Here is a 56,895-nt window from a genome sequence, read left to right as displayed (position 1 = left end):
CGCGGCGAAGCGGGCGGCCAGGTCGTCGGCGACGGGGAGCGAGCTCAGCAGTTCCACCACGGCATTGTCCTGCCCAGGAGAAGTGGTGGTGGAGGCGATGGGTCCGGACACGAGGAGCCAGCCTACTGGTCGGCGGGGTCCGGCTCGACCGGGTTGCACGGCTGTCGATCACCACCCGCCACCGGGCGGTCACGTCCGGTACCCGCTGGTCGCCACTACCATCAGGGCATGCCCCAGTCGTCCGGTCGCTCCGGCGGTCCCAAGCCGAGGCGCCGGAACCGGCGTCGGGGTCGGCGGCTGAAGACCGTCGACGAGACCTCGGCGGGAGGGCTGGTGCTGGACTTCGAGCAGCACGTCGCCGCGATCATCGGGCGGCTCGACCGGCGGGGCCGGCTGCTGTGGTCGTTGCCGAAGGGTCACATCGAGGCCGGTGAGACCGCGGAACAGACCGCGGTGCGCGAGGTCGCCGAGGAGACCGGTATTCATAGCAAGGTCCTGCGCCCGCTCGGCTCGATCGACTACTGGTTCGTCGCCGAGGACCGGCGGGTGCACAAGACCGTCCACCACTTCCTCCTGGAAGCGCTGGGCGGCGAGCTTTCCGACGAAGACGTGGAGGTCACCGAGGTGGCGTGGGTGCCCCTTGGCGAGCTGGACGACCGGCTCGCCTACGCGGACGAGCGTCGACTCGTGCGCCGAGCCGCCGAACTGCTCTCCGAGTACCAGACGGACGGAGCGGAGTCCGCGTGAAACGGCTGCTGCCCGCACTAGCGGCGGCGGGGGTCCTCCTCGTGACGACGGCGTCCGCGGCGCCCGCCGCGCCCGCCGACAGCGGGCGGCTGCCCGTCCGGCCGGCGCCCGCGACGCAGGTGTGGGCGACCATGGCGCTGTCCAGCCAACCGGGCCAGCAGTCGCAGGTGTGGCTGCGCCTGGACGTCGAGGAGATGACCCCCCGCGTGATCACCGCGGACGGGCCGGACTCGATCACGATCTCCGGCAAGGTGGTCAACGTCGGCGACCGGCCGATCGAGGACATCGAGCTGCGCCTGGAACGCGGCCGGCCGCTGACCGGCGAGGACGAGGTCCGCGAGGCGCTGCGCCAGCCGACCGACGCCGAGTTCGTCCAGCCGAACTTCACCCCCGTCACCGACCGCCTCGAGCAGAACGAGTCGAAGCCGTTCCGGCTCACCGTGCCCCTGCGCGGCACGGACCCGACCTCGCTGCGCATCACCGAACCCGGCATCTACCCGGTCCTGGCGAACATCAACGGCGTCCCGGCCTACGGCGGCCGGGCCCGGCTGGCCGCGCTGAGCACCCTGCTGCCGGTGCTCGCGATGCCCGGCGGGCAGGCGCCGTCCCCGCCGGCGAACCCCGCCAAGCTCACCCTGCTGTGGCCGCTGGCCGACCGGCCGCGCGTCGTCACCGCCACCCCGACCGTGCTCACCGACGACGAGCTGGCGGGTTCGCTGGCCATGGGCGGCAGGCTCTACGGCCTGCTCATGGCCTACGAGTCGGCGCTGACCGGCCCGCTGGGCACCGGCGTGTGCCTGGCCGTCGACCCCGACCTGCTGCGCACGGTCGAGGCGATGACCCAGGGCTACGAGGTGCGCGGCCAGGGCGCGGGCAAGGGCAAGAGCGCGGCCGAGCTGTGGCGCGACCGGTTGCGCCTGCTGGTCGCCGGCCGGTGCGTGATCGCGCTGCCCGACGCCGACGCCGACCTCGTCGCGCTGTCCCGCGCCCAGCTCACCGGCCTCACCGACCTCGCGCTCAACGGCGCCGAGGTGGTCCGCGACGTCCTCGGCGTACAGCCCACGCAGGGCCTGACCTGGCCCGAGGACGGCGTGCTCGACCAGCCGACGCTGTCGGACCTGACCGCTCGGGGCGTCACGTCCCTGGTGCTCGACCAGTCGGCCGTCGCCGGCACCCCCGGCACCGGACCGGTCCGGTTCGACGTGGCCGAGGGCAAGCCGGTCACGGCGGTGCGCGTCGACGGCATGGTGTCCGACGCGCTGAACGGCGCGGCGACGGCCAAGCCGGTCGCGGGCGTGACCACGCCCAGCGAGACCCGGCCGGTGTCGGTGCAGAACGCGCTGGCCGCGCTCACGTTCCGGGCCGGGTTCCAGAGCACCGGCCAGAACGTGGTCATCGCGCCGCCACGCCGGTGGAACGCGCCGACCGGCGAGGTCGACACGCTGCTGCGCACGGCGAAGTCCCTGGTCGCGGACGGGTTCGCGACCCCCGTCGGCCTGGAGACCCTGCTGGCGGCGCCGCCCGAGCAGACGGCCGCGCTGAGCTACCCGGTCGAGGCCGGGGCCCGCGAGGTGCCGCCGTCCGTGACCGCCTCGGTGGCCGAGTCGTGGGCCCGGTTGCACCAGCTGTCGGAGTCGATGAGCCAACCGGACGCGGCGTCCGCCGAGCCGGGCGACCTGATCGACCCGCTGCGGTTGGCGCTGCTGCGCGCGGTGTCGGGCGCGTGGCGCGGCAACGAGGACGGCGCGCGGGCCGCGCTGGCGACCGGCGTTCAGCAGATCGACGGGTTGCGCGGCCAGGTCACGGTGACCGAGCCGAACAGCCCGATCCTGCTCGGCTCGGGCGACAGCCCCATCCCGCTGTCCATCAAGAACCGGCTCGACGTGCGGGTCACCGTGCGGATCGTGATCGAGGACACGCCGGGCATCGTGGCCAGGGACCTGACCGACATCGAGCTGCCCGCGCGCGGCGACCGGCTGGTGCGGGTGCCGGTGGAGGTGCAGCGGTCCGGGCGGTTCCCGGTGCACATCCGCCTGGTCACCACCAGTGGCGTCGAGCTGGGCGAACGGGCTCGGCTCGAGGTGTCGTCCTCGGCGTACGGGACGATCACGGTCGTCATCACGGGCCTGGCGGGCGCCGCGCTGGTGCTGCTGTCCGCCAGGCGCATCTACCGTCGGGTGCGCGCCGCCCGGGCCGCCTCCGCGCAGGTGCCGAACGACGCGAGTGGGGTCACGCCGCCGGAGAGGTCGAGCACGAGTTGAGCGGAACAACCACGGTGACGCAGGAGCAGCCGCAGGGCCCGTCGCTGGCGCGCGCCGGCGGCTCGATGGCCATCGCCACGATCGTCAGCCGCGCCTCCGGACTGCTGTCCAAGCTGCTGCTGATCACGATCCTCGGCGTCGACGCGCTCAACGACTCCTACCAGGTCGCCACCACGCTGCCCACGATGATCAACGAGCTGCTGCTCGGCGGCGTGCTGACCAGCGTGGCGATCCCGCTGCTGGTGCGCGCCGAGAAGGAGGACGGCGACCGCGGCGAGTCCTACGCGCAGTGGATGATCACCATGTCTGCGGTGATCCTCGGCGTCGGCACGATCATCGCGGTCGCCTGCGCGCCGCTGCTGACCGCGCTGTTCATCGACTCGCCCACGGCCAAGCCGGAGCTGGTCACCGCGTTCGCGTACCTGGTGCTGCCGGGCATCGTGTTCTACGGGCTGTCCGCGCTGATCGGCGCGGTGCTCAACACCCGGCACGTGTTCGGCCTGCCCACGTGGGCGCCGGTGCTGAACAACCTCGTGGTGATCCTGACGCTGGTCGTCTACTGGCTGATGCCGGGCGAGATCTCGCTGGACCCGGTGCGGATGGGCGAGCCGAAGCTGCTGGTCCTGGGCCTGGGCACGATGCTCGGCGTGGCGCTGCAGGCGTCGGTGCTGGTGCCCGCGCTGCGCCGGACCGGGTTCCGGTTCCGGTGGCGGTGGGGCTGGGACCGGCGGCTGTCGGAGTTCGGCGGGCTGGCGTTCTGGGTGCTGCTGTACGTGGCGCTCGGCTTCGCCAGCATGGTGGTGCTGACGAAGGTCGCCACGCACCACGACGGCGCCATCACGGTCTACAACATGCAGTGGTTGATCGCCCAGGTGCCCTACGGGGTGCTCGGCGTGTCGCTGCTGACCGCGTTGATGCCGAAGATGAGCCGCGCGGCGGCGGCGCACGACACCGGCGCGCTGGTCGGCGACCTGGCCTTCGGCAACCGGATGTCGTCGATCCTGCTGATGCCGTTCAGCGCGTTGATGACGGTGTCCGGCGTGTCGATCGGCCTGGCCCTGTTCGCGCACGGCCGGTCCGGCGTCGGTGGTGGCGAGGCGATCGGCACGGCGCTCGCGCTGTCCGCGTTCGGGCTGGTGCCGTACGCGATCACGTTGCTGCAGCTGCGGGTCTTCTACGCGTTGAAGGACGCCCGGACGCCGACGATCATCCAGGGGATCATCGTCGTGGTGCGGATCGGGCTGCTGTACGGGTTCCTGGCGATCTCGCCGCCGGACAAGCTGGCGGTCGGCGTGTCGATCGCGATGTCGCTGAGCTTCGTCGTGGGTGCCCTGGTCGGGCAGTTGTGGCTGCGGCTGAGGCTCGGTCGGCTGCGCACCGGTTACACAGCGTGGACGATCTGCCTCACGGTCGTGGCGTCCGCCATCGCGTTCGGAGCAGCGACCGGGCTCGCCTGGCTCGCCGTCCGGGTGGTGGGAATCGAGTCCCCCGTGGCGGGTGCCTGGGTCGAAGTGGTGATCCAGACGGTCGTCGGGCTGCCGTTGAGCTTCCTGCTGCTGGCGCTGTTCCGGGTACCCGAAGTGAAACCCGCGATCGCCAAGATCAGTCGTTTGGTGGGTCGGCGATGACACCTGTGACGCCGCGCGGTCACGTACCCTCGGCCCCGTGAGCAGCGGTCCGATCCAGAACGCCTCGCTGGTGCCCGGCGGGGTGATCGGCGACGGCCGGTACCGGCTGCTGGCCCGGTCCGGTGTGGACCGGCGGTGCGACGCGCACCTGTGGCGGGCCAGGGACGGGCAGCTCAACCGGGACGTGGCGCTGACCGTCCTGGTCGGCGACCCGGCCGACCACGCCGCCGCGGCGCGGGCCAAGCGGACCGCCGAACGCGCGATGCACGCGGCCAGCTTCACCCACCCGGGCGTGTCCCGGGTCATCGACGTGTTGACGCCCGGCGCCGGCATCAGGCCCGACGAGGGCATCCTCGGCGTGATCGTGGCCGAGTGGACCCAGGGCACCGACCTGCTGGACCTGATCGCCGAGGGCCCGCTGCCCGCCGGCGCCGCGACGCGGCTGCTGGAGCCGCTGGGCGCGGCGATCGAGGGCGCGCACCACGCCGGTCTCGTGCTCGGCGCGGACCACCCGCAGCGCATCCGGGTGACGGCGGACGGCAGGCTGCGGCTCGCGTTCCCCGGACCCCGGCCGGACGCGATCGCCCGTGACGACGTCAAGGGCCTCGGCGCGATCCTGTACCTGCTGCTCACCGGCAAGTGGGCGCTGCCGAACGGCCCGGACGGCGTGCCCGTCGCGCCGACGGGTCCGGACGGCTCCGTGCTCGCGCCGAGCGCGCTGCACCCGTACGTGCCGCACGAGCTGTCGTCGGTCGCCGTGCGCAGCCTGGAGGACACCAGCGTCGGCGGCATCCGGACCAGCGCCGCGATCCTCCAGGTGCTCGACCAGATCACCCAGTCCGAGGCGCAGACCGCGCTGATCCAGCCGGTGCAGGAGGACGCGGCGGACGACGGCGCGGTGTGGACCACGCAACGGCCGGTCCGCGACAAGGACCACAAGCGGAAGCTGATGATCAGCGTGGCCGTGCTCGCGGTCGCGACGCTGGCCGTGGTCGTCTGGCTGGGCGTGCAGATCGTGAGCTTCTTCAGCGACGAGCCGACCGGCGGCGGCGGGCCGACCGTGGTGATCGGCCAGTCCACCGCGCCGGGGCAGAGCGGCCAGCCCGCGCCGCCCGCACCGCAGCCGGCCGGTCCCGTGCAGCCCGCGTCCGTCGGCGTGTACGACGCGACCAACCAGCCCGACAACGCCAACCGGGCCAACCGCGCGGTCGACAACAACCCGACCACGGTGTGGCAGACGGAGAACTACTTCCAGCCGTTCCCCGCGCTCAAGCCGGGCATCGGGCTGATGGCGGGCTTCGCCGAGCCGGTGAAGCTGTCGTCGGTGACGATCACGTCGCCGAGCGAGGGCACGGTGGTGGAGATCCGCGTCGCGGGCGCACCCGGCGCGCCGCTGCCGGAGACGAAGGTCATCGCGACCGCGACCCTGTCGGCCGGGCAGACCCAGATCCAGCTGACCGACCACGACCCGACCCAGCACCTGCTGGTGTGGATCACGAAGCTCTCGGGCAGCGGCAAGAACAACCGCTCCGAGATCGCGGAACTCGTCTACACCCGCGCGCAGTAGCCCTCAGGCGCGGGTCGCGTAGTCGCCCAGCGCCGGTTCCAGCAGGTCGAAGACGCGCCGTGCGGACCGCGCCACGGTGGCCGCGATGTGGTCGTTGTCGTGCCCCTCGACGGTCAGCCGGAGCACTTCACCGAACAGCAGCCGGTTCGCGCCGCCCAGTTGGGTGGCGGCGGCCCTCGGCGTGATGTCGTCGAGCTCGGCGCCGGTGGCCTCGGCGAGAGCGGTGGCCAGCGCCTCCTCGCGGGCCTCGTGCAGTTCGCGCAGGCGCGCGGTGAGGGTGGGGCTGTCGACGATCATCCGGGCGAACGGCAAGCCGGAGAACCCGATCACCGGGTCGTGCCGGGCCGCGGCCTCCAGGAACGCGGTGCGCAGCGCCGCCAGCGCCGACTCGCCGACCGCGCGTTCGACGACCGTGCGGGCGAGGCCGGCGGTGAACTCCTCGTGCTGGTCGAGGGCCAGGTCCTCCTTGCGCGCGAAGTAGTTGGTGACGGTCTTCTTGGCCACCCGCGCGGCGTCGGCGATGTCGGCGATGGTCGTCTCCTCGAACCCCCGCTCGATGAACAGCCGGGTGGCGTGGTCGGAGATCGCCTGCCGGGTCTCCTGCTTCTTCTGCTCGCGCAGGCCCGTATTGGTGCTGGTCATGGGCCTAGCCTGGCAGACTTTTACGTCGGGCGCAAACTTCTGCTTGACGTTTTGTACTACGGGACTATAATTACACTCGTAGCAAGCACAACGGAGGAGCCACCTTGCGACGAGAGCACCACGGCCGCCGCCCGGTCCGGATCAACCACCAGCCGTTCGGCGGCAAGCAGCAACCGACCAGGCCGACGCGGGCACAGGGTGTGCCGCGTCGCCGCTCGTACTGACCCACGCACGAACACCGAGGAGACCCGCTTGATCACCAAGTCCACGCTGTCGCTGAACGTCGACGACGTCACCGCGTCCAGCGACTTCTTCACCACCCACTTCGGCTACACCCGGCAGATGGCCGCCGACGGGTTCGCGTCGCTGGCCCACGACGACGCGGTCGACCTCGTCCTGCTGCGCCGCGGCACCGAGGTGCTGCCCGAGGGCTTCCGCGACCAGCACGCCGCCGGGCTGATCGTCGCCTTCACGGTCACCGACCTGGCCGCGGAGCACGACCGGCTCCGCGCGGCGGGCGTCGGGATCACCATGCCGCCGCGCGAGGAACCGTGGGGTGAGCGCCTGTTCCAGGTGACCGATCCGAACGGCGTCGTCGTCCAGCTCGTCGAATGGGTGAAGTTGTGACGCGCGGTCGCGGCGGGCGAGTGCCGGTGCCCCGGGCACTCGCCCGTACAGGTGATCGGAGCGGGGTTGCCCAGGCCCGATAGGCTCCCGGCGTGACCGCCGCAGCCAGCTCGGACGCAGACCTCATCACGGCGCACGCCGCGGGTGACCCGCACGCCTTCTCCGAACTCGTGCGCAGGCACCGGGATCGCATGTGGGCCGTCGCGCTGCGCACGCTGCGCGACCCCGAAGAGGCCGCGGACGCGTTGCAGGAGGCGTTCATCTCGGCCTTCCGCGCCGCCGCGAGCTTCCGGGCCGAGTCCCAGGTCACGACCTGGCTGCACCGAATAGTCGTCAACGCCTGCCTGGACCGGATGCGCAGGCGACAAACCAGGCCGACCGTCCCCCTGCCCGAGGCCGGCCCCGGCGAGCCGGTGGCGCCCCGGGACGCGATGGCCGAGCGCGAGACCCGCCTGGTCGTCCAGGCCGCCCTCAACGAGCTGCCGGAGGAGCAGCGGGCCCCGATCGTGCTGGTCGACGTGGAGGGCTACTCGGTGGCCGAAACGGCGCAGCTGCTGGGGATCGCGGAGGGCACTGTGAAGTCGAGGTGCGCCCGCGGGCGGGCCAAGCTCGCCAAAGTTCTGGGACACCTCCGGAACCAGAGTGCAGATGCGAACGTCCCACTGAACGATGTGCAGGTGCAACAGGGACGTCAGTTGGAGGAACGATGACCGGCAATGCGCGGCGTTCAGGGCCGCCGTGGTCCGTCGACCTGCTGGCTGATCTGCACGCGGGGGCTCTGGACCCGCGGACCGAGGCCGAGTTGCGGCCACTGGTCGAGAACGACCCCGAGGCCCGCGAGATCCTCGCCGCCCTCGACGCGACGCTCGACGACCTGCGGGACCTGCCGCCCATCCCGATGCCGCGCCACGTGGCCGAGCGGATCGACGCGGCCCTCGCCGAGGAGGCGCGCCCGGTCGCGCCGGTGGTCGACTTCGCGCAGGCCAAGGCCCGTCGCGCCAAGCGCCTCGGCTGGGGCGCGGGGCTGCTCGCGGCGGCCGCGGTCGCCGTCGGCGTCGCCGTGGTGGCGATCCCCCGGGACAACACCGCCGGCGACAACGTGGCGCAGGAGGACAAGACCACGAACGCGCCGGTCACGGGCAGCGCCGTGCCGCCCGGCAGCACCGACCGGATGCCCGCCGTGCGCGGCGAGAACTTCGGCCCGGTGTTCGGCGACGTGCTCAAGGCGCAGAACTACGGACCGCTGGAGAACCAGGAGCAGCTGGCCGACTGCCTGCGCGGGGCGAACATCACCGCGGGCAAGCCGCTCGGGGTCAGCCCCATCACGTTGGACGACAAGCCGGCCGTGATGGCGATCCTGCCCGCGGGCACGCCGGGCGCGTACCGGATCGTGGTGGTCGACCCCCAGACCTGCGGCCCGGACAACCCCGACGGCGTCCTGGCGAACAGCACGATCGAGCCGTAGCGGGGCCGCGTAGCCCAACTCACCTCGACGGTGCGGAATTACCGCACCCTACGATCCGTTGTGCGAAGTGCCGGGCCGGGTGATCCGGGCCCGGGAGCGACTAACGGAGGTCGAGGGTGTCGGACGTTCGGAACCTGATCGTCGTGGGATCGGGGCCCGCCGGGTACACCGCGGCGGTCTACGCGGCGCGTGCCCAGCTCGAACCGCTGGTGTTCGAGGGCTCGCAGTACGGCGGCGCGCTGATGACCACGACCGAAGTCGAGAACTACCCCGGTTTCCGCGACGGCATCATGGGCCCCGACCTCATGGAGCAGATGCGCGAGCAGGCCAAGCGCTTCGGCGCCGAGCTGCGCGCGGAGGACGTCGAGCAGGTCGAGCTCGACGGCCCGGTGAAGTACGTCACCGCGAACGGCAAGCGGTACGCCGCCCGCTCGGTGATCCTCGCCATGGGCGCCGCGGCGCGCTACCTGCACGTTCCCGGTGAGCAGGAGCTGCTCGGCCGCGGCGTGTCGGCCTGCGCCACGTGCGACGGCTTCTTCTTCCGCGACCAGGACATCGCCGTGATCGGCGGCGGCGACTCGGCGATGGAGGAGGCGACGTTCCTCACCAAGTTCGCCCGGACCGTCACGATCATCCACCGCCGCGAGGAGTTCCGCGCCTCCAAGATCATGCTGGAGCGCGCGCGGAGCAACGAGAAGATCAAGTGGCTGCTGAACGCCGAGGTCGTCGAGGTGCTGGGCCAGGACGCCGGCACGGTGTCCGGTGTGAAGACCCGCGACACCCGCACCGGTGAGGTGACCGAGCACCCGTTCACGGGCTTCTTCGTCGCCATCGGCCACGACCCCCGCAGCGAACTGGTCAAGGGCCAGGTCGAGCTGGACGGCGAGGGCTACGTCCAGGTCGTCGGCCGCACGACTCACACGAACGTGGACGGGGTGTTCGCCGCGGGCGACCTCGTCGACCACACCTACCGCCAGGCGATCACCGCCGCCGGGTCGGGCTGCGCCGCCGCGATCGACGCGGAGCGCTGGCTCGCCGAACACGGGACCACGGAGGCCGCCGTCACCGCCGAGCACGTGGGCGGTGGCTACAGCGAGCCCGTCTCGACCAGCTGAACCCACCTTTCCGAGGGAGAAACACGACATGGCAGGCACCCCCGTGGTCACCTCCGCCAAGACGTTCGTCGATGACGTCCTGACCAGCGAAAAGCCGGTTTTGGTCGACTTCTGGGCGACCTGGTGCGGCCCGTGCAAGATGGTCGCGCCGGTGCTCGAGGAGATCGCCGCCGAGAACCCCGAGAAGATCACCATCGCGAAGCTCGACATCGACGCCAACCCGTCGATCGCGCGGGACTACCAGATCATGTCGGTGCCGACGATGATCCTGTTCCAGAACGGCAAGCCGGTGAAGCAGATCGTCGGCGCCAAGCCGAAGGCCGCGCTGCTCAAGGACCTGTCCGACGTCCTCTGAGTGCAACCGAACCAGTGACCCGTCCGTCTTCAGAGGAGGCGGACGGGTCACTCGTTTGTGGACCCGCAACCACTCGCAGTAGCCCCGTCCGTGGCATCGGCGCGAGCAAGGCACAATAGGTCGTCAAGTTCGCGTCGACGGATGTCGACGCCTTAGTGAGCGAGGGGTGCATGCTGCTACTCCGCCGCGGGGATTTCGGTCCGGACGTCGCCGAGGTCAGGGCAACGCTGACGAAGCTCGGTCTGCTGTCCGATCCGCAGCCGTCCCAGGTGTTCGACCTGCCGGTCGAGCACGCGGTGCGCGCGTTCCAGCAGCAGCGGGGTCTCATCACCGACGGCATCGTCGGCCCCGCCACCTACCGCGCCCTGCGCGACGCGACGTACCGGCTCGGTGACCGCCCGCTCGCGTTCCTCATGGCGCAGCCGGTGACCGGTGACGACGTGTTCGCGTTGCAGGAGCGCCTGCTGGAGCTGGGTTACGACGCCGGCCGGGCCAACGGCGAGTTCGGTCAGCAGACGGAGCTCGCGTTGCGGAGCTTCCAACGCGACTACGGCTTGATCGTCGACGGCATGTGCGGCCCCGACACGGTCCGCGCGCTGCGCCAGCTGCAGCCCAAGGTGCGCGGCGGCCGGCCGGTGTTCCTGCGCGAGCAGGAGCGGGTCCGCCGGGCCGGGCCGAGGCTGTCCGGCAAGCGCATCATCATCGACCCCGGTCACGGCGGCGAGGACCGCGGTGTCGTGGTCGACGGCGTGTCCGAGGCCGACGTCATGCTCGACCTGGCCAGGCTGCTCGAGGGCAAGATGGCCGCCACCGGCATGGAGGCCCTGCTCACGCGTGGGCCGAACCACAACCCGGACGAGGGTGAACGGGCCCGGTTCGCGAACGAGGCGGGCGCCGACCTGATCCTGTCGCTGCACACCGACCGCAACTCCTCGCCCCTGGCGTCCGGCGTGGCGACGTTCCACTTCGGGACGGGCAACGGCACGTCGTCCACGGTCGGCGAGGCGCTGGCGGGGTTCATCCAGCGGGAGATCGTCGCGCGCACCGGCATGCTCGACTGCCGCACGCACCCGAAGACCTGGGACATGCTCCGGATGACCCGCTGCACGGCGGTCCGCGTCGAGGTCGGCTACCTGACCAACCCGGGCGACCGGCAGCGGCTGGCCAACCCGTCGTTCCGCGACGTGGTCGCCGAGGGCATCCTGGTCGCGGTGAAGCGCCTGTACCTGCTGGGCAAGGACGACCAGCCGACCGGCACGTTCACCATGGACGACCTGCTGCGGCACGAGGTGGCCACCGGCAAGCTCCGCTGACGGCGCTCACCTCACCGGACCGGCGACCCGGCCCCGAGGCCGAGGGCGCCTACCAGCCCGTGAGCACGTCCAGCACCTCGGCGACGGCGTCCTCGTCGTCCGCGCGGTTCTGGGCGCGCAGGTCCAGCATCAGGTCGGTCAGCTCGTCGACCAGCTGCTCGGCCGGGATGCCCTCGGCCTGCCACCCGTCGAGCAGTGTGCGAATCTTCACGAAGTCCCGCGAGCCCTCGATGATCGCGAGTACTTTGCCCTGGATCTCGACACCCACGTCCACGAGTCGATCTTATTGGCCGGCCCGCCGGTGAGGAGCACGATGGAGTTCTACCGCCTCGAACCCGAGGTCGCAGGCTTGTTGGGCGAAGGAACCGTGATCGACGCCGCGGCCCACCCGCCGCGCATCGAAGCGGTGCACTACGAGATCACCGACTGGGCCGGCGACGACCTGATCGAGGCGTTCCCCGTCTACCTGGTCACCGACGACCTGGCCGACACGCTGGTCGACAGCGGCCTGGACGCGTTCCGCATCCGCCGCGCCACGGTGACCCTCTCGGACGAGGCGCAGGAGATGCTGGAGGGCAAGGAGCTGCCCACCTTCCACTGGCTGGAAGTCACCGGTCAGGCGGGCGTGGACGACCTCGGCGTCACCGACCAGGGGCAGTTCGTCGTCAGCGAGCAGGCGCTCGACCTCCTGCAGTCCGGCACGCTGGAGAACTGCGACGTCGACCGCTTCTAGCGGGCGGGCATCTCCCACGGGATGCCCGGCAGCACGTGCCCGGTCTCCAGCAGCGACTTCAGGTTCGACAGCACGGCCGCCCAGCCGGACGCCGCCTGCGCGCGCTCCGCTTCGTCCGCCAGACCGCTGTGCGTCACGGTCAGCCGCACGATCTCGCCGTACGCGTCGATGCGGAACGCCACCGTCGACGTCACGGCCGGCTCCGCCGGGTCGGCCCACGTCGTCACCAGCAGGCGCGGCGGGTCGGCCTCGACGACCTGGCCCACCACGTCGTCCACCTCGGAGCCGTCCACGCGCCGGTGCGCCCACGCCGAGCCCACCTGCCAGTCCGAGACGTTGCGGTGGCCCCAGTACTGCGCCGTCACGTCCGCGTCCGTCAGGGCCTCCCACACCCGCTCAGGCGTGCTCTCGATGTACGTCACGTACACGAACTCCGGCTTCACCGGTTCCTCCGCTCGTCGTTTCACGTCGCTGAGCAGCCGCAACCGCGGCCGTTCGAACTTGTCGATCCACCGTTCCTGCACCTCGTGCAGCGGCACCGGGTTGAGGTAGTGCAACTTCTCCCGGCCACGGCGGGTGGTGCTGACCAGGTTCGCGGCCTCCAGCACGGCCAGGTGCTGGGTGACGGACTGCCTCGTCATGCCCAGCCGGGCGCACAGCTCGCCGAGGGTCTGGCCGTTCTCCTCGTGCAGCCGGTCCAGCAGGTAGCGGCGGGTCTCGTCGGCCAGGGCCTTGAACACCTTGTCCACACCGCACGTTATGCAGGCAAATACCTGCATGTCAATCCGTGACGAAGAACCCGCAGGTCACTACGGGTTTCACACAGGCTTGAAACTGGGTTCCGCGGGCGCGGCGGACACCGTCACCGAGCTGAGCAGGCGCTCCAACGCCGCCTCCACGTCTTCCTTCCACGACGACGCGCTGCGCAGCTCCAGCCGCAACCGCGGCCACCGGGGGTGGGGGCGCACCGTCTTGAAGCCGACCTGCAGCAGGAAGTCGGTCGGTGTGACGCAACCCGGCCCGTCGACCTCCGGCCGGTTGTCGCCGAACGCCTCGATCGCCTTCACGCCGCGACGCGTGAGGTCCTTGGCCACCGTCTGCACGAGCACCCGACCGAGACCGCCACCGCGGAACTCCGGCAGCACCTCGAGCCCCGTCATCAGCACCGCGTCGGGGCTGGCGGGGGAGGTGGGGAAGGCCAACGACCTCGGCACGGCCGCCGGAGGCGCGTAGAACACGGACCCGGCGGGAATCCCGTCGAGGTAGATGATCCGACCGCAGGAACCCCACTCCAACAGCACGCTGGAGACCCAGGCCTCCTTCTCGAACTCGGTGTCCCCGAATTCCTCGGCCTGCTCCTTCAGGTGGGGCGCGAGCTCCCAGAAGACGCAGGTCCGACTGTGCTTGGAGAGGTGCTCCAGGTTGTCCAAGGTGACGCCAACGACACGACGCGACACCCCGACCTCCAAGCCCCCGAACACATCCCCCCACGAGGATAGGCGGATGTGACCCCCGCCCGGAAGACAGATGCCCCGAACGGGACGGCCGTTACACTCGGGCGGGAACAAACCCGCCGGTAACGCCCCACCTACGGAGTTTCCCGTGAACCTACCCGGATTGCCCCCGATGCAGGGAGCCAGAAGCCTCGACCCCCACCTGCGCCGGTACGCGGCGCGCACGGCGGGCATGACGGCATCGGAGATCCGGGCGCTCTTCGCGGTGGCGAGCAGGCCTGAGGTGGTGTCCCTGGCGGGAGGGATGCCGCACCTGGCAGCACTGCCGCTGGAGTCCCTCAGCGCGGAAGTGGCCGACGTCGTGGCCACGGAGGGGCTCGTCGCGCTCCAGTACGGCAGCGCGCACGGCGTGCCCGAGCTGCGTGAGCAGATCTGCGACGTGATGGCTCTGGAGGGCATCAACGCCCACCCGGACGACGTCGTGGTGACCGTCGGCTCCCAGATGGGCCTCGACATGGTCACCCGCATCTTCTGCGACCCCGGTGACGTCGTGCTGGCCGAGGGCCCGTCCTACGTGGGGGCCCTGGGCTCCTTCGCCGCATACCAGGCCCAGGTCGTCCACGTGGGCATGGACGCCGACGGCCTCATGCCCGAGGCGCTGCGCGAGGCCATCGCCTCCGTGGAGCGCTCCGGCCGCCGGATCAAGTTCCTCTACACGATCCCCAACTTCCACAACCCGGCCGGCGTCACGCTCGCCGTCCAGCGCCGTGCCGAGGTGCTCGACATCTGCCGCACGCACGGCATCCTCGTGGTCGAGGACAACCCGTACGGCCTGCTCGGCTTCGACGGCGTCACGTACCCGGCCCTGCGCGCGACCGACCCGGACAACGTCGTCTACCTGGGCTCGTTCTCCAAGACCTTCGCCGCCGGCCTCCGGGTCGGCTGGGTCCTGGCGCCGCACGCCGTCCGCGAGAAGCTCGTCCTGGCCGCCGAGTCGGCCACCCTCTGCCCGCCGACCCTGAACCAGCTGATCGTGTCGCGCTACCTGAAGACGCACGACTGGCAGGGTCAGATCAAGACCTACCGCGAGGCCTACCGGGAACGGCGTGACGCGGCGATCTCGTCACTCGAACAGCACATGCCGCTTGGTTCCACGTGGAACAAGCCGAACGGCGGCTTCTACGTCTGGGTGACCGTCCCCGAAGGCATCGACACCAAGGCCATGCTGCCCCGCGCCATCACGCAACGCGTGGCGTACGCGTCGGGCACCGGCTTCTACGCCGACGGCCTCGGCAGCCGCCAGTTGCGCATCTCGTACTGCTACCCGACGCCCGAACGCATCCGCGAGGGCGTGCGACGGCTCGCGAACGTCATCAAGGACGAGATCGAGCTGCACGAGACGTTCGGCCCGACCGTGGGCCGCGCCGTCTCCGGCCCGCACAGCCCCTCGCCCGACACCGCTTGATCAGGAGCACACGTTGTCCAACCGCTGGGTCGCAGTCCTGTCCGGGGGCCTTTCGCACGAGCGGGAGGTGTCCTTGCGATCCGGTCGCAGGCTGTCCGCCGCGCTGCGCTCGGCCGGCCTGGTCGTGGAGGAGTGGGACGCCGACGGCAACCTGCTCACCCGGCTGAAGGAGCACCGTCCCGACGCCGTCGTGGTGGCGCTGCACGGCGGCGAGGGCGAGAACGGCTCCGTGCAGACCATCCTGGAGCTGATGAACGTCCCGTTCGTCGGCACGGACTCCCGCGCCTGCCGCCGTGCCTGGGACAAGCCGACCGCGAAGGGCGAACTGGCCCGCGCCGGCCTGGCCACCCCGGAGTGGGCCGTGCTGCCGCACGCCACGTTCCGCGAACTCGGCGCCCAACCGGTCCTGGACGCCATGGTCGACCGCCTCGGCCTGCCGCTGATGCTCAAGCCGGACCAAGGCGGCTCGGCCCTGGGCGCCCAAGTCGTACGCGACGCCGCCGAACTCCCGGCCGCCATGGTCGGCTGCCTGGCCTACGGCAACACCGTCCTGGCCGAACGCTTCGTGGAAGGCACCGAAGTCGCGGTCGCCGTCGTCGACGGCCCGGACGGCCCCTACGCCCTCCCCCCGGTGGAGATCGTCCCGGAGAACGGCGTCTACGACTACACCGCCCGCTACACCGCCGGCCTGACCGACTTCCACGCCCCGGCCCGCCTCGACGAGAAGGCCGCCCGAGCAGTCGGCGAACTCGCCGTCTCCGCCCACCGCCTCCTGGGCCTGCGCGACGTCTCCCGAACCGACGCCATCGTCGCGCCGGACGGAACCGTCAACTTCCTGGAAGTCAACGTCTCACCGGGCCTCACGGAAACCTCGCTCCTCCCGATGGCCGTCGAAGCCGCCGGCCAGTCCCTGGGCGACATCTACGCCGGCCTCATCGAACGCGCAGTTTCCCGTTAGACCCTCTCACCTAACGATGACGGCCCGTGTCCAACAGGACACGGGCCGTCATCGTCACCGTGACAAAAGCCCCCTGGGTGATCCCTTGCACCAAAAACGAATCCCATTTGTCCGTTTTCCACCCAGGATCCAACCAACCCCAGAACCACCCGAAGCCCCAACCCCACACACCCACAACGGCCCCGCAACCACCCCACCGAGGCCCGATTTGACATGGGTTCGGGTGCCATAGGGGCCCCATGTCAAATCGAGCCGGGCTTGACCACCGAGCCGGAAGTGACCACCAACCGGCCTCACCCAGCACCCGTCACACCGGACCAGGCCCCGACCGCTCCCTCTGCCCAGCCTCCGGCGACATGAGCTGAATGATCCGCTCCAGATCATCGACGGACCCGAACTCCACCACGATCCGCCCCTTCCGCTGCCCCAACTCGACCTTCACCCGAGTGTCGAAGTTGTCCGACAACCGCTCCGCCAACTCCTGCAACCCGGGCGCCTGCATCGGCTTCCGCCGCACGGCCTTCGCCTTGGCCGGCTCCGCGCCCTTGGCCAGCGTCACCGCTTCCTCGGTCGCCCGGACCGACATGCCCTCGGCGACGATCCGAGCGGCCAGCTCCTCCTGCACCCCGGGATCCTCGACCCCCAGCAACGCCCGGGCGTGCCCTGCGGACAACACCCCGGCCGCCACCCGCCGCTGCACCGGCAGCGGCAGCTTCAGCAGGCGGATCGTGTTCGTCACCACGGGCCGGCTGCGGCCGATCCGGTCGGCCAGCTCCTCGTGCGTCACCCCGAACTCCTCCAGCAGCTGCTGGTAGGCGGACGCCTCTTCCAACGGGTTCAGCTGCACGCGGTGGATGTTCTCCAGCAGCGCGTCACGCAGCATCACGTCGTCGGCCGTGTGCCGGACGATCGCCGGGATCGTCTTCAACCCCGCCAGCTGGGTCGCCCGCCACCGCCGCTCGCCCATGACGAGCTCGTAGTGGTCCGGCCCGATCGCCCGCACCACGATGGGCTGCATCAGCCCGAACTCGCGGATCGAGTGCTCCAGCTCCCGCAGCGCCTCTTCGTCGAACACCTGCCGCGGCTGCTTCGGGTTCGTTCGAATAGCCGTGACCGGCAGCTCCTGGTACACCGCGCCGGCCACCTCCCCGGTCGGGCCGGGGGAGGGCGCAGGGGTGGACTCCCCGTTGGACAACCCGTTCGACGACCCGTTGGAGCCCGTCCGCGCCGGCGACGGCGACGGTGTGCCGGGCGGTGGGCCGCTCGGGATCAGGGCCGCGAGCCCGCGGCCGAGGCCACCCTTGCGCTGTTCCGTCATGCCGACCCCATCTCCGCGCCGAACTCGGCGATCTCCCGTGCCGCGTCGAGGTAGCTCATCGCGCCCCGTGAGCCGGGATCGTAGGTGAGCACCGTCTGACCGAATCCTGGTGCCTCGGAGACCTTCACGCTGCGCGGGATCACCGTTTTGAGGACCGTGTCGCCGAAGTGGCCGCGCACCTCGCTGGTCACCTGGTCGGCCAGTTTCGTGCGGCCGTCGTACATCGTCAGCAGGATCGTGGACACGTTGAGCGTCGGGTTCAGGTGTGCCTGCACCAGCTCGATGTTGCGCAGCAACTGCCCCAACCCCTCCAACGCGTAGTACTCGCACTGGATCGGGATCAGCACCTCCTGCGCGGCGACCATCGCGTTGACGGTCAGCAGGCCGAGCGACGGCGGGCAGTCGATGAACACGTAGTCCGGCTTGATGGAGTCCAGCGCCTCGGGGCTCAGCGCCTCCTTCAGCCGCGACTCCCGGGCGACCATCGAGACCAACTCGATCTCCGCGCCCGCCAGGTCGATCGTGGCCGGCACGCAGTACAGGTTGGGGGACTGGTTGCTGACCTGAGCCGCTTCGGCCACGGACAGCTCACCGATCAGCACCTCGTACACCGACGGCGTGCCGGAGCGGTGCTCGACGGCCAGCGCCGTGCTCGCGTTGCCCTGCGGGTCGAGGTCGATGACGAGCACCTTGAGGCCGTGGATGGCGAGCGCGGCGGCCAGGTTCACCGTGCTCGTGGTCTTGCCGACGCCACCTTTCTGGTTGGCGACCACCATGACCCGGCGACGGTCCGGACGGGGGAGTTGGAGGGAGTCGGGGTGCAGGACGCGGGTGGCGCGTGCCGCTTCTTCCGCGATGGGGGTCCACACGGTGCTGTCTCCTGCCGGTTCCACGTTGTTTGCCAAGTTCGACTCGGATGCGGGACGGAGCACTTCACCCGCGCCCACCACACCTTCGGGTTCGGTTTCACGTGAAACACCGGCCGCTTGGAACACCGGTTGCAGGGGGTCGGGGTACACGTTCACCGAACCTTCCTTCTGCGACGCGCGCCTTCACGGCGGCTCGCCTGCTCATCGCGCTCCACGAGCACGACCGTCGTCGGCAGTTCGAGTACTTCGCCACCGCAGGTGGTGACGCGCGGTCGGATCCCTCCGGCCCGGCGCACCGCCTCGGCGTCGCGTTCCAGTTCTTCCGCGGCGCTCTCGCCCTTGAGGGCCACCAGACGTCCACCCGGCCGGAGCAGCGGCAGGCACCACCGCGTCAGCCGTTCCAGCGGGGCCACCGCGCGCGCCGTCACGACGTCGCTGTCACCCAGCTGCTCCCGCACCTGCGGCTCCTCCGCCCGGCCGCGCACCACGGCGACCGTCAGCCCGAGCGCGTCGACGCACTCGGTCAGCCACGCCACCCGCCGCGCCATCGGCTCCAGGAGCGTCAACTCCAGGTCCGGCCGCGCGATCGCCAGGGGGATCCCCGGCAGGCCCGCGCCCGAGCCCACGTCCACTACCCGTGCACCTTGGGGGAGCAGCTCCGCCACGACGGCCGAGTTGAGGATGTGGCGCTCCCAGAGCCGGTCGACCTCCCGCGGGCCGATGAGCCCGCGTTCGACGCCGTGCTCGGTGAGCAGTGCCGTGAAGGCGACCGCCTTGTCGTAGTGGTCACCGAAGACCTTCTTCGCGCGGTCTTCCACCTCTGCGGCCATGTCTCCGTCCGGGACGTTTCACGTGAAACCACACCAGACGCCGGCGGCGGCCGGGTGTGGGCGATGGGGTTGGGCGTCTCGCCAAGGAGGCGATGAGCCCCACGAGATGTGCCGGTCCCCACTATGACGGATCACCCCGGCGACACGCCAAATCCGAGTCGCGTTTCACGTGAAACTTTCAATCCGACCGTCCTTGGGGAGCACCCGGAGGAGCTCCAACGCGTAGTCGACCGACGCGACGTGATCCAACTCGGGGACCTCCTCGAGCGGGAACCACGCCGCCTGGTCCGTGCTCCCGCCGACCTCGAACGTCAACTCCCCGCCGACGACGTGCGCCTCGTACATGATCCGGATGCGGTGGTAGTCCAAGTCGACCCCGTCCCGCGTCAACGGACCGTGGACGTTCTGGATGCCGAGCAGCCGGTCCACCTCCGCCCGGTAGCCCGTCTCCTCGAACACCTCGCGGACCACCGCGTCGTACGGGTCCTCACCGTGGTCGAGCCCCCCGCCGGGCAGGATCCACATCGGCCGGTCCGGTCCGAGCCAGCGGGAGAGCAGCAACCGGCCGTCCTCGATGATCACGGCATAGGCGGCGACACGGAGCTTGCGGATGATCCCAGTCATGCCGCGACCGTTTCACGTGAAACACGACGAGGGGAAGGGCAAGGGCATGTACGAGATCAGACCGGGGGTGCTGAGCACGATGGGGCACCCCTACAGCCTCGACCACATCGCCTACCTGGCGACGGCCGGCGTCGAGGTGATCGTGTGCGCGCTCACCGAGACGGAGCTGGCGGAGCTCGACCTGGCCGACGAACCCGAGGCCGCCCGCGACGCCGGCATCACCTTCCACTGGCTGCCGATCCCGGATTTCGGCATCCCCGCCACCACTCCGAACCTCGACCCCGTCCTCCGCGACATGCGCGCGGGCCGGCACGTCGTGGTCCACTGCTGGGCCGGGATCGGCCGCTCGTCGTTGCTCGCCGGCGCCCTCCTCGTCCTGGACGGCGCGTCACCCGAAGCGGCGTGGCAGGCGATCTCCGAGGCACGCGGCCGGGACGTCCCCGAGAGCGACGAGCAGCGCGCGTGGCTGACCACCTTCGCGCAAGCCCGGTTCTGGGACGCCCAGGCCGCGACGTTCGACGAGGACGCCGACCACGGACTGCGCGACCCGGCCGTCCGCCGGGCGTGGGCCGATGTGCTCCTCCCACGACTGCCACCCGCCCCCGCCTCGGTGGTCGACCTCGGCTGCGGCACGGGCAGCCTCGCCGCGTTGCTCGCCGAGGCCGGCCACCACGTCGCCGGCCTCGACCTCTCCGAGCGGATGCTCGCGCCGGCCCGCGCCAAAGCTCCCGGCATCGACTTCCGCCAAGGCGACGCGGCCCACCCGCCGTACCCGCCGGGCAGCTTCGACGTCGTGCTCGCCCGGCACGTCCTCTGGGCGCTGCCCGACCCGGCCGCCGCGCTCGACCGGTGGCGCGCCCTCCTCAAGCCGAACGGCCGCCTGATCCTGGTCGAGGGTCGCTGGTCCACCGGCGCCGGCCTGACCGCCGCCGAGTGCGTGGCGCTGCTGGGGGAGGGGGACGTCCACCCGCTCACCGACCCGACCCTCTGGGGCCGGGAGATCACCGACGAGCGCTACCTGGTCGTGGCGTAACCAGCCATCCCACCGACCAACCAGAACGGCCCCGATCCCACCAGGGGACCGGGGCCGTTCAGCCACACCGCTCGTGCAACCCGCTCAGGGCTTCGGCAGCACCACCACGCGGCGCTGGGGCTCCTCGCCCTCGCTCTCGCTGTGCACGCCCGCCACCGCGGCGACGGCGTCGTGCACGACCTTCCGCTCGAACGGCGTCATCGGGTGCAGCCGCACCTTCTCGCCCGTCGCCACCACCTTCTCCGCCGTGGTCCGGCCGAGGTCGGCGAGTTCGGCACGTCGTCCGGCGCGCCACCCGGCGATGTCCAGCATGAGGCGGCTGCGCACTCCCGTCTCCTGCTGCACCGCGAGCCGGGTCAGCTCCTGCAACGATTCCAGGACCGTGCCGCGGGGACCGACCAGCTTCTCCAGGTCGTCACCGCCGTCGATGCTCACGATCGCCCGACCCGCCTCGACGTCGAGGTCGATGTCGCCGTCGTAGTCGAGCAGGTCCAACAGCCGCTCGAGGTAGTCCCCGGCGATGTCGCCCTCCTGGACGAGCAGGTCCTCCGAACTCCCCGAGCGCGCCGGCGGAACCTTGTCGGCCTCCGGTGCGTCCACGTCGGCCGCCTGCAACGTCTCCGACACGATGTCTCCTCTCCAGGGTCAACGACGCTTCTTGTTGCCCTGCTTCTTGCCTGGGGATCGGTCTGGGCTCAGACCGGGGATCTCGGTGGACGGCTTCGCGGTCGGCGTGGACTCGCTCGCGTCGTCCGGTGCGGCCTTGGCGGCGCCCGAGGCGGGCTGGGCGCCCGCGGGCTTGCGCTGCGGCTGCGGCTTCTGGCCCGGCTTGGGCTTGGTCGCGGGCTTCACGCCCGGCTTCGGCGCGAGCGCCGACCGCTGCGCGGTGGCCTCGACCTTCTTCGCCTCTTCCTCGCGGTCGATGCGGTGGTACACGACGTACTGCTGACCCAGCGTCCACGCGTTGTTGCTCAGCCAGTAGAGCAGGATCGCGACGGGGAAGAAGAGGCCACCGACGAGCACGCCGATCGGGAAGATGTAGAGCGTCAGCTTGTTCATGATCGCGGTCTGCGGGTTGTCCGCCGCCGCCTGCGTCTGCCGGGCCACCGAGTGGCGCGCGGTGAAGTGCGTCGCGATCGAGGCGATGATCATCAACGGGATCGAGACCAGCAGCACCGCGTTGCGGCTGGTGGCGAACTGCTCCAGCTCCTGGGCGGGCATCGTGATGAAGGTCGACAGGTTCGCGCCGAACAGCTTCGCGTTGACGAACGACTCCACGCCCTGGGCGTCGAAGAAGTAGACCTCGCCCCAGCCGGGCCGGAACGAGCGCAGCACGTGGAACAGGCCGATGAACACCGGGATCTGCACGAGCATCGGCAGGCAGCCGCCCAGCGGGTTGACGCCGTGCTCCGACTGGAGCTTCTGCATCTCCTGCGCCTGGCGCTGCTTGTCGTTCGCGTACTTCTTCTTGATCTTCTGCAGCTCGGGCGCGAACTCCTGCATCTTGCGCATCGAGCGGACCTGGCCGACGAACGGCTTGAACAGGATCGCGCGCAGCGTGAAGACGAGGAACACCACGGCCAGGGCCCACGCGAACCCGCTCGACTCGCCGAAGATGTGGCCGAACACCCAGTGCCAACACCACAGGATGAAGGACACCGGGTAGTAGATGAAGTTGAGCACTAGCTACTCCTCGGCAGGAAGGTCGGGGACCGCGTTTCGCCTCGGCGGAACCGGGTCCAGGCCACCAGGGTGCCAGGGTCCGCAGCGACCCAGCCGGCGCAGGGTCAGCCAGGAACCGCGCAACGCACCGTGGACGGTCAACGCCTCCACCGCGTACGCGCTGCAACTCGGGTGGAAACGGCAGGTCGGGGGCAGTGCCGGTGAGATGAACTTCCGGTAGAAGCGCACCGGCAGCAGCAGCACCCGGACGACGGGGCTCACCTGGACGGTCGTCATCGCAGCACCTTGTGCAGCGCCGCGTCGAGGTCACGGCCGAGCTCGGCGCTGTCCGCATCGGCTGACGGTGCCAACGCGCGCACGACCAGTGAAGTTCCGGGCGGCAGCACGTCGAGCCGATCGCGCACCACGTGCCGGAGCTTGCGGCTCACGCGGTGCCGGACCACGGAGTTGCCCACGGCCTTGCTCACGACGAAGCCCACCTTGGACGGGTCCAAGGTGGGCTGCGCCGACGTCAGGACGTGCACCACCAGCCGGGACCGGCCGGCCCGGCGGCCTCGGCGGACCACCAGGCCGAAGTCCTGGCTGCGGGTCAGCCGATTGGCCGCGGGTAGCACGGCGCTGCGGCGATCAGGCGGACAGCTGCTTGCGGCCCTTGCCACGGCGCGCGGCCAGGATGGCGCGACCGGCACGGGTGCGCATGCGCAGCCGGAACCCGTGCGTCTTGGCACGGCGACGGTTGTTGGGCTGGAAGGTGCGCTTACCCTTGCTCACGGTCGGACTCCCGGTGCTTAACTGCCAAGCAGGTCTGTGGTTGTCCCCAGCGATCAAGCCTTAGGCGCGCGAAAAGCACCCCACGCAAGCGGGAGACGGTTACGAGGGTACGCAGCCCCGGGGGCGCGGTTCAAATCGGGGTCGCCCCCGGACGCGCCGGACGGCGTCCCGAACGCCGTTCCAGGCACGGAAAGGGCTTGCGCGGCGGTACGCCTTGTGGCAGGGCCCGCACCTTGTTAGCGTGCTGCCTTCGCGGGTGATGCGAGTTGACGCGAGCCGGGCTGGACGGAGCACGACAGCCCCCGCCACGCCGGCCGCAGGCGCTCGGGAGCAACGGGGGGATCCGCTGCGCTCCGGGCCCCGTTCGTGCACAGTTGTGGATAACTCTGTGGATGCCTCTATTCTCCGTGTCCACGTCGTGGAAGTTCCCCGGGGACTGACCGCGGAGACGTCACGAGGGGAGGGGAGCGCGGAGGTGTCCGACCACCAGACCGATCTGGGTCTCGTGTGGGAGCAGGTCGTGCAGGAGCTCGCAGCCAGCACGTTGTCCCCCCAACAGCGCGCTTGGATGCGCGTGACCCGACCCATCGGGCTGCTCGACGGGACCGCGCTGCTCGCCGCGCCGAGCGACTTCGCCAAGGAAGCCATCGAGCGCGCGCTGCGCGAACCGATCACCGCGGCCCTCTCCCGTCGGCTCGGCCGAGCCGTCTCGCTGGCCGTGAAGGTCGACTCGCCCGACCCCGTGACCGCGCCGATCCCGGTGCCCGGCGCGGTGCCCGTGCCCGGACCGCCGCCCGGCGCGGTGGCCGTCAACGGCGGCGTGGCCGTCGAGGCGGAGCCCGAGGGCGACACCGAGGGCGAAGGCGAAGAGGTCGACGAGGAGGGCGAGGCGCTCGCCGCCGTCACCGAGATCTGGCCCACGTTCAGCGGTGGTCACGCCGCGCCGAGCGGCATGCCGTACACCCGGCCCGCCAACCCGGTGGCCTCGCAGACCAGGCTGAACGAGAAGTACAACTTCGACACGTTCGTCATCGGCGCGTCCAACCGCTTCGCGCACGCCGCCGCGGTGGCCGTCGCCGAGGCGCCCGCCCGCGCGTACAACCCGCTGTTCATCTGGGGCGAGTCCGGGCTCGGCAAGACGCACCTGCTGCACGCGGTCGGGCACTACGCGCAGCGGCTGTTCCCCGGCATGCGCGTGCGGTACGTGTCGACCGAGGAGTTCACCAACGACTTCATCAACTCCCTGCGTGACGACCGCAAGGTCGCCTTCCAGCGCCGGTACCGGGACATCGACGTGCTGCTGGTCGACGACATCCAGTTCCTGGAGGGCAAGGAAGGCACGCAGGAGGAGTTCTTCCACACCTTCAACACGCTGCACAACGCGAACAAGCAGATCGTGGTGTCCTCCGACCGGCCGCCCAAGCGGCTGGAGACGTTGGAGGACCGGCTGCGGACGCGGTTCGAGTGGGGCCTGATCACCGACATCCAGCCGCCCGAGCTGGAGACGCGGATCGCCATCCTGCGCAAGAAGGCCGCGCAGGACCGGCTGGCCGCGCCCGCCGAGGTGCTGGAGTTCATCGCGGCCCGGATCGAGCGGAACATCCGCGAGCTCGAGGGCGCGCTCATCCGCGTCACGGCGTTCGCCTCGCTCAACCGGCAGCCGGTCGACGTGCAGCTGGCCGAGATAGTCCTGCGCGACCTGATCCCGGACTCGCACGCCCCGGAGATCACCGCGCCCACGATCATGGCGGTCACCGCGGAGTTCTTCTCCGTGTCCATAGACGACCTGTGCGGCCCCGGCAAGACGAAGGTCCTGGCCCAGGCGCGGCAGATCTCCATGTACCTGTGCCGCGAGCTGACGGACCTGTCGCTGCCGAAGATCGGCCAGACGTTCGGCGGCCGCGACCACACGACGGTCATGCACGCGGACAAGAAGATCCGCAAGGAGATGGCGGAGCGCCGCCGGGTGTACGAGCAGGTGCAGGAGCTGACGTCGCGCATCAAGCAGCGCGCCCGCCACACCCCCTGACCCGCAAACGCTTGCGCCTCCCACCCCGCCGTCGCGCCTAGTACCGGCTCGGCGCCAGGCGCCTCCCAACCGACCCTGAACCGCACTCCGGACCCGAGCTGAGGTCGCCGGACCGGTTCGGCGACCTCAGCATCCCGGCGAACCCCGCGCCACGCGTCCCGGCAGCCGCACCCGGCCGACCACAGCCGGCTCCCGCTGCCCCCGCCGCACCGTGTCCGGCGGCCCCCGCGTCCGTCGTACCGGGCCGCCCGCACCCGGCACGGCGGTGTCCCCACCCCATCCTCACGGCGTCCCGGCACGGCACCCGGCGCCCGCCCCCGGTGAACGGACGGCGGCGCGCGGCCGTCGCCCGAGCCGGCCTCCGATGGGGTCGTCGTCCGCTCCTCCTCGCACCCGGGTGCCGCGCCCGCCGCGGCCCACCGGGAGGCGCCGAGGAGGCCGGAACACCCGGGCGTGGAGGTCGGGACCGACGGGGGTCGTTTCGTGTCACCCGTGTGAGGTACCCCCGCCCCACCGGGGCCGGGTCCAGGCCGTTCCCGGTGCGCCGCAACGGCCCCGTCGCACGTGCCGCCGCTGGTGAACGGCGGGCGAAAAGTTGTCCACAGGCCCGGCGAAGTGCCCCGTCGGGGGAGATTCGGCCCACCATCACCCTGTGCAGCACCCGGGTACAACCCGGCCCACACCCGGGGATTAACCCGGGGACAACTCGGCCTCCCTGTGGACCGAACGGACGAGCCTCGTAGTTCTCCCCGGGTGCGCCGACTTGTCCCCGGGTGACACCCCGTGTCCATCCACACCTCCAAGCGGGCGACACGCTGCGAAAACCGGGGTTGTCCACACAATCCACAGGCCCTACTGCTGTTGCTGTTGTCTTCCCTTGAAGATGAAGAACAAAGAAAAAACAGCCGGCGGTCGAGCCCGGGGACGAGCGCTCGGCAGCGCCTCGCCCCGGGGCAGCCCCGAGGTGACGAGGACCGGGCCGACGCTCTACGGTGGGGAGCCTCCGCGCCGAGGGTCGGAAGATCCGGCGAGGGCCGCGGCTCCCCAACCCCCACCGCAACGCATGCTGTTGTTGGTCATGCCGACTTGAGGAAGGACGCCTCATGAAGATCCGCGTCGAGCGCGACGGCCTGGCCGACGCCGTCGCCTGGGTCGCCCGCAGCCTGCCGTCCAGGCCGCCTGTCGCGGTGCTCGGCGGAATCCTGCTCGACGCCGGGGCGGAGGACGGCTCCGGCGAGGCGCTGACCGTCTCCGGGTTCGACTACGAGGTGTCCGCGCAGTGCGGCGTCCCGGCCACGATCGCCGACGGCGGCAAGGCGCTCGTCAGCGGACGGCTCCTGGCCGACATCACCAAGGCCCTGCCGAACCACCCGGTCGAGATCGCGGTCGACGGCTCCCGGATGACGATCTCGTGCGGCAGCGCCCGGTTCAGCCTGCCGACCATGCCGGTCGAGGACTACCCGCAGCTGCCGTCCATGCCGCAGCTGGCCGGCGAGCTCCCGGGCGAGGTCTTCGGCGAGGCCGTGAACCAGGTCGCCGTCGCGGCGGGCAAGGACGACACGCTCCCGATGCTGACCGGCGTCCGGCTGGAGATCGGCGAGGGCAAGGTGACCCTGGTCGCCACCGACCGCTTCCGGCTCGCCATGCGCGAGTTCCCGTGGGAGCCGAACGAGTCCCTCGGCGAGGTCGCCGTGCTCGTGCCGGCGAAGACCCTGAACGACGCCGCGAAGACGCTGGGCGCGTCCGGCGCGAAGATCGAGCTGTCCCTCGCCGCGAACGACGGCCTGCTCGGCCTGTCCGGCACGAACCGCCGCACGACCACCCGCTTGCTCGACGCCGACTTCCCGAAGTACCGCCAGCTGCTGCCCACCGAGCACTCGGCCGCCGCGATCATCGAGGTCGACGCGCTGGTGCAGGCGATCAAGCGCGTGTCGCTGGTCGCCGAGCGCGGCACGCAGGTCCGGCTGGAGTTCGTGGACAACGGCCTGCGCCTGTCCGCGGGCGGCGACGACGAGGGCAGCGCCGAGGAAGAGCTGCCGGTCGACTACACCGGCGACGCGGTCACCATCGCGTTCAACCCGACCTACCTCCTCGAAGGGCTCCAGGCCGTCCGCACGCCGCGGGCGCACTTGTCCTTCACCACACCCAGTCGGCCCGCACTGCTCAAGCCGGTGGACGAGGATGGGAACGTGGCGCCGGGCTACCTCTACCTGCTGATGCCCGTGCGCCTGCCCGGCTGATCCACCACGCCATCCACAGACGCTAGGGAAGAGGAACGACCGTGCAGCTCGGACTCGTCGGCCTCGGCAAGATGGGCTTCAACATGCGCGAGCGCATCCGCCGCGCGGGGCACGAGGTGGTCGGCTACGACCGCAACCCGGAAGTCACCGACGCCGACTCGCTCGCCGACATGGTGGGCAAGCTCGCCGCACCGCGCCTGGTGTGGGTGATGGTGCCCGCCGGTGACATCACCCGGCAGACGATCGCCGAGCTCGGCGACCTGCTCGAGCCGGGCGACCTGGTGATCGACGGCGGCAACTCGCGCTTCACCGACGACGAGGTCAACGCCAAGGCGTTGGGCGACAAGGGCGTCGGCTACATGGACGCCGGCGTGTCCGGTGGCGTGTGGGGCCTGGAGAACGGCTACGGGCTGATGGTCGGCGGCGACGCCGAGCACGTCGAGCGCGCCATGCCGATCTTCGACGCGCTCCGCCCGGAGGGCCCGCGCGAGGAGGGCTTCGCGCACGCGGGCCGCATCGGCGCCGGCCACTTCGCGAAGATGGTCCACAACGGCATCGAGTACGGCCTCATGCAGGCCTACGCCGAGGGCTTCGAGCTGCTGGAGGCCTCCAAGCTGGTGGACGACGTGCCGGCCACGATCAAGGCGTGGCAGCGCGGCACCGTGGTCCGCTCGTGGCTGCTGGACCTGCTGGTCCGCGCGCTGGAGTCGGACCCGGAGCTCGACGACCTGCGCGGTCACGTCGAGGACTCCGGCGAGGGCCGGTGGACCGTCGAGGAGGCGATCAAGCACGCGGTGCCCGCGCCGGTGATCTCCGCCGCGCTGTTCGCCCGGTTCGCGTCCCGGCAGGACGACTCGCCGGCGATGCGCGCGGTCGCGGCGCTGCGCAACCAGTTCGGCGGCCACGCCGTGCAGACCGCGGGTCCTTCGTCCGGTTCCGGCTCGACCCAGAGCTGACGAGTTGTACGTCCGGCACCTGCAAGTCACCGACTTCAGGTCGTGGGAGCACGCGGACCTGGTGTTCGAGCCGGGGGTGAGCGTGCTGGTGGGGCGCAACGGCCAGGGCAAGACGAACCTGGTCGAGGCGCTGGGGTACGTGGCCACCCTCGGTTCGCACCGGGTGGCCACGGACGCGCCGCTGATCCGGCACGGCGCCCCGCGCGCGGTGGTCCGCGCGGCGGTGGTCAACGAGGGGCGCGAGCTGCTGGTCGAGCTGGAGATCACGCCGGGCAAGGCGAACCGGGCGCGGGTCAACCGCGGCCCGGTGCCGCGCCCGCGCGACGTGCTCGGCATCCTGCGGACGGTGCTGTTCGCGCCGGAGGACCTGGCGCTGGTGCGCGGCGACCCCGGCGAACGCCGGCGGTTCCTCGACGAGCTGCTGACCACGCGCGCGCCGCGGTACGCCGGGGTGCGCAGCGACTACGAACGCGTGCTCAAGCAGCGTGGCGCGTTGCTCAAGACCGTGCGCGCGGCGCGCAACGCCGACATCAGCACGCTCGACGTGTGGGACGGGCACCTGGCCCGGCACGGCGCCGAGCTGCTGGCCGCGCGGCTGGACCTGGTCGCGGACATCGCGCCGCACGTGGCCGCGGCGTACGCGGAGGTGGCGCCGGAGTCCCGGCCCGCGCGGATCGCGTACCGGTCGAGCCTCGGCGAGGCGTTCCCGGAGTCGCACGACCGGGACGTGCTGGAGGACGCGTTGCTCGCCGAGCTGCACCGGGTGCGCCCGCAGGAGGTCGAGCGGGGCGTGTGCCTGGTCGGGCCGCACCGCGACGACCTCGACCTGGCGCTCGGCGACCTGCCCGCGAAGGGCTACGCCAGTCACGGTGAGTCATGGTCCTTCGCCTTGGCCCTGCGTCTCGGCGGGTACGAGTTGCTGCGTGTCGAGGGGGCCGAACCGGTCCTCGTGCTGGACGATGTGTTCGCCGAACTGGACCGGGGCAGGCGTCGTCAGTTGGCGAAGGTGGCCGCCGGCGCGGAGCAGGTGCTGATCACGGCGGCGGTCGCGGAGGACGTGCCCGAGGAGCTGGACGGGCTGCGGTTCGACGTTCGCCACGGGGAGGTGCACCGTGTCTGAGGAGTTGCCCCGAACGGGTGTGACCCGACACACATCTGGGGACAACCCTGTGGATGGTGTGGATAACTCCCCTCGTGAACCGGACATATCCACAGCCGGTAGTACACAAGAGGGTGCTTTGCGGGGTCCGGACCTCGCCCGAGCCGCCCTGGAAGCGGCCCGCGCCTCCGCCAAGGAGCGCGGGGTGCGGGGCGTGCGCAAGGGCGGGGCGGGCGCGACGGGCCGTCGCCGGCGTCGCCGCTGGTCCGGGCCCGGCCCCGACGACCGCGACCCGCAACCGCTCGGCAGGCTCGCGGCGAGGATCGCCGCCGATCGCGGTTGGGTCGAGCGGCTCTCGGGTGGCCAGGTGTTCGCCCGGTGGCCGAAACTGGTCGGCGAGGACGTGGCCGAGCACGCGCAGCCGGTAGCGCTCAGTGACGGTGAACTGACCGTCCAGGCCGACTCGACGGCGTGGGCCACGCAGCTGCGGCTGTTGCAGCGCGACCTGCTCAAGCGGATCGCGGCGGGCGTCGGCCACGGCGTCGTGCAGAAGTTGAAGGTCCAGGGTCCGGCGGCGCCCAGTTGGCGCTACGGCCCCAGGCACGCTCCGGGTCGCGGACCACGTGACACCTACGGGTGACGAGCGCCAGGGCCGCAGCGGCGATCCTGTGGCGCGGTGAGCGCTCACCAGTCGATTTTGACCCCGTGACCAGCGGTCCGTACCCATCTGCGTTCACTTCGGGCCGCCTGTGAGCAAACCAGGGGTGTCCTAAGTGGGTTTCTGTCGGTATGCCCCGGTAGAATCGTGGGGTAGCGCAACCCAGCGTCGCCCGGCGACGGTCCCAGTCGCGTGAAGTCCGAGGAGACACCAGGCCCGTGGCAGCCAAGAAGAATGAGTACAACGCGTCCTCGATCACCGTCCTGGAGGGCCTGGAAGCGGTCCGCAAGCGGCCAGGCATGTACATCGGTTCCACCGGCGAGCGCGGTCTGCACCACCTGATCCAGGAGGTCGTGGACAACTCGGTCGACGAGGCCATGGCCGGCTACGCGACGGTCGTGGACGTGACGCTGCTGGCCAACGGGGGCGTCCGGGTCATCGACGACGGCCGCGGCATCCCGGTCGGCATGCACCCGGTCGAGAAGCGGCCCACGCTGGAAGTGGTGCTGACCAAGCTGCACGCGGGCGGCAAGTTCGACAGCGACTCCTACGCGGTGTCCGGCGGTCTGCACGGCGTCGGCATCTCCGTGGTGAACGCGCTGTCCACCGCCGTCGACGTCGAGGTCAAGACCGAGGGTTTCACGTGGAACCAGCGGTTCGAGAACACCAAGCCCGCGCACGAGCTGACCAAGGGCGAGCCGACCGACGAGACGGGCACGGCCATCACGTTCTGGGCCGACCCGACGATCTTCGAGACCACCGACTACAACATCGAGACGATCTCCCGCCGCCTGCAGGAGATGGCGTTCCTCAACAAGGGCCTCACGATCATCCTGCGCGACGAGCGCGTGCAGGCGAGCGACGAGGAGGCCGACGCCGAGGGCCACGTGGCGGCCGTGCGCGAGCGCACGTTCCACTACCCCGGCGGCTTGGAGGACTTCGTCCGCCACATCAACCACACCCGTGAGGCCGTGCACCAGAAGGTCGTCTCGTTCGAGGCCAAGGGCGAGGACCTCGAGGTCGAGGTGGCGATGCAGTGGAACACCGGCTACACGCCGTCGGTGTACACGTTCGCCAACACGATCAACACCCACGAGGGCGGCACGCACGAAGAGGGCTTCCGCGCCGCGCTGACCCGCGTGGTCAACGAGTACGCGCGCGAGAAGAAGCTGCTCAAGGAGAAGGACTCCAACCTCACCGGCGACGACATCCGCGAGGGCCTGGCCGCGATCATCTCGGTCAAGCTCAAGGAGCCGCAGTTCGAGGGCCAGACCAAGACCAAGCTGGGCAACAGCGAGGCCAAGTCCTTCGTGCAGAAGTCCACCAACGAGCACCTGGCCGACTGGTTCGAGCGCCACCCCAACGAGGCCAGGGCGATCGTCACCAAGTCGGTGTCCTCGGCGCAGGCCCGCATCGCCGCCCGCAAGGCCCGCGAGCTCGTCCGCCGCAAGGGCGCCCTCGACATCGGCGGCCTGCCCGGCAAGCTCAAGGACTGCCGCTCCACCAACCCGGAGGACTGCGAGATCTACGTCGTGGAGGGCGACTCCGCGGGCGGCTCGGCCAAGGAGGGCCGGGACTCCATGTTCCAGGCGATCCTGCCGATCCGGGGCAAGATCATCAACGTGGAGAAGGCGCGCATCGACCGCGTGCTGAAGAACAACGAGGTCCAGGCCCTGATCACGGCGTTCGGCACGGGCATCCACGAGGACTTCGACATCGCGAAGCTGCGCTACCACAAGATCGTGCTGATGGCCGACGCCGACGTGGACGGCCAGCACATCCGGACGCTGCTGCTGACCCTGCTCTTCCGCTTCATGCGCCCGCTGATCGAGCACGGTCACGTGTACCTGGCGAACCCGCCGCTCTACAAGATCAAGTGGCAGCGCGCCGAGCCGGAGTACGCCTACTCCGACCGCGAGCGCGACGGCATCATCAAGGCCGGTCTCGCCGCGGGCAAGAAGATCGGCAAGGACGACAACATCCAGCGCTACAAGGGCCTCGGCGAGATGAACTCCTCCGAGCTGTGGGAGACGACGATGGACCCGGCCAACCGGGTGCTGACGCAGGTGACCATGGACGACGCCGCGACGGCCGACGAGCTGTTCAGCGTGCTGATGGGCGAGGACGTGGAGGCCCGCCGCGCGTTCATCACCCGCAACGCCAAGGGCGTCCGGTTCCTCGACGTCTGACCCCTGTCGTTCCCGAACCCGCAGGCGTGCCCTCTAAGGAAGTAGAACTGTGAGCGAGACGACGCTGCCCCCGGCCGGTGGAGACCGCACCGAGCCGCGCGACATCCAGCAGGAGATGCAGAACTCGTACATCGACTACGCGATGAGCGTGATCGTGGGACGAGCGCTGCCCGACGTGCGCGACGGCCTGAAGCCCGTGCACGTCCGCGTGCTGTACTCGATGTTCGACTCGGGCTTCCGCCCGGACCGCAGCTACAACAAGTGCGCCCGTGTGGTCGGCGACGTGATGGGCAACTACCACCCCCACGGCGACTCGGCCATCTACGACGCACTGGTCCGCCTCGCCCAGCCGTGGTCGCAGCGCTACCCGCTGATCGACGGCCAGGGCAACTTCGGCTCCCCGGGCAACGATCCGGCAGCCGCGATGAGGTACACCGAGTGCCGGCTCACGCCGTTGGCCATGCAGATGCTGGCCGACATCGAGGAAGACACGGTCGACTTCCGCGACAACTACGACGGTCGCATCCAGGAGCCGACGGTCCTGCCCTCGCGCGTGCCGAACCTGCTGATCAACGGCAGCTCGGGCATCGCGGTCGGCATGGCGACCAACATCCCGCCGCACAACCTGCGCGAGGTCGCCGACGGCGTGGTGTGGGCGCTGGACAACTGGGAGGCGTCCGAGGAGGAGACGCTGGAGGCGATGATCCAGCGGATCAAGGGGCCCGACTTCCCGACCTACGGCCAGATCCTCGGCACGGCCGGCATCGAGGACGCGTACCGCACCGGCCGCGGCTCGGTGAAGATGCGCGCGGTCGTGGAGATCGACGAGGACGCCAAGGGCCGCACGATCCTGGTGGTCACCGAGCTGCCCTACCAGGTGAACCCGGACAACCTGGTGGAGAACATCGCCACCCTGGTCCGCGACCAGAAGCTGACCGGCATCGCGAACATCGCCGACGAGTCCAACCGGCGCTCGGGCATGCGGATCGTGGTCACGCTCAAGCGCGACGCGGTCGCCAAGGTCGTGCTGAACAACCTCTACAAGCACACCCAGCTGCAGTACTCCTTCGGCGTGAACATGTTGTCGCTGGTCGACGGCGTGCCGCGCACGTTGCGCCTGGACCAGATGATCCGGCACTACGTGAAGCACCAGATCGAGGTCATCGTCCGGCGCACGCGCTTCCGCCTGCGCAAGGCCGAGGAACGCGCCCACGTGCTGCGCGGCCTGGTCAAGGCGCTCGACCAGCTCGACGCGGTGATCGCGCTGATCCGCCGGTCGGACACGCCCGAGGTGGCGCGCACCGGCTTGATGGAGCTGCTCGACGTCGACGAGATCCAGGCCAACGCGATCCTGGAGATGCAGCTGCGCCGGCTGGCCGCCCTGGAGCGGCAGAAGATCGTCGACCAGCTGGCCGAGATCGAGCTGGAGATCGCCGACTACAAGGACATCCTCGACAAGCCGGAGCGGCAGCGCGCGATCGTGCGCGAGGAGCTGCTGGCGATCGTGGACAAGCACGGTGACGACCGGCGCACCAAGATCGTGCCGTTCGACGGCGACGTGTCTATGGAAGACCTGATCGCGGTCGAGGACGTCGTCGTCACCATCACCCGGACGGGGTACGCGAAGCGCACGAAGACCGACCTGTACCGCTCGCAGAAGCGCGGCGGCAAGGGCGTGCAGGGCGCCCAGCTCAAGCAGGACGACATCGTGCAGCACTTCTTCGTGTGCTCCACGCACGACTGGATCCTGTTCTTCACGAACAAGGGCCGGGTGTACCGGGCGAAGGCCTACGAGCTGCCCGAGGCCAACCGCAACGCGCGCGGCCAGCACGTGGCGAACCTCCTGGCGTTCCAGCCGGAGGAGGAGATCGCCCAGGTCATCCAGATCAAGAACTACGAGGTCGCGCCGTACCTGGTGCTCGCCACCAAGAAGGGCCTGGTCAAGAAGTCGAAGCTGTCCGACTTCGACTCCAACCGGTCCGGCGGCCTGATCGGCATCAACCTGCGTGACGACGACGAGCTGGTCGGCGCGGTGCTGTGCTCGGCGTCCGACGACCTCCAGCTCATCTCGGCCGACGGCCAGTCCATCCGGTTCCACGCGAGCGACGAGGCGCTGCGCCCGATGGGCCGGGCGACCTCGGGCGTGCTGGGCATGCGCTTCAACAGCGGGGACGAGCTGCTGTCGATGGGCGTCGTCCAGGAGGGTCTGTTTGTTTTGGTGGCGACCGATGGTGGGTACGCCAAGCGCACGCCGATCGAGGACTACCCCGTCCAGGGTCGCGGTGGCAAGGGTGTGCTCACCATCCAGCACGACCGCAGGCGTGGCAGGCTGGTCGGCGCGCTCATCGTCGACGTCGACGACGAGCTGTACGCGATCACCTCTTCGGGCGGGGTCATCCGGACCAGCGCCAAGGAGGTGCGCAAGGCAGGGCGGCAGACGAAGGGCGTCCGGTTGATGAACCTCGGCGAAGGGACCACCCTGATCGCGGTGGCGCGCAACGCCGACGAGCCCGCGGACGTCACCAGTGGTGACAGCGGTGTCGTCGTCGACTCCGCCGAGGCGGGGCCGACGGTCGACCCGGCCGACGCGGGGCCGGTCGTCGACTCCGCCGAGGGCGACCAGGCTGAGCCTGCCAACTAGCGCGAACGAGAGGTTGAGGACTGCTCGTGACTCCACCCGAGAAGCCAGAGGACAAGACCGCGGTGATCACCCGGCCCGGCGCCGAGCCGACACCGGCGGCCGGCGATGAGCCCGCCGGCGCCGAGAAGCCGGCGGTCGACGCCTCGGGGGCGTCCGAGCAGGCCGCGACGCCCGCGGCCGACGCGACGACGGCCGACGGCAAGACCGAGAAGGTCGAGCGGCCGGCCGCCGAGAGCGACAGCCACCAGGCCGCGGCGCCCCCGCCGTGGCAGCGCGTGACGAGCGACACGCAGTACGGCGAGGCGCAGCAGGTCGGTCCGGCCGACCTGATGTCCGCGCCGGAGCACCCGGCGGCGGAGGGGACGCAGCCCGCGTACCCGGCCAGCGACCCGGACACGGTGGCGGTGGCCCGTCCCGTGGTGCCCGGGGCGCAGGCCGCGGCGGGTTCGGCCCGCACGCAGGTGAACCTGGGCGCGGCGAACGGTCGGCCGGCCGCCTCCGCGCCCTCGGCCCGCCGCCCCGGGCGCGGTCCGCGTCGGGCGAGCCTGCAGGTCAAGCGGGTCGACCCGTGGTCGGTGCTCAAGCTGGCCCTGGTGCTGAGCGTGGCGCTGTTCTTCGTGTGGCTCGTGGCGGTCGGCGTGCTGTACGGCGTGCTGAACGGCATGGGCGTGTGGGACAAGATCAACAACACCGCCAGCGACCTGCTGCAGGGCAACGAGACCGGCAGCGACCCGCTGATCAGCGCCGGTCGCGTGTTCGGCGTGGCGGCGATCGTGGGCGCGGTGAACATCGTGCTGTTCACCGCCCTGGCGACCGTCGGCTCGTTCGTCTACAACGTCTCGGCCGATCTTGCCGGGGGCCTGGAAGTGACCTTGTCCGAGCGGGAGTGATCTACGACCAGCCGATTTGGGGCGGCGACGGGAGGTGCTGTAGTCTTGCCGTCGTTGCCCCGAGGGCCTATAGCTCAGACGGTTAGAGCGCTTCGCTGATAACGAAGAGGTCGGAGGTTCGAGTCCTCCTAGGCCCACCGGAAGTTCACAGGTGTTGCAGAGGGGAATCGCCGTGAAGAAGATCATCGCACTTGTCGCGGTCGCCGGTGCGGTTCTGTTCTTCGTCAAGCGCAGCCGCTCGGCCAAGGCCGACGCGGACCTGTGGCGCGAGGCCACCGCTCCCACCGACTGACCCGCGAGGGCGGTAAGTCTGCCGCCCCGCGAGGGGACGTAGCTCAATTGGCAGAGCACCGCCTTTGCAAGGCGGGGGTTAGGGGTTCGATTCCCCTCGTCTCCACTCGCTCTGGGCGAGGTGTGTCGACGGAAAGCGTCGGCCGCCTCGCTCGTCGTGTTTGTGGGGGTGCGACCCCCACGCCCCGCCCGGGAGGCTTCGCCCCCGGGACCCCCTTCGAGGCCGCAGGCCCCGGACCCCGCGAAGATCGCTTGGCGCGCAGGTTCCCTTTGAGTGGGTAAAAGTCCGGTTTGTCGGGTTGGTGGGGGCGCGAAAGTTTCGCGTTTGGTGTTTACTGGGGTGTAACCGCCGGGTCATCCCCTGCGTGAGGGCTGTCCGGCGGTGGCTTTCGCGGTAAGTCGACAAGTGAGGGCCCGCACCCAATGCCGCTGGGTGCGGGCCCTCGTCTTGCCCGCTGCTATGCGTTGACGAGCGCCTGTTCCTGCTTCCGTGCGGAGATCACCTTGTCCACGGCCCAAGCGCCGGGACCGGTGAACGCCAACAGCAGGAACACCCACGCGTACACGGCGGCCAGCTCGCCCTTGTTCTGGATGGGCAGGAGCCCGGCGTGCTGGTGGACGACGAAGTACGCGTAGGCCATCGCACCGGATGAGATCAGCGCGGCGATCCGGGTGCCGAGGCCGATGACGATCAACGCGCCACCGACGAACTCGATCAGGCCGGCCGGGCCGGACGGCCAGTCGGTGATCGACACGGCACCCTTGGAGCCCAGCACGCCGAACAGCTTCTGCGCGCCGTGGCACATGAACAGCACACCGACGACAATCCGGAACACGGCGATGGCGTGGTCTCGACCGCGGTCAAAGATGTTCATCTTGACTGAGTCCTCACATTGCAGGGGCGGCCGGCAGGGTAAGGACACCGTAATGTGGTTTACCTTGTGTGCCTAGGTGGTCACGTTGTCGATTCGCTGTCCGCCATCTGATTGACTGGCTGCCCTATGAACCGAGTGCTGCTCACCGCCCTGCCCTCCCTGCTGGTCCTCGGCGCGCTGACCGCCTGCGCGACCGCCGACCCGACCCCGGTCCCCGCCGCCGGGACGACCACCAGCGCAGTGGCGAAGACGACGACCACGCCCGCCGGTCCGCCGCCCGCGCCGGAGCCCGCAGCCGAGGGCCAGTGCCCCTACCTGGCCTCTTCGGTCGTGCAGGAGGCGAACGGGCAGCTGGTGCGGAAGGTTCGGCTGTCCGCAGGCCAGCCCGACCCGGCCTGCTTCTTCTACGCCAACGCCACGGACGTGCAGTTGTCCGTCTGGGTGTTCCGGGGTGAGCCGGAGACGGCGAAGGCGGTGGTCGACCGGGCCGCGCCGGTCGCCGACTCGAGCCCGGCGACGGTTCCCGCGGGGTGGAACGGCGGCTCGCTGACCACCGCGACGGGCGCGGTGTACGCGGTGGCCAAGGGCGGCAACGCGGTGGTCGTGACCAGCAACCAGAAGCAGACGATCAAGACTCGCCGGATCGCCGAGACCGTGGTCGGCAACCTCGGCCTGTGAGCGCGCACGACTTCGCGCCCGTCCCCTGGCGGGGCGGGCGCGAAGCTCTTCTTCCGGTCAGCTGCGGCTGTGCTGGTCGGAGACCTGGCCGTTGCGGGCCGCGTGCGGGCGAACGGTCTCGGCGGCGCCGGCCGTGGTGGGCTCGGACGTGATCTCCACGTCGTCCTCCTCCAGGTGCACCTCCTGAGGCCGCTTGGTCAGCGCGAGGTACCCCGCCACCGCGGCGGCGGCGAACACGCCGAGCACCCACGGCCAGCGGCGGCCCTTGGGGTGCTTGGCCGCTGCCATCTCCTTGCGCGCCTGCTTCGCGGCCTTGCGCACGTCCTTCGCGCGCACCTTGGCCTCCTTGCGCGCCCGCTCGGCGGCCTTCGCGACGTCCTTGCGGACGCCCTTGGCCCTCTTCGCGAGCTGCTTGCGACCGCGCCTGGTGGACTTCTCGTACGCCTCGGCCTTCTCCACCAGCACGCCCGCCTTGTCGGCGACGACACCGCGGACGTAGTCCTTGGTCACGCCGCGCTCGGCGAGCTTGCCCTCGGCGCGCTGCGCGAGCTGAACAGCCGCGTCCGCGCCGACGTGACCAGCGCGGACGGCGTTGCGGCGAACAGTCCGCACCGCCTTGCCGACCGACTCCCCGGCCCGGGTCATGGCGTCTACCTCATCCATATCGCGCTCCAGAAGCTGTCGGTCAGTCACGTTCCAGGCAATACCCATCGTGCCCCTTTCCCAACCACCCCGCCCCTTGATGGCACGATGGGTGGCGTGGCAGACAGCAACGAATCGTTCGTGGGGACCAAGCTGACGGCGACCCTGCACACCTCGCAGGGCGACATCCGCGTCAACCTCTTCCCCGACCAAGCCCCCAAGACGGTGGCCAACTTCGTCGGCCTGGCCGAGGGCACGAAGAGCTACTCCGACCCCAACGCGAAGGGCGAGACGTCCGGCCCGTTCTACGACGGGTCGATCTTCCACCGGGTGATCGCGGGCTTCATGCTCCAGGGCGGTGACCCGACGGGCACCGGACGCGGCGGCCCCGGCTACAAGTTCGCCGACGAGTTCCACCCGGAGCTGCAGTTCAACAAGCCCTACCTGCTGGCGATGGCCAACGCCGGGCCCAACAGCAACGGCTCGCAGTTCTTCATCACGGTCGCGCCGACCACCTGGCTGAACTTCAAGCACACGATCTTCGGCGAGGTCGCCGACCAGGACTCGCGCAACGTGGTGGACGCGATCGGCGCCGCACCCACCGGCGCCGGCGACCGCCCGGTCACCGACGTGGTGATCGAGAAGGTCTCGGTGGAGCGGGCCTGAGTGGCCGACTCGCCGATCTCCCCGCCGCCCGGTGAGCCGATCGGGGCGCGGCCAGACCTGCCGGTCTGCGTGCGCCACCCCGACCGGGCCACCGGGCTGCGGTGCGTCCGCTGCGACCGGCCGGCGTGCCCGGAGTGCCTGCGCGAGGCGTCCGTCGGCCACCAGTGCGTCGACTGCGTGAACGAGGGCCGGGCCACGGTGCGCCGGCCGCGCACGTTCGTCGGCGCGGAGTACTCCCGGCGCATGGTGGTCACACCGGTGCTGATCGCGGTGAACGTGCTGCTCTTCGCGGTCACGGCGGCCCAGGCGGGCAGCGTGGCGGCCAACCAGCGGTCGGCGCTGTTCCTCGACCTCGTGATGTACACGCCGTCGGTCGCCCTGGACGGCGAGTGGTGGCGGCTGGTGACGTCGGGGTTCCTGCACTTCGGGCCCTTGCACCTGGCGTTGAACATGATCGCGCTGTACGTGCTCGGCCGTGACCTGGAACCCGTGTTCGGCAAGCTGCGGTTCTCCGCGGTGTACGGGGTGTCGCTGCTCGGCGGCGGGCTCGCGGTGTACCTGTTCGGCGGGATCGACACGGTGGTGGCCGGCGCGTCCGGCGCGGTGTACGGCCTGATGGGCGCGATGCTGGTGGCCGTGCTGCGGCTCAAGCTCAACCCCGGCCCGGCGCTCGGCGTGATCGGCTTGAACGTCGTGCTCAGCTTCACCCTGCCGGGCATCTCCCTGCTCGGGCACATCGGCGGCCTGGTGATCGGCGCGGCGCTGACGGCCGGGCTGGTCTACGCGCCGGCCGCGAAGCGGAACAACTGGCAGCTGGCGGCGGTGTCCGCCGCGGTCGTGCTGCTGGTGGTGCTGGCGGTCGTGCGGACCGCGCAGCTGGTCTGACGGTGCGGCTGACCGTCCTGGGCGGCGTCGGCGCGTGGCCGACGGCCGCGCAGCCGTGCAGCGGTTACCTGATGGAGCACGACGGGTTCACGCTCCTGGTGGACCCGGGTTACGCGACGTTCCCGGCGTTGCAGGCGCTGCTGCCCCCGGCGGCGGTGGACGCCGTGCTGGTCAGCCACGGGCACCCCGACCACTGCGCCGACCTCAACCCGTTGCTTCGGGCCCGCGCGCTCGGGCCTTCGGCTCCGGTGCTGCCGGTCCACGCGCCGGAGGGTGCGCTGGACCGCGTGCTGGCGCTGGACCAGGTGCCCTTGGGGCACGCGTGCTCGGTGCACGCGGTCGAGCGGTCGTTCGAGGTGGGGCCGTTCCGGGTGGACGCGTGGGACCTGCCCCACTTCGTGCCGAACGCGGGTCTGCGGCTCACGGCCGGTGGACGGGTGATCGCCTACACGGGTGACACCGGGCCGAGCCCGGCGCTGGTCGACCTCGCGCGGGACGCGGACGTGTTCGTGGCCGAGGCGACGTTCGCCCGGCACGTGCTGCCGGCGGACAACGCGCCGTACCTGTCGACGGCCGAGCAGGCGGGCGCGAACGCGCACCGGGCCGGTGTCGGCAGGCTGGTGCTGGCGCACCTGTGGCCGGGCGTCGACCCGGCGGAGCACCTGGAAGCGGCCGGTCACCCGGCCGACGTCGCCGTGCCGGGCCTGGTCGTCGACCTCTAGCGGCCCGTCACGGGCGCAGGGCGTGCAGGACGTCCGCCACGTCGCGCGGGTCCGTGCCGAGGTCCAGCGGGGTGAAGACGTACAGCCGCTCGTCCTCGCCGCGGTGCCAGTCCAGCTCCAGCGTGGCCGTCTCGCGGCCGAGCCGGCGGGTGCGGGCCAGGCGCACCTTCACCTCGTGCCAGGGCAGCTGCCGCGCGCCGCTCAGGGTGCGCACGGTGAGCCCTGAGTCGTCCACCAGCAGCCTGGGGCGCACCAGGGTGCCGTAAGCGCCCAGCGCGAGCTGCACGAGCGTGGCGAGGCCCAGGAAGACCCGGCTCACGGGGTCCGAACTGAGGATCGTGACCAGCAGGAACACGGCGGCCAGGCCCCAGGCGAGGCCGACGAGGCCGGGTTGGGGCGACCAGGTGCGCGGTGGGTTCACGCTTCCGAGTCTGCCGCACTTGTGGACAACTAGGGCCTCCGACCGGGGCTTGTGCAAATTGGCGCAAAGTTGTCCACAGGAGTTGTCCCCATTGGGGATGACTTACAGCCGTGTGCTTCGGTGACCGTCAGGTGAACCGGGTGAACGACGGGGGAACGCGGAACGGCCCGGACGTGGAGCACGTCCGGGCCGTCGGCCACTTGGCGTAGCGCGTGGTCAGCGCCATTTCATGGTCATCAGCAAGCCGACGATCATCAGGGCGAATCCGATGCCGAAGTTCCAGGACCCGAGGTCCATCATCACCGGGACCTTCTCGCCCGCGATGTAGTTGACCACCAGCCACGCCAGCCCCAACAGCATCATGCCGAGCATCACGGCGACGTAGACGGGGTGCGACGGCCCCGCTGCCTTGACCTTCACCGGGGTGCGGCGATCGGCAGGCGCCGTGTAGACGGCCTTCTTGCGGACCTTGGACTTGGGCATGCTGTCCTCGCCTGACGGGTGGATAGGCCTCCAGTGGCGCGAGTTCACGTCCACTGCTGGATGAACACGTTAACGTAACCGAGCAGGTCCCTGAAGCACCGTGTAGTCCTGGAACGTTCGGCTTGGGAGGTTTTCCGGTGAGCTACGACCCGCCCCCGCCGCAAGGCGGCCCGCCGGGCCGACCGCCGCGACCCAGGCCACAGCCGCCCCACGCCAGCGGCGAACCGCCGCTCCCCGGCCACCGCCCACCCACGCCGCCAGGCGGTTTCAGCAGGCCATCGACCCCGCCGGGTGGTGTCGACCGCCCCGCCGGCCCGAACCGGCCCGTCACCCCTCCCGGTGGGTTCGACCGCCCGCCGACGCCACCGGGCGGGTTCGACCGGCCGGCAGGCCACTCCGGCGACCTCGAGCGGCCGGCGACACCGGCCGGCGGTTTCAGCCGTCCGGGGGAGTCCTACCCGCCCCGCACCGAGCCGCCCCCGACCGGTCGCCGGGCGCGTCGCGACGACGTTCCGCCGGCCGAGCCGTACCAGGCCGAGCCGTACGCCGCGGAGCCCCCGCCGACCGGCCGCCGGGCCCGCCGCGACGACGTCCCGCCGCCGGTCGAGCCGCCGCCCACCGGCCGTCGGGCGCGTCGGGACGAGGTGCCGCCGGCCGAACCCCCGGTCGCCCGTCGCGCGCGCCGGGACGACGTGCCGCCGGTCGAGCTGCCGCACGCCGAGCCGCCGATCGCCCGCCGTGCGCTCCGGGATGACCTCGCGCCGCCGGTGGAGCCCTACGCCGAGCCACCCGTCGCCCGGCGCGCGCGTCGGGACGAGGCCGAGCCGCCGTACGCCGAGCCGGTCCCCGCCGAACCACCGGCCACCGGTCGCCGTGCCCGCCGTGACGAGATGGGCCCGCGCGTCGCACCCGCCGGTCGCCGGGCCCGCCGAGACGACCTGCCGCCCGTGCCGACGCACGCCGAGGAGACCACGTACGTCGAGCCGGTCCGAGCCGACCCGCCGCCCGACGGCCGCCGCGCCCGGCGCGACGAAGCGCCCGCGGGCCGTCGCCGTCCGATCGACGACCCGTCCATCCGGCCCGCGCCCTCCGAGGTGGCCGCCCGGCTCGGCGGGGCCGCGCCACCGCCCGGTGCGGCGCGTCCCCGGCCCGCGCCACCGGAAGCCGACGCCACCCGCTACACGAACGCGTTCTCCGGCAGCCTGCCGCCGCCCCCGGGCGCCCGCCCGCCGGCGCCGCCGCGCCGCCCTCGCCCCGTCGACCCGCCCACCGAGGTCATCGCGCCCGTGGACGACTACGAGGACGAGTACGAGGACTACGAAGACGAGTACTACGAGGACGAGGACTACTACGACGACGAGGACGACCAGCCGGGCCCGCCGCCCGACAGCACGGCGCGGAAGGCGGTCCGCACCGTCGGCGAGCTGCTGATCACGGCCGGCCTGGTCATCCTGCTCTTCGTGGTCTACGAGGTGTACGTCACCGACCTCATCTCGGCCGGCAAGCAGGACGACGCCACCCAGGCGCTGGACGACCAGTGGAACGCGAACACGGTCGAGTCCGACCAGCAGCGCCAGGCCCAGTACGAGCTGCTGGACGGCCAGGCGTTCGCCAAGATGTACATCCCGGTGTTCGGCCCGGACTACAAGTTCTCCATCGTCGAGGGCACCACCGACAAGGACCTGGAGATCGGGCCCGGCCACTACAAGGGCACCGCGCTGCCGGGCGACCCGGGCAACTTCTCCGTCGCGGGCCACCGGGTCGGCAAGGGCGCGCCCTTCAACGACCTGGACCTGCTCAGCTCGTGCGACGCGATCGTGGTCGAGACGCAGACCCAGTGGTTCGTCTACCGGGTGATGCCGAAGTCCGGCGAGGTGGCGGACTGGGCGGTGCGGCAGTCCGACCCGAAGTGCGCCAAGGTCTCGCCGCTGGGCGCGCCGTACGACAAGGCGGTCGGCCAGGCGATCGTGCTGCCCACCCAGGGCGAGGTGATCAACCCCGTGCCCTACTTCGAGGGCGAGGTGCCCGCGGCGCAGCAGGCGGCGCTGATGACGCTGACCACCTGCCACCCGCGGTTCTCCGACAAGCAGCGGCTCATCGTGCACTCGGTGCTGACGATGAGCTACCCGAAGGCGCCCGGTTTCGTGCCCGAAGAGATGAAGGAGCAGTGATGTACGGGTGGATCTGGCGGCACCTCCCCGGCCCGCTGCCCGTGCGCGTCCTCGAAGCGCTGGTGCTCGTGGCCGGGGTGGTGGCGCTGCTGATGTTCGTGGTGTTCCCGTGGGCGGAGCCGAAGCTGCCGTTCAACAACGTGACGACGCCCCAGTAGCCCTATGACCGGCAGATGTCGGTCATCTCCGCGCGGTCGACGACCTTCACCCGGTCACGGCCGCGCGCGGCGCCGAGGGCGAGCTCGTGCGCGTCCAGCTCGCGCCACCCGTCCACGGTGGTGAACGGCACGGCGCGCTGCTCCAGGAACCGGACCACGGCGTCGGGCGCGCGGCTCGGCGCGACCGGCAGCAGCGGCGCGTCCGCGAGCAGGCTGGTGACGGTCTCCAGCGCGTCGCCCTTGGTGTGCCCGATGAGGCCGACCGGGCCGCGCTTGATCCAGCCGGTCACGTAGACGCCGGTCATCGCCTGCTCGTCCAGGTCGAGCACCCGACCCGCCTGGTGCGGCACGGTGCCGGAGGTGTGGTCGAACGGCAGGTCGACCAGGTGCGTGGACAGGTAGCCGACGGCCCGGTACACCGCCTGCACCGGCCAGTCGGTGAACTCGCCCGTGCCGCGCACGCCGCCGTCGCCGGTCAGCTCCATCCGCTCGGTGCGCAGGCCGGTGACCGACGACGACCCCAGCACCTCGACGGGCGCTTCGAGGAAGTGCAGGTGCAGCCGGCGGGGACGCGAGCCGACGTCGCGGATCGCCCACTCCTGCAGCGTCTTGACCACCATCTCGACCTGCTTGTTCGACCGGATCGACGCCATGCTCGCCGCGTCGAAGTCGATGCCCTCCGGGTGCACGATGACCTCGACGTTGGGCGAGTGGTCGAGCTCGCGCAGCTCCAGCGGGGTGAACTTGGCCTGCGCCGGTCCACGCCGGCCGAACACGTGCACGTCGGTGACGGGGCTGGCCTTCAGGCCCTCGTGCACGTTGTCGGGGATGTCGGTGCTCAGCAGCTCGTCGGCGGTCTTGGCCAGCACGCGGGCGACGTCGAGCGCGACGTTGCCGACGCCGAGGACGGCGACCTCGCGCGCCCGCAGCGGCCACGTCCGCGGCACGTCGGGGTGGCCGTCGTACCAGGAGACGAACTCGGCCGCGCCGTAGGAGCCGTCCAGGTCGATGCCGGGGATGTCGAGCGGGCGGTCCTTCTCCGCGCCGGTGGAGAAGATCACCGCGTCGTAGAAGTGCCTGAGGTCGTCGAGCTTGAGGTCGACGCCGTACTCGACGTTGCCGAAGAACCTGATCCCCGGCCGGTCCAGCACGCGCTGAAGGGCGTTGACGATGCCCTTGATGCGCGGGTGGTCCGGCGCGACGCCGTACCTGATCAAGCCGTACGGGGCGGGCATCCGCTCGAAGAGGTCGATGGCCACCTCGGCGCCCGACTCGGCCGCGGACTTGGTCAGGATGTCGGCGGCGTAGATGCCGGCGGGGCCGGCGCCGACGACGGCGACGCGCAGGGAACGGGTCATACCACTAGGTTAGGTGAGCCTAAGCTCACTTCTGGCGAGAGGTTCGTCACGGCTACGCTGGCGCCATGCGCGTGCTCGTGGTCGACAACTACGACAGCTTCGTCTACAACCTCGTCCAGTACCTGGCCCAGCTCGGGGTCGAGTGCGTGGTCCGGCGCAACGACGCCGTCGAGCTGGACGAGATCGCCGACGTCGGCGGCGTCCTCGTCAGCCCCGGCCCCAGCACGCCGGACAAGGCCGGCAGGAGCATGGACGTCATCCGCCACTGCGCGGACAACGGCGTCCCGGTGTTCGGGGTGTGCCTCGGCCACCAGGCCATCGGCGCGGTGTGGGGCGGCACGGTCGACCTGGCGCCCGAGCTGCTGCACGGCAAGACCAGCGTCGTGCACCACAACGGCGGCGGTGTGCTGAACGGCGTGCCGAGCCCGTTCACCGCGACCCGCTACCACTCGCTGACCGTGCTGCCGGACACCATCCCGGCCGAGTTCGAGGTGACCGGGCGCACCGAGTCCGGCGTGGTCATGGCCATGCGCCACCGCGAGCTGCCGGTCGAGGGCGTCCAGTTCCACCCGGAGTCCGTGCTGACCGAGGGCGGCCACCGGATGCTGGCGAACTGGCTCGCGGTGTGCGGGTTCGAGGTGCCCGAGGGCACCGTCCTCCAGCTGGAGAACGGCATGCGCCAACTCGCCGCGGCGGCCCGCCAGAAGTAGCCGACCCGGCCCCGGACGACGAAAAGGCCCCCTCCGGCGTGGAGGGGGCCTTCTCGCTGCACGGCTACCTGGTCGACGTGGGTCCGCCGACCTTGAACTCGGCCAGGGTCACGTTGATCCGCGCGTTCTTGGCCGCCGGCGCGTTCGCCTTGATCTCCTGGTCCAGGATCTCGTTGTTCTGGCTGATGTCGGTGACCGTCTGCTTCTGGGTGACGGTGAGGTCGTTGCCGGTCCACCCGGCCTGGCTCAGCCTGGTGCGCGCCTGGTTCTCCGTGAGCCCGCGCAGGTCGGGCATGATGAACTGGTTGTTCTTGGACACGCTCAACGTCACCAGCGTGCCCTTCTCCGCCCGTCCCGGACCCGGGTTCTGCGTGACGACCTCGTTCAGCGGCTCGGGGCTGTCGACCTCCTTGGTCTGCACCTTGAAGCCGTTGCCCTCGAGCGTGGCGCGCGCGTTGTCCAGCGTCTGGCCGGTCACGTCCGGCAGCTGCGCGGTCTCCGGCGCCTTGCCGAGCGTCACCGTGACCGCGCTGCCCTTGGTCGCCGAGACGCCGGGAGCGGGCGACTGCTCCACGACCTTGCCGACCAGGTTCGGGTCCTCGGTCTCGACGGTCCCGGTGGCCTGCTGGAAGACCCAGCCCTCGGCTTCCAGCTTCTTCTGCGCGTCCGCCGGGGTCAGACCGGTGACGCCGGGCACCGGCGCGGACTCGGCGGGAGCGCCGATCAGGAGTTTGACCTCGCTGCGCTTGTCCACCTCGCGGTTGGCGGGCGGGTCGGTCAGGACCACCTTGCCGATCTGGTCGGTGTTGCAGGCCGGCTCGGAGCCGGGCTGGCACGGCGTCAGCACGACCTCGACGGTCAGCTGCCTGGCCTCCAGCTCGGCGTACGCCGCCGACTGCTCCTTGCCGACCAGCGACGGCACCGTGACCTTGTCGGTGGCCGCGGTGTTGTCCTTCTCGCTGAGCAGCGTGGTGGTGATCCACGTGGCGAGGGCGAGCACGGCGATGCACAGCAGGACGACCAGGGTGACCATGATCGCCTTCTTGCGCCGGGCGCGCCGCTCCTCCTCTTCCTCGGCCAGCGGGTCGTACTCGGCGGGTTCCTCGCGCTGCGCCGACGGCCGGTGCCGACCGCCGGTGGTCGGCGCGACCTCGGTGCGCGGCGACGACGTCTGGTTGAGCACCGCGGTGCGGTCCTCCGCCGTCATCACGGCGGGCGCCGACGGCCGCTGACCGGACAGCACGCGCACCAGGTCCGCGCGCATCTCCGCGGCCGACTGGTAGCGGTTGGCCGGGCCCTTGGCCATCGCCTTGAGCACGATCGCGTCCAGCGCGGGCGTCACCTTCGGGTTCAGCGCCGACGGCGGCTTCGGGTCCTCCCGCACGTGCTGGTAGGCCACGGCCACGGGCGAGTCGCCGGTGAACGGCGGCTCGCCGGTCAGCAGCTCGAACAGCACGCAGCCCGACGCGTACACGTCGGAACGCCCGTCGACGGCCTCGCCGCGGGCCTGCTCCGGTGACAGGTACTGGGCCGTCCCTATCACCGCGGCCGTCTGGGTCACGGCGGCCTGGCCGTCGTGCACCGCGCGCGCGATGCCGAAGTCCATCACCTTCACCGCGCCCGCCCGGGTGATCATGACGTTCGCGGGCTTCACGTCCCGGTGCACGATGCCGTGCCGGTGGCTGAAGTCCAGCGCGGCCGACACGTCGGCCATGACCTCCATCGCCCGCTTGCCCGACAGCGGCCCTTGCGTCTTCACGATGTCGCGCAGCGTGCGGCCGTCGACGAACTCCATCACGATGTAGGGCAGCGGGCCGTACTCGGTCTGGGTCTCACCGGTGTCGTAGACCGCGACGATGGCGGGGTGGTTCAGCGCCGCCGAGTTCTGGGCCTCGCGACGGAACCGTTCCTGGAACTGGGTGTCACGGGCGAGGTCGGCGCGCAGGACTTTGATGGCCACGTCCCGGCCGAGCCGGACGTCCCGGCCCTTGTGCACCTCCGACATGCCGCCGTAGCCGAGGGTCTCACCCAGTTCGTAGCGGTTGGAGAGCAGTCGCGGAGTGCTCATCAGTGCTTCGTCCCGCTCCTCGTCAACGGTCTCACCATCAAGCCTTGCGTTCGCTGTCGTACCGTTTCGGCATCAAGTCGGCACACACGTCACCGTGACCCGTGAGCCGATCGCAATCTCACCGGTCGGCGCCAGGTCCGACACCAGGCACCGCTCGGGCTCCAGCGGCGCACCCCCGTCCTCGGAGTGCACCTCGGGTTCCAAGCCGTGCCCGGAGAGCTTCTTCGCGACTTCGTCCACCGGGAGGTCGACGTAGTCGGACTTCGTGATCGTCACCTTCGGCTTGCCGGGGAGGCGATCGGTCGAGTCGTCCAACGGGCGGGCGCTCGTGGTGCCAGTGCCCTGCTGGTTCGCACCGCCGGGCACCTCGTCGCCCTTCAGCGCCCAGCGCAGGATGACCACGCCGAGCACCAGCAGCGCGACCAGCAGCACAGCGACCATAACCCACAGCGCGGCGCGGTTGCGCCCCGGCGGCCGCGGGCCCGGTGGCAACGGACGGAAAGCGCCCGTGTGCGGAGTGTTCATGCCTGGTGGGACGGGTTGCATGCCCGGACGCGACCCGGGGTGGGTCACCGGGACGCCCGGACGGGCGTGCTGAGCGGGCGGAGTCATCGGCCCGGCCATCGGCGCGCCGACCGCCATCGCCAGGCCGGACGGCGCGGGCAGCGGCTGCCCGGCGCGCACCGCACCCACCGCCGAGGCGAACTCGCCGCCGTTGCGGTAGCGCTGGCGCGGGTCCTTCACCAGGGTCGCCTCGATCAGCGCCCGCGGGCCGGGCGGCACGTCCGGCGGCAACGGCGGCGCGATGTCCCGGATGTGCATCATCGCGACCGTCACCGCGTTCTCCGACAGGAACGGCCGGTGCCCGGTCAGGCACTCGTAGCCGCACACCGCCAGCGCGTACACGTCCGACGCCGGCTCGGCGGCGTGACCGAGGGCCTGCTCCGGCGCGATGTAGTGGGCCGTGCCCATGACCATGCCGCTGTGCGTGACCGGCGCCGCGTCAGCGGCCTTCGCGATGCCGAAGTCGGTGATCTTCACCTTGCCGGTCGGGGTCACCAGGATGTTGCCCGGCTTCACGTCCCGGTGCACCAGCCCGCGCTCGTGCGCCGCCTGCAACGCGTTGCCCGCCTGCTCCAGCACGTCGAGCGTGCGGTCCGCGTTGAGCCTGCCGCGGGCGATGATCGCGGCCAGCGGCTCGCCCTCGACCAGCTCCATCACCAGGTAGGCGGTGTCCTCCGGCCCGTCCGGGATCGACGCGGTCTCGCCGTAGTCGTGCACCGCGGCGATGCCGGGGTGGTTGAGCGACGCGGTGGTGCGCGCCTCGATGCGGAACCGGTTCAGGAACTCGGCGTCCCCGCTGAGCTCGGCCTTGAGCACCTTCACCGCGACCTTGCGGTCGAGCCGGGTGTCGTCGGCCTCCCAGACCTCGCCCATGCCGCCGACGGCGATCCGCTTGCTGAGGCGGTACCGCTCGGCGAGCAACTGGCCGGAGGTCAGCATCAGCGTCCCCCGAGGTAGGCGCCGATGACCGCGCGGCCGATCGGGGCGGCGACCCGGCCGCCGGTGGCCGCCAGGCCCTGCTGGCCGCCGTTCTCCACGATCACCGCGATCGCGATCTCCGGCTTCTCGGCCGGCGCGAACGCCACGTACCAGGCGTGCGGGTTGGTCGAGCGCACGTTCTCGCCGTGCTCGGCGGTGCCGGTCTTGGACGCGATGGTCACGCCGCTGAGCTTGCCGCCGCCACCGGTGTTGTTCTCCGAGGCGATCATCATGTCGCGCAGCGCCTTGGCCTGGTCGGCCTCCATGGCCTCGTCGACCTCGTCCGGCTTGGTCTCGCTGATCGCCTGGAGGTCCGGCGCCAGGATCTTGCCGACCAGGTGCGGCTGCATCCGCACGCCGCCGTTGGCGATGGTCGCCGCCATCACCGCGTTGGCCAGCGGCGTCACCCGGACGTCCTTCTGGCCGATGCCGGTCTGGTAGACCGACGGCTTGTCCGACATCGGGCCGAGCGTCGAGGGCACCACCGACAGCGGGATCGACAGGTCCTGCTCGCCGATGCCGAACTTGGCCGCCTGGTCGCGCAGCTTGTCCGCGCCCAGCTCGGCGGCCAGCACCGCGAACGCCGTGTTGCACGACTTGGCCAGCGCCTCCTCCAGCTTGGCCGTGACGCCGTTGCCGCAGTTGGTGTCGTTGAAGTTCGGCAGCGGGGTGTTCGTGCCGGGCAGGGTGATCACCGGGCGGCCGTCGACGTCGCTGTCCTTGGTCTTGCCCTCGGCCAGCGCCGCCGCCGTCACGACCAGCTTGAACGTCGAGCCGGGCGGGTAGTTCTCGTGGATCGCGCGGTTGAGCATCGGCTTGGACTTGTCCGCGTCGTAGCCGACCCAGGCTTCTTCCTGCACGTCCACGTCGTGGCTGGCGAGCACGTTCGGGTCGTAGGACGGGGTGCTGGCCATGGCCAGGATCTCGCCGGTCTGCGGCCGGATCGCGACCACCGTGCCGGTCACGCCCTGCAACCGCTCGAACGCCGCCTGCTGGAGCTTCGCGTCGATGGTCAGCTGGAGGCTGCCGCCCTTGGGGTCGCGGCCGGTGATCAGGTCCGACACCCGGCGCGCGAACAGCCGGTCGTCCGAGCCGTTGAGCAGGTCGTCCTCGGCGCGCTCCATGCCGCCCGCGCCGTACAGCGTGGAGAAGTAGCCGGTCACCGGCGCGAACACCGGACCGTTGGCGTAGGTCCGCAGGTAGCGCAGCCGGTCGTCCACCCGCTGCACGCTGGCCAGCGGCGTGCCGTCGGCGGCGATGATCTGGCCGCGCTCGCGCGAGTACTGGTCCAGGATCACCCGGCGGTTCAACGGGTCCTTGCGGTAGTCGTCGGCCTTGATGACCTGCACGTACGTGGCGTTGCCCAACAGCAGGAGCATCATCGCCATCATGGCGAGGCCGACCCGGCGGAGCGGTGTGTTCATTTCGGACGCTCCACCATGACTGTGAACTGATCGGCGATGGCCGGTTGCTGCGGGCGCGGCTTCGGCGTGGTCTTCGGCGCGCGCGCCGCGTCCGAGATCCGCAGCAGCAACGCGACCAGGATGTAGTTGGCCAGCAACGACGACCCGCCCTTGGACAGGAACGGCGCGGTGATGCCCGTCATCGGGATCAGCTTCGTCACGCCGCCGACGACGATGAAGATCTGGAACGCCACGGCGAACGCCAGGCCACCGCCGAGCAGCTTGCCGAACGTGTCCCGGACCGACAGCGCGGTGCGCAGGCCCCGCATCGCGAACACGGTGTAGATCAGCAGCACCGCGGCCAGCCCGACGAAGCCCAGCTCCTCGCCGATCACAGCGGTGATGAAGTCGGTGTTGGCCTCGGGGATCTGGTCCGGCCGCCCGCCGCCCAGGCCCGCGCCGAACAACCCGCCGGTGCCGAGCCCGAAGAGCGACTGCACGATCTGGTAGCCCGTGCCCGACGGGTCGGCGAACGGGTCCAGCCAGTTCTGCACCCGGATCTGGACGTGCCCGAACAGCTTCCACGCCACGACCGCGCCGACGCAGAACATCATCACGCCCAGCACGACCCACGCGGCCCGCTCGGTCGCCACGTACAGCAGCACCAGCACGATGCCGAAGAACAGCAGCGAGCTGCCCAGGTCCTTCTGCAGGACCATGATGCTCACGCCGACCGCCCACGCGGCGATCAGCGGGCCCAGATCACGGGCCCGCGGCAGGTCCAGGCCGACGACCCGGCGCCCGGCGATGGTGAACAGGTCCCGCTTCGACACCAGGAACGCGGCGAAGAACACCATCAGCAGGATCTTCGCGAACTCGCCCGGCTGGATGGAGAACGCGCCGAAGCTCAGCCAGATCTTCGCGCCGTTGATCTCGGGCGCGATGAAGCTCGGCAGCACGCCGGGCAGCACCAGCGCGACCAGGCCGAGCAGGCCGGCCGTGTAGCCGTAGCGGGCCAGCGTGCGGTGGTCGGACAGCACCTTCAGCACAGTGCAGAACAGCACCAGCGCTATCGCCGTCCACAGGACCTGCTTGGGCGCGGCGGAGGACCACACCTGACCGCCCGGCAGCTTCACGTCCGCCATGGCCAGGTCGATCCGGTGGACCATCACCAGGCCCAGGCCGTTGAGCAGCGCCACGCACGGCAGGATGACCGGGTCGGCGTAGGGCGCCCACTTGCGCACCGCGAGGTGCGCCACGGTCAGCAGCCCCAGGTACGCCAAACCCAGCCACAGGATCCTCATGCTGAGTTCCTGCTCCTGGTTGGCCTCCACCAGGATCAGCGCGCCCGTCACCAGCGTGGCGGCGAACGCGAGCATGAACAGTTCGGTGCTTCGTCGCGTGGGCGGCCTCAACCCGGGCGACGTGCTGCTCGCCGCCGCGAGCGGTGTGCCCTCAGCGCCGGTGACCGGCGAACCCATGCGACTACTGACCCTTTCGGCAATCCGTGCCCGGCTGCTGCACGGGCGTGGTGAGGGGTGTCCCCTCCACAGTGGTGGACGCCGGCGCCTCGGTCGAGGTTGCCGTCGGTGGCGCGGCGGTGGTGGACGTCCCCGTGGTGCTCTCCGCGGTGTCCTTCGGGCAGAACGGCAGCGTCTGCTCGGTGCGCAGCCTGCGGATCGCCTCCCGGGCGCCCTCCAGGCCGTCCACGTCGGTGATGCCGTTGCGCACGACGTCCCTGGTAGCGACCTTCAGGTCCTCCACGGTGATCGCCTCGCACGCCTGGGCGCCCGGCGGGCACGAGCCCTCCACCTTGCGGTGCAGGTCGAAGCCGAACACGCTGCCGGTGACGCCGCGGAACACCGACACCTCGCCGTTGTCGCCCTCGCCGACGTAGTACTGGCGCAGGACGTACCAGCGCGTGCCCAGGCCGGCCGCGACCACCAGCAGGAGCAGGAAGACCACCAGCGCGAGCGCCTTGAGCCGGTTGCCGCGCGCCCGCCGGGGGTCCGGCTGGGGCATCGGCTCGACCCGCTGCGGTATCGGGCGGGGCCCGGTGATGGAACTCGCCCGCGAGGCGGGCGAGTCGGGTGGTGGCGGGTCTTCGCTGCCGTCTCCGGCCGCGCCGCCCACTATGGGCGCGTCCTCCCCGAAGTCGACGTCGACCACGTCGGCGACGACGACCGTCACGTTGTCGGGGCCGCCGCCCTTGAGCGCCAGCTCGATCATCCGGTCCGCGCACGCCTGCGGGTCCGGGATCCGGATCGCCTCTTCCAGCGTCTCCATGCTGACCACGCCGGACAGGCCGTCCGAGCACAGCAGGTAGCGGTCGCCCGGACGGGCCTCCCGCACCATCAGCCTCGGCTCCACCTCGTGGCCGGTCAGCGCGCGCAGCAGCAGCGAGCGCTGCGGGTGCGTGGCCGCTTCCTCTTCGGTGATCCGTCCCTCGTCGATCAACGACTGCACGAACGTGTCGTCGTGCGTGATCTGCGTGAACGTGCCGTTGCGGAGCATGTAGGCGCGGGAGTCGCCGATGTGCACCATGCCCAGCCGCGAGCCCGCGAACAGCACGGCGGTGAGCGTGGTGCCCATGCCGTCCAGGTCCGGGTCGCTCTGCACGAGCTCGGAGATGGCGCCGTTGCCGGCGATCACCGCGTCGCGCAGCTGGCCGAGCAGGTCGTCGCCTGGCTCGTCGTCGTCGAGCGGGGCCAGGGCGGCGATGACGACCTTGCTGGCCACCTCGCCCGCGGCGTGGCCGCCCATGCCGTCGGCGAGCGCGAGCAGGCGCGGACCCGCGTACACGGAGTCCTGGTTGTTCGAACGGACCAGGCCCCGGTCGCTGCGGGCCGCGTATCGGAGGACGAGAGTCATGAGCGCAGCTCGATCACCGTTTTGCCAATTCGGATCGGGGAGCCGAGCGGAACCCGGATCGGGGCCGTGACCTTCGCCCGGTCGAGATACGTGCCGTTCGTGGAGCCGAGGTCTTCCACGTACCAGTCGGTGCCGCGCATCGACAGCCGCGCGTGCCTGGTCGACGCGAAGTCGTCGTCCAGCACGAGCGTGGAGTCGTCGGCGCGGCCGATCATGATCGGCCGGCCGTCCAGGGAGATGCGCGTGCCCGCCAGCGCGCCGTGTGTCACGACGAGCTGTCGGGCCGCCTTGTTGCCCCGGGCGGCCTTGCTAGTGCCTCTGCCGAACTTGGGCGTCGGGACACGGAGCCCCGACGCCGCGTACAGGTCGGAGCGGACCACTCGAAGCGCAGCCAACACGAACAACCAGAGCAGGACGAGGAAACCCGCTCTGGTCAGCTGCATCACCAGCTCTGGCACCGGTTGTAACCGCTCCTGACTTGAGTGCCGTCACGCCTACGCCCGAATCGACCGCTCAGCCCTGGGTGCGGTAGACCAGCGAGGAGTGGCCGATGCGGACGACGTCGCCTTCCGCGAGCTGCCAAGTCTGCACTGGTGTGCCGTTCACCGTGGTGCCGTTTGTCGAACCGAGATCAGCGAGCATGGCACTGTGCCCGTCCCACGTGATCTCCAGGTGCCTCCTGGAGACCCCGGTGTCGGGCAGCCGGAAGTCCGCTTCCTGGCCGCGGCCGACCACGTTGCCGCCCTGCTTGAGGTTGTAAGTCCGGTTGGAGCCGTCGTCCAGGTGCAGGGTCGCGTTCAGCTGCCGGGGGCCGGACTGGACCGCCGGCGGCGCGTAACCGCCCTGTGCCGGGTCGGCGTAGCCCGGCTGGCCGTAGCCCTGCTGGCCGTAACCCTGGTCGTACCCGGGCTGCTGCCCGTAACCCTGGTCGTAGCCGGGCTGCTGGCCGTAGCCCTGGTCGTACCCTGGCTGCCCGTAACCGGGCTGCTGCTGACCGTAACCCTGGTCGTAGCCCTGCTGCTGCCCGTAGCCCTGCTCGTAGCCGGGCTGCTGCTGGCCGTAGCCCTGGTCGTAACCGGGCTGCTGGCCGTAACCCTGGTCGTACCCGGGCTGCTGCTGGCCGTAGCCCTGGTCGTAACCGGGTTGCTGCTGACCGTACCCCTGCTGGTCATAGCCCTGCTGCTGCTGGCCGTAGCCGCCCTGTGCATAGGGGTCGTAGGCGGGCTGGCCCTGTCCTTGTCCGTAGCCGGGAGGCTGGCTCATGGATCCGTCTCCTGCAGTGCGAGGTGGTGCTGACCGTCGGCTGGCAACTTTCACGTCGGGGTCGACGGACGAGCTGGTTCGGAACTGTCCCGTGTGCAGCGCGTCGGAGCGCTCCAGGGAGACTACGACGTCACCATAGGTATCCCATCCGCTCTCTTCGAGGTGCTCCCGGATGGAGTCCCCCAGAAGCTGGGTGATGCGTAGTTCATCCTGACCGTCCCCGGCAAGCCGATCGTGGTCCTGCGGACCCAGCAGGACCTGGAAGTGGTTCGGAGCGAGCAACCTGCCACCCGCCAACTCGCGGATGTTGCTCTCCGCCTCCCGCTGCAGTGCCTGGGCCACTTCCTGCGGGACGACGTTGCCACCGAACACACGCGCGAAGGTGTTCCCGACGATGCCTTCGAGACGGCGCTCGAAGCGCTGTACGAGGCCCACGGCAACCCTCCGACCCGGTCGACTTCCACGACCGATCGTATCCGGGCTGACGTGGTGGGACACGGGGCAATTGGTAACCCGGACGGGGACCATGCTAGTGTTCTCCACGTCGCTCCGGGCGAGTGGCGGAATGGCAGACGCGCACGGTTCAGGTCCGTGTGTCCGAAAGGACGTGGGGGTTCAACTCCCCCCTCGCCCACCAAAACCATGAAGTCCCATCCACTGTCGTGGGTGGGACTTCATGGTTTTTCCGTCTTTTCGCCTCCGGCGGATGCGTGATGTCTGTCACCCGCACAGCCGCGGCCGAACGTGGCGGCTCGGGGCGGTCGGTCGATTTCGCACGCCGAGCGGTCGGCGGTGGGGTGGGCGGGCCGGCCGGCGGCCCCGGTCCGGCGGTCGTTCCAGGCGAGCGACGCACACGCTGAGCAGTCTTCAGGCGTCCGAGGCCCGCCGGGGTCACCCAGACGGCAGCACCGCCGGGCCGAAGTCCCCCCGCCGGTCGCCGACCGGTTACCGACCGCTCGACGCCGCCGATCGCAGGACGCCTTTTGCCCCGAGGGTGGGGCCGGTCCCACCTGGTACGCCTTATCCAGAGCACGAGTCGAAACGCGGCGGACAGCCCGTCGTGGTTGCCGAGGAGGCCCTGGCGTGAGCAGCACACCAGCACGGATCGCGGACACCGACGACACCAGGGCGCTGTCGGCGACCGCGGTTCCGGTTCCCGAACTGCCCGGTTCCGTCGAGGAGCTGGCCGCCTCCGCGGCGGTGCGCCTCGGCTGGCACGGCGTGGTGCTGCCCGAGATGGTCCTCATGGGGCGCAAGGTGATCGTGGTGGCGGAGCTGCTGGCCGACGCGCACGCCGAGCGGCTGTGCCTCGGCGCGGGCCCGGAGACCGACCGCACCACCGTGTCCACCTGGGTGTGGCCGGAGATGGACGGCCGCGTGCCGCCCGCCGCGGTGCGGATCGTGGGCGTCCTGGCGGTCGCCCGGCACTGGCGGACCGCCCTGGCCTCGGCGGTGCCGTTCGCCCGCTTCGGCAACGCCGCCGCCGTCCTGCCGACCTCCGTCGTCTTCACGCACGACTACCTGGCCA

The 56,895-nt window shown here is 70.8% G+C and carries 56 protein-coding genes, 3 tRNA genes and 1 pseudogene (2 of these 60 running past the window's edge); 34 read left to right on the top strand and 26 right to left on the bottom strand.

Translation table 11 applies throughout. From position 1 onward, the window contains the following. Nucleotides 1–111, bottom strand: partial view of a CCA tRNA nucleotidyltransferase gene (locus LNK82_RS25500; protein WP_230569511.1) — the 5' portion only. Its footprint begins 1,347 nt before the window's first position; the window shows 111 of its 1,458 coding nt (coding positions 1–111); the start codon lies at nt 109–111; the stop codon falls past the left edge of the window. Nucleotides 112–228: 117 nt separating this feature from the next. Between LNK82_RS25500 and LNK82_RS25495 the strand changes: the two genes are divergently transcribed. Genes LNK82_RS25495 through LNK82_RS25480 form a run of 4 tightly spaced genes read left to right on the top strand, consistent with a single transcriptional unit; the run spans nt 229 to nt 6,203 of the window. Then, entirely contained in the window at nt 229–747 is a 519-nt protein-coding gene (locus LNK82_RS25495; protein ID WP_123744843.1) for an NUDIX hydrolase, read from the top strand. Further along, nucleotides 744–3,008 carry a DUF6049 family protein gene (locus LNK82_RS25490; RefSeq protein ID WP_230569510.1) on the top strand — a complete coding sequence of 755 codons (2,265 nt, stop codon included), beginning with the start codon at nt 744–746 and terminating at the stop codon, nt 3,006–3,008. Before LNK82_RS25495 ends, LNK82_RS25490 begins: the two co-directional genes overlap by 4 nt. Then, nucleotides 3,005–4,636, top strand: coding sequence for a murein biosynthesis integral membrane protein MurJ (gene murJ, locus LNK82_RS25485; protein WP_230569509.1), 1,632 nt, complete (start codon nt 3,005–3,007; stop codon nt 4,634–4,636). Before LNK82_RS25490 ends, murJ begins: the two co-directional genes overlap by 4 nt. 37 nt (nt 4,637–4,673) lie before the next feature. Then, nucleotides 4,674–6,203, top strand: a complete 1,530-nt coding sequence (locus tag LNK82_RS25480; protein ID WP_230569508.1) for a protein kinase family protein — start codon at nt 4,674–4,676, stop codon at nt 6,201–6,203. Between the two features lie 3 nt (nt 6,204–6,206). Here LNK82_RS25480 and LNK82_RS25475 read toward each other — a convergent pair whose 3' ends face one another. Next, a complete protein-coding gene (locus tag LNK82_RS25475; RefSeq protein ID WP_230569507.1) occupies nt 6,207–6,845 on the bottom strand; it encodes a TetR/AcrR family transcriptional regulator in 639 nt (212 codons plus the stop codon). 252 nt (nt 6,846–7,097) lie between these two features. Between LNK82_RS25475 and LNK82_RS25470 the strand changes: the two genes are divergently transcribed. From LNK82_RS25470 to LNK82_RS25445, 6 genes are all read left to right on the top strand, one after another. Next, complete coding sequence (locus LNK82_RS25470) at nt 7,098–7,472, top strand: VOC family protein (RefSeq protein ID WP_230569506.1); 375 nt, start codon at nt 7,098–7,100, stop codon at nt 7,470–7,472. Nucleotides 7,473–7,564: 92 nt separating this feature from the next. After that, on the top strand, nt 7,565–8,182 hold the full coding sequence (gene sigM / locus LNK82_RS25465) for an RNA polymerase sigma factor SigM (RefSeq protein ID WP_230569505.1): 618 nt from the start codon (nt 7,565–7,567) through the stop codon (nt 8,180–8,182). Then, a complete protein-coding gene (locus LNK82_RS25460) occupies nt 8,179–8,937 on the top strand; it encodes an RsmA family anti-sigma factor (RefSeq protein WP_230569504.1) in 759 nt (252 codons plus the stop codon). Before sigM ends, LNK82_RS25460 begins: the two co-directional genes overlap by 4 nt. Before the next feature lie 116 nt (nt 8,938–9,053). Next, nucleotides 9,054–10,052: a thioredoxin-disulfide reductase gene (trxB, locus tag LNK82_RS25455; protein ID WP_230569503.1), complete on the top strand. Its 999-nt coding sequence runs from the start codon at nt 9,054–9,056 to the stop codon at nt 10,050–10,052. Nucleotides 10,053–10,080: 28 nt separating this feature from the next. Further along, nucleotides 10,081–10,407 (top strand): thioredoxin, encoded by a 327-nt coding sequence (trxA, locus tag LNK82_RS25450; protein WP_230569502.1) that lies wholly within the window; start codon nt 10,081–10,083, stop codon nt 10,405–10,407. A 170-nt stretch (nt 10,408–10,577) separates the two neighbouring features. Beyond that, nucleotides 10,578–11,720 carry an N-acetylmuramoyl-L-alanine amidase gene (locus LNK82_RS25445; RefSeq protein ID WP_230569501.1) on the top strand — a complete coding sequence of 381 codons (1,143 nt, stop codon included), beginning with the start codon at nt 10,578–10,580 and terminating at the stop codon, nt 11,718–11,720. A 49-nt stretch (nt 11,721–11,769) separates the two neighbouring features. On the opposite strand, the gene LNK82_RS25440 is transcribed toward LNK82_RS25445, so the two are convergent. After that, complete coding sequence (locus LNK82_RS25440) at nt 11,770–11,994, bottom strand: hypothetical protein (protein ID WP_230569500.1); 225 nt, start codon at nt 11,992–11,994, stop codon at nt 11,770–11,772. A gap of 39 nt (nt 11,995–12,033) precedes the next feature. Here LNK82_RS25440 and LNK82_RS25435 point away from each other — a divergent pair, with 39 nt between their 5' ends. Then, nucleotides 12,034–12,453 carry a hypothetical protein gene (locus tag LNK82_RS25435; protein ID WP_230569499.1) on the top strand — a complete coding sequence of 140 codons (420 nt, stop codon included), beginning with the start codon at nt 12,034–12,036 and terminating at the stop codon, nt 12,451–12,453. Here the strand turns inward: LNK82_RS25435 and LNK82_RS25430 are convergent. Both LNK82_RS25430 and LNK82_RS25425 read right to left on the bottom strand, forming a co-directional pair. After that, a complete protein-coding gene (locus LNK82_RS25430) occupies nt 12,450–13,202 on the bottom strand; it encodes an ArsR/SmtB family transcription factor (RefSeq protein ID WP_230569498.1) in 753 nt (250 codons plus the stop codon). The two genes, LNK82_RS25435 and LNK82_RS25430, sit on opposite strands and share 4 nt — an antisense overlap. A gap of 69 nt (nt 13,203–13,271) precedes the next feature. Continuing rightward, nucleotides 13,272–13,910, bottom strand: a complete 639-nt coding sequence (locus LNK82_RS25425; RefSeq protein WP_230569497.1) for a GNAT family N-acetyltransferase — start codon at nt 13,908–13,910, stop codon at nt 13,272–13,274. A gap of 169 nt (nt 13,911–14,079) precedes the next feature. On the opposite strand from LNK82_RS25425, the gene LNK82_RS25420 reads away from it, so the two are divergent. Together LNK82_RS25420 and LNK82_RS25415 are read left to right on the top strand one after the other, a co-directional pair. Next, nucleotides 14,080–15,372 (top strand): aminotransferase-like domain-containing protein, encoded by a 1,293-nt coding sequence (locus LNK82_RS25420; protein WP_230569496.1) that lies wholly within the window; start codon nt 14,080–14,082, stop codon nt 15,370–15,372. A gap of 13 nt (nt 15,373–15,385) precedes the next feature. Next, a complete protein-coding gene (locus LNK82_RS25415) occupies nt 15,386–16,330 on the top strand; it encodes a D-alanine--D-alanine ligase family protein (RefSeq protein WP_230569495.1) in 945 nt (314 codons plus the stop codon). 307 nt (nt 16,331–16,637) lie between these two features. On the opposite strand, the gene LNK82_RS25410 is transcribed toward LNK82_RS25415, so the two are convergent. From LNK82_RS25410 to LNK82_RS25395, 4 genes are all read right to left on the bottom strand, one after another. Beyond that, entirely contained in the window at nt 16,638–17,648 is a 1,011-nt protein-coding gene (locus LNK82_RS25410) for a ParB/RepB/Spo0J family partition protein (RefSeq protein ID WP_230569494.1), read from the bottom strand. After that, entirely contained in the window at nt 17,645–18,541 is an 897-nt protein-coding gene (locus LNK82_RS25405) for a ParA family protein (RefSeq protein WP_170185177.1), read from the bottom strand. The genes LNK82_RS25410 and LNK82_RS25405 overlap by 4 nt, the downstream gene beginning before the upstream one ends. Before the next feature lie 128 nt (nt 18,542–18,669). Beyond that, entirely contained in the window at nt 18,670–19,347 is a 678-nt protein-coding gene (gene rsmG / locus LNK82_RS25400) for a 16S rRNA (guanine(527)-N(7))-methyltransferase RsmG (protein WP_230569493.1), read from the bottom strand. A gap of 165 nt (nt 19,348–19,512) precedes the next feature. After that, nucleotides 19,513–19,971: an NUDIX hydrolase gene (locus LNK82_RS25395; RefSeq protein WP_230569492.1), complete on the bottom strand. Its 459-nt coding sequence runs from the start codon at nt 19,969–19,971 to the stop codon at nt 19,513–19,515. Here LNK82_RS25395 and LNK82_RS25390 point away from each other — a divergent pair. After that, nucleotides 19,970–21,004 (top strand): methyltransferase domain-containing protein, encoded by a 1,035-nt coding sequence (locus LNK82_RS25390; protein ID WP_230569491.1) that lies wholly within the window; start codon nt 19,970–19,972, stop codon nt 21,002–21,004. The two genes, LNK82_RS25395 and LNK82_RS25390, sit on opposite strands and share 2 nt — an antisense overlap. Before the next feature lie 84 nt (nt 21,005–21,088). On the opposite strand, the gene LNK82_RS25385 is transcribed toward LNK82_RS25390, so the two are convergent. The 5 genes from LNK82_RS25385 to rpmH are packed head-to-tail and all read right to left on the bottom strand — an operon-like array spanning nt 21,089 to nt 23,458. Next, complete coding sequence (locus LNK82_RS25385) at nt 21,089–21,631, bottom strand: Jag family protein (protein ID WP_053714548.1); 543 nt, start codon at nt 21,629–21,631, stop codon at nt 21,089–21,091. Between the two features lie 18 nt (nt 21,632–21,649). Beyond that, nucleotides 21,650–22,687: a membrane protein insertase YidC gene (gene yidC / locus LNK82_RS25380; RefSeq protein WP_230569490.1), complete on the bottom strand. Its 1,038-nt coding sequence runs from the start codon at nt 22,685–22,687 to the stop codon at nt 21,650–21,652. A gap of 3 nt (nt 22,688–22,690) precedes the next feature. Further along, nucleotides 22,691–22,963 (bottom strand): membrane protein insertion efficiency factor YidD, encoded by a 273-nt coding sequence (gene yidD, locus LNK82_RS25375; RefSeq protein WP_230569489.1) that lies wholly within the window; start codon nt 22,961–22,963, stop codon nt 22,691–22,693. Further along, complete coding sequence (gene rnpA / locus LNK82_RS25370; protein ID WP_230569488.1) at nt 22,960–23,301, bottom strand: ribonuclease P protein component; 342 nt, start codon at nt 23,299–23,301, stop codon at nt 22,960–22,962. Before rnpA ends, yidD begins: the two co-directional genes overlap by 4 nt. Before the next feature lie 13 nt (nt 23,302–23,314). Continuing rightward, on the bottom strand, nt 23,315–23,458 hold the full coding sequence (gene rpmH, locus LNK82_RS25365) for a 50S ribosomal protein L34 (RefSeq protein ID WP_073897783.1): 144 nt from the start codon (nt 23,456–23,458) through the stop codon (nt 23,315–23,317). Between the two features lie 475 nt (nt 23,459–23,933). Between rpmH and dnaA the strand changes: the two genes are divergently transcribed. The 11 genes and pseudogenes from dnaA (at nt 23,934) to LNK82_RS25310 (ending at nt 36,557) form a co-directional block, all read left to right on the top strand. Then, entirely contained in the window at nt 23,934–25,487 is a 1,554-nt protein-coding gene (dnaA, locus tag LNK82_RS25360; RefSeq protein ID WP_230569487.1) for a chromosomal replication initiator protein DnaA, read from the top strand. 1,103 nt (nt 25,488–26,590) lie between these two features. Continuing rightward, nucleotides 26,591–27,727, top strand: a complete 1,137-nt coding sequence (dnaN, locus tag LNK82_RS25355; RefSeq protein WP_230569486.1) for a DNA polymerase III subunit beta — start codon at nt 26,591–26,593, stop codon at nt 27,725–27,727. Between the two features lie 41 nt (nt 27,728–27,768). Further along, entirely contained in the window at nt 27,769–28,683 is a 915-nt protein-coding gene (gene gnd / locus LNK82_RS25350) for a phosphogluconate dehydrogenase (NAD(+)-dependent, decarboxylating) (RefSeq protein WP_308257266.1), read from the top strand. Nucleotides 28,684–28,687: 4 nt separating this feature from the next. Continuing rightward, a complete protein-coding gene (recF, locus tag LNK82_RS25345; RefSeq protein WP_230569485.1) occupies nt 28,688–29,803 on the top strand; it encodes a DNA replication/repair protein RecF in 1,116 nt (371 codons plus the stop codon). Nucleotides 29,804–29,921: 118 nt separating this feature from the next. Next, on the top strand, nt 29,922–30,422 hold the full coding sequence (locus LNK82_RS25340; protein WP_268996988.1) for a DciA family protein: 501 nt from the start codon (nt 29,922–29,924) through the stop codon (nt 30,420–30,422). 236 nt (nt 30,423–30,658) lie between these two features. Next, a complete protein-coding gene (gene gyrB / locus LNK82_RS25335; protein WP_230569484.1) occupies nt 30,659–32,629 on the top strand; it encodes a DNA topoisomerase (ATP-hydrolyzing) subunit B in 1,971 nt (656 codons plus the stop codon). A gap of 49 nt (nt 32,630–32,678) precedes the next feature. Next, nucleotides 32,679–35,270, top strand: a complete 2,592-nt coding sequence (gene gyrA / locus LNK82_RS25330) for a DNA gyrase subunit A (RefSeq protein WP_308257265.1) — start codon at nt 32,679–32,681, stop codon at nt 35,268–35,270. 26 nt (nt 35,271–35,296) lie between these two features. Then, on the top strand, nt 35,297–36,160 hold the full coding sequence (locus LNK82_RS47875; protein WP_230569483.1) for a DUF3566 domain-containing protein: 864 nt from the start codon (nt 35,297–35,299) through the stop codon (nt 36,158–36,160). A 63-nt stretch (nt 36,161–36,223) separates the two neighbouring features. Then, nucleotides 36,224–36,297, top strand: a tRNA-Ile gene (locus LNK82_RS25320). Between the two features lie 35 nt (nt 36,298–36,332). Beyond that, nucleotides 36,333–36,449, top strand: a pseudogene (locus LNK82_RS25315) (DLW-39 family protein); the annotation flags it as partial. A 35-nt stretch (nt 36,450–36,484) separates the two neighbouring features. Next, nucleotides 36,485–36,557, top strand: a tRNA-Ala gene (locus tag LNK82_RS25310). Between the two features lie 352 nt (nt 36,558–36,909). Here LNK82_RS25310 and LNK82_RS25305 read toward each other — a convergent pair. After that, nucleotides 36,910–37,326: a DoxX family protein gene (locus LNK82_RS25305; protein ID WP_230569482.1), complete on the bottom strand. Its 417-nt coding sequence runs from the start codon at nt 37,324–37,326 to the stop codon at nt 36,910–36,912. Nucleotides 37,327–37,452: 126 nt separating this feature from the next. Between LNK82_RS25305 and LNK82_RS25300 the strand changes: the two genes are divergently transcribed. Beyond that, on the top strand, nt 37,453–38,004 hold the full coding sequence (locus tag LNK82_RS25300) for a DUF2020 domain-containing protein (RefSeq protein WP_230569481.1): 552 nt from the start codon (nt 37,453–37,455) through the stop codon (nt 38,002–38,004). 57 nt (nt 38,005–38,061) lie between these two features. Here LNK82_RS25300 and LNK82_RS25295 read toward each other — a convergent pair whose 3' ends face one another. Beyond that, nucleotides 38,062–38,667 (bottom strand): hypothetical protein, encoded by a 606-nt coding sequence (locus LNK82_RS25295; protein ID WP_230569480.1) that lies wholly within the window; start codon nt 38,665–38,667, stop codon nt 38,062–38,064. A 96-nt stretch (nt 38,668–38,763) separates the two neighbouring features. On the opposite strand from LNK82_RS25295, the gene LNK82_RS25290 reads away from it, so the two are divergent. Genes LNK82_RS25290 through LNK82_RS25280 form a run of 3 tightly spaced genes read left to right on the top strand, consistent with a single transcriptional unit; the run spans nt 38,764 to nt 40,919 of the window. Beyond that, on the top strand, nt 38,764–39,312 hold the full coding sequence (locus LNK82_RS25290) for a peptidylprolyl isomerase (protein ID WP_372470633.1): 549 nt from the start codon (nt 38,764–38,766) through the stop codon (nt 39,310–39,312). After that, nucleotides 39,313–40,197 (top strand): rhomboid family intramembrane serine protease, encoded by an 885-nt coding sequence (locus LNK82_RS25285; protein WP_230569478.1) that lies wholly within the window; start codon nt 39,313–39,315, stop codon nt 40,195–40,197. Between the two features lie 2 nt (nt 40,198–40,199). Continuing rightward, nucleotides 40,200–40,919 (top strand): MBL fold metallo-hydrolase, encoded by a 720-nt coding sequence (locus LNK82_RS25280; RefSeq protein WP_230569477.1) that lies wholly within the window; start codon nt 40,200–40,202, stop codon nt 40,917–40,919. 7 nt (nt 40,920–40,926) lie between these two features. Here the strand turns inward: LNK82_RS25280 and LNK82_RS25275 are convergent, their stop codons facing one another. Both LNK82_RS25275 and crgA read right to left on the bottom strand, forming a co-directional pair. Next, entirely contained in the window at nt 40,927–41,340 is a 414-nt protein-coding gene (locus LNK82_RS25275; protein WP_230569476.1) for a PH domain-containing protein, read from the bottom strand. Nucleotides 41,341–41,556: 216 nt separating this feature from the next. Then, nucleotides 41,557–41,823 carry a cell division protein CrgA gene (gene crgA / locus LNK82_RS25270; protein WP_053714567.1) on the bottom strand — a complete coding sequence of 89 codons (267 nt, stop codon included), beginning with the start codon at nt 41,821–41,823 and terminating at the stop codon, nt 41,557–41,559. Nucleotides 41,824–41,960: 137 nt separating this feature from the next. Between crgA and LNK82_RS48380 the strand changes: the two genes are divergently transcribed. Beyond that, complete coding sequence (locus LNK82_RS48380) at nt 41,961–43,994, top strand: class E sortase (RefSeq protein ID WP_372470632.1); 2,034 nt, start codon at nt 41,961–41,963, stop codon at nt 43,992–43,994. Next, entirely contained in the window at nt 43,994–44,152 is a 159-nt protein-coding gene (locus LNK82_RS25260) for a hypothetical protein (RefSeq protein ID WP_170185175.1), read from the top strand. The genes LNK82_RS48380 and LNK82_RS25260 overlap by 1 nt, the downstream gene beginning before the upstream one ends. 2 nt (nt 44,153–44,154) lie before the next feature. Here LNK82_RS25260 and LNK82_RS25255 read toward each other — a convergent pair whose 3' ends face one another. Continuing rightward, nucleotides 44,155–45,510, bottom strand: a complete 1,356-nt coding sequence (locus tag LNK82_RS25255; protein ID WP_230569475.1) for an FAD-dependent oxidoreductase — start codon at nt 45,508–45,510, stop codon at nt 44,155–44,157. A 65-nt stretch (nt 45,511–45,575) separates the two neighbouring features. Between LNK82_RS25255 and LNK82_RS25250 the strand changes: the two genes are divergently transcribed. Beyond that, on the top strand, nt 45,576–46,220 hold the full coding sequence (locus LNK82_RS25250) for an aminodeoxychorismate/anthranilate synthase component II (protein ID WP_230569474.1): 645 nt from the start codon (nt 45,576–45,578) through the stop codon (nt 46,218–46,220). Between the two features lie 64 nt (nt 46,221–46,284). Here LNK82_RS25250 and pknB read toward each other — a convergent pair whose 3' ends face one another. The 7 genes from pknB to LNK82_RS25215 form a co-directional block, all read right to left on the bottom strand. Further along, nucleotides 46,285–48,288 carry a Stk1 family PASTA domain-containing Ser/Thr kinase gene (gene pknB / locus LNK82_RS25245; RefSeq protein ID WP_230569473.1) on the bottom strand — a complete coding sequence of 668 codons (2,004 nt, stop codon included), beginning with the start codon at nt 48,286–48,288 and terminating at the stop codon, nt 46,285–46,287. Nucleotides 48,289–48,360: 72 nt separating this feature from the next. Then, a complete protein-coding gene (locus tag LNK82_RS25240; protein ID WP_230569472.1) occupies nt 48,361–49,791 on the bottom strand; it encodes a serine/threonine-protein kinase in 1,431 nt (476 codons plus the stop codon). Continuing rightward, nucleotides 49,791–51,254, bottom strand: coding sequence for a peptidoglycan D,D-transpeptidase FtsI family protein (locus tag LNK82_RS25235; protein ID WP_230569471.1), 1,464 nt, complete (start codon nt 51,252–51,254; stop codon nt 49,791–49,793). Before LNK82_RS25235 ends, LNK82_RS25240 begins: the two co-directional genes overlap by 1 nt. Further along, nucleotides 51,251–52,714 (bottom strand): FtsW/RodA/SpoVE family cell cycle protein, encoded by a 1,464-nt coding sequence (locus tag LNK82_RS25230; protein ID WP_230569470.1) that lies wholly within the window; start codon nt 52,712–52,714, stop codon nt 51,251–51,253. Before LNK82_RS25230 ends, LNK82_RS25235 begins: the two co-directional genes overlap by 4 nt. Nucleotides 52,715–52,718: 4 nt before the next feature. Further along, nucleotides 52,719–54,104: a PP2C family protein-serine/threonine phosphatase gene (locus LNK82_RS25225; protein WP_230569469.1), complete on the bottom strand. Its 1,386-nt coding sequence runs from the start codon at nt 54,102–54,104 to the stop codon at nt 52,719–52,721. Beyond that, the gene (locus LNK82_RS25220; protein ID WP_230569468.1) at nt 54,101–54,562 is read right to left on the bottom strand and encodes an FHA domain-containing protein FhaB/FipA; all 462 of its coding nucleotides are present in this window, start codon (nt 54,560–54,562) and stop codon (nt 54,101–54,103) included. Before LNK82_RS25220 ends, LNK82_RS25225 begins: the two co-directional genes overlap by 4 nt. A gap of 55 nt (nt 54,563–54,617) precedes the next feature. Further along, nucleotides 54,618–55,802 (bottom strand): FHA domain-containing protein, encoded by a 1,185-nt coding sequence (locus LNK82_RS25215; protein ID WP_230569467.1) that lies wholly within the window; start codon nt 55,800–55,802, stop codon nt 54,618–54,620. 116 nt (nt 55,803–55,918) lie between these two features. Here LNK82_RS25215 and LNK82_RS25210 point away from each other — a divergent pair. Together LNK82_RS25210 and LNK82_RS25205 are read left to right on the top strand one after the other, a co-directional pair. Beyond that, nucleotides 55,919–56,004, top strand: a tRNA-Leu gene (locus LNK82_RS25210). Between the two features lie 446 nt (nt 56,005–56,450). After that, nucleotides 56,451–56,895 carry the 5' portion of a hypothetical protein gene (locus tag LNK82_RS25205; protein ID WP_230569466.1) on the top strand. It continues 173 nt past the right edge of the window, so 445 of the gene's 618 nt are visible here — the first part of the coding sequence; the start codon lies at nt 56,451–56,453; its stop codon lies off the right edge, out of view.

This window comes from Saccharothrix luteola (genome assembly GCF_020859565.1).
Classification (GTDB): domain Bacteria; phylum Actinomycetota; class Actinomycetes; order Mycobacteriales; family Pseudonocardiaceae; genus Actinosynnema; species Actinosynnema luteola.
The sequence above is the reverse complement of the archived record's forward strand: the minus strand, read 5'-3'. Positions and strand labels throughout refer to the sequence as shown.

Bases quoted from the DNA above. Each gene is read 5' to 3' on its own strand.
- LNK82_RS25295 (WP_230569480.1), bottom strand. From the start codon at position 38,667: ATGGATGAGGTAGACGCCATGACCCGGGCCGGGGAGTCGGTCGGCAAG.
- LNK82_RS25240 (WP_230569472.1), bottom strand. From the start codon at position 49,791: ATGCTGACCTCCGGCCAGTTGCTCGCCGAGCGGTACCGCCTCAGCAAG.
- LNK82_RS25410 (WP_230569494.1), bottom strand. From the start codon at position 17,648: ATGACGGAACAGCGCAAGGGTGGCCTCGGCCGCGGGCTCGCGGCCCTG.
- LNK82_RS25230 (WP_230569470.1), bottom strand. From the start codon at position 52,714: ATGGGTTCGCCGGTCACCGGCGCTGAGGGCACACCGCTCGCGGCGGCG.
- LNK82_RS25390 (WP_230569491.1), top strand. From the start codon at position 19,970: ATGCCGCGACCGTTTCACGTGAAACACGACGAGGGGAAGGGCAAGGGC.
- LNK82_RS25235 (WP_230569471.1), bottom strand. From the start codon at position 51,254: ATGAACACACCGCTCCGCCGGGTCGGCCTCGCCATGATGGCGATGATG.
- LNK82_RS25300 (WP_230569481.1), top strand. From the start codon at position 37,453: ATGAACCGAGTGCTGCTCACCGCCCTGCCCTCCCTGCTGGTCCTCGGC.
- LNK82_RS25445 (WP_230569501.1), top strand. From the start codon at position 10,578: ATGCTGCTACTCCGCCGCGGGGATTTCGGTCCGGACGTCGCCGAGGTC.
- LNK82_RS25260 (WP_170185175.1), top strand. From the start codon at position 43,994: ATGTACGGGTGGATCTGGCGGCACCTCCCCGGCCCGCTGCCCGTGCGC.
- LNK82_RS25255 (WP_230569475.1), bottom strand. From the start codon at position 45,510: ATGACCCGTTCCCTGCGCGTCGCCGTCGTCGGCGCCGGCCCCGCCGGC.
- rsmG (WP_230569493.1), bottom strand. From the start codon at position 19,347: ATGGCCGCAGAGGTGGAAGACCGCGCGAAGAAGGTCTTCGGTGACCAC.
- crgA (WP_053714567.1), bottom strand. From the start codon at position 41,823: ATGCCCAAGTCCAAGGTCCGCAAGAAGGCCGTCTACACGGCGCCTGCC.
- LNK82_RS25460 (WP_230569504.1), top strand. From the start codon at position 8,179: ATGACCGGCAATGCGCGGCGTTCAGGGCCGCCGTGGTCCGTCGACCTG.
- yidD (WP_230569489.1), bottom strand. From the start codon at position 22,963: ATGACGACCGTCCAGGTGAGCCCCGTCGTCCGGGTGCTGCTGCTGCCG.
- dnaN (WP_230569486.1), top strand. From the start codon at position 26,591: ATGAAGATCCGCGTCGAGCGCGACGGCCTGGCCGACGCCGTCGCCTGG.
- LNK82_RS25475 (WP_230569507.1), bottom strand. From the start codon at position 6,845: ATGACCAGCACCAATACGGGCCTGCGCGAGCAGAAGAAGCAGGAGACC.
- trxA (WP_230569502.1), top strand. From the start codon at position 10,081: ATGGCAGGCACCCCCGTGGTCACCTCCGCCAAGACGTTCGTCGATGAC.
- LNK82_RS25420 (WP_230569496.1), top strand. From the start codon at position 14,080: ATGCAGGGAGCCAGAAGCCTCGACCCCCACCTGCGCCGGTACGCGGCG.
- LNK82_RS25395 (WP_230569492.1), bottom strand. From the start codon at position 19,971: ATGACTGGGATCATCCGCAAGCTCCGTGTCGCCGCCTATGCCGTGATC.
- pknB (WP_230569473.1), bottom strand. From the start codon at position 48,288: ATGAGCACTCCGCGACTGCTCTCCAACCGCTACGAACTGGGTGAGACC.
- LNK82_RS25250 (WP_230569474.1), top strand. From the start codon at position 45,576: ATGCGCGTGCTCGTGGTCGACAACTACGACAGCTTCGTCTACAACCTC.
- LNK82_RS25305 (WP_230569482.1), bottom strand. From the start codon at position 37,326: ATGAACATCTTTGACCGCGGTCGAGACCACGCCATCGCCGTGTTCCGG.
- LNK82_RS25435 (WP_230569499.1), top strand. From the start codon at position 12,034: ATGGAGTTCTACCGCCTCGAACCCGAGGTCGCAGGCTTGTTGGGCGAA.
- LNK82_RS25225 (WP_230569469.1), bottom strand. From the start codon at position 54,104: ATGACTCTCGTCCTCCGATACGCGGCCCGCAGCGACCGGGGCCTGGTC.
- LNK82_RS25495 (WP_123744843.1), top strand. From the start codon at position 229: ATGCCCCAGTCGTCCGGTCGCTCCGGCGGTCCCAAGCCGAGGCGCCGG.